Origin of the sequence: Dysgonomonas sp. 25, assembly GCF_010501075.1 — a bacterium.
Classification (GTDB): Bacteria; Bacteroidota; Bacteroidia; order Bacteroidales; family Dysgonomonadaceae; genus Dysgonomonas.
The window spans coordinates 1-57,671 of record NZ_QVMN01000011.1 but is presented as its reverse complement, the minus strand read 5'-3'; the positions used below and the strand labels follow the sequence as shown (position 1 = coordinate 57,671).

The following is a 57,671-nucleotide window of genomic DNA, read 5'->3' as shown; positions in this document are numbered from 1 at the left end:
TGTCGGAATACTTCGATTCCGACAAGCTGGAAGCAGCCCGCAAAGCGATTGCACAGGCCGACGACCACGTTGTCATATTCGGGCATGGAGCACACTTGGTTGCCGACAACGACATACTCATCTATGCCGACATGCCGCGATGGGAAATTCAGCAGCGCATGCGCCGCCGCCAAGTGCAGGGATTAGGCATAGACAACAGTCAGGAGGCTTTTTCTTTCCAGTATAAGAGAGGATTGTTCAACGACTGGCGTTGTATGGACAAGCACAAAAGAAATATCTATCCATATGTCGATTATTGGCTCGACAGTGTCGTTCCGAACGAACCGAAAATGATAGACCGCGCAACATTCTATGCAGGAATGGACAAGGCAGCTAATTCGCCTTTCCGCGTAGTTCCGTTTTTCGATCCGGCGCCGTGGGGCGGACAGTGGATGAAGGAGGTCTGCAATCTCGATCCTTCCAAACCGAATTACGGATGGTGCTTCGATTGCGTGCCGGAAGAAAACAGCCTATTGCTGGAAGTCGGCAACGTCGTATTCGAAATGCCTTCGGTCAACCTCGTCTATACCAAAAGCCGCGAAGTGCTGGGCGAGCCGGTAGAAAGCCGCTTCGGGAAAGAATTCCCTATCCGCTTCGATTTTCTGGATACGGTGAAAGGCGGCAACCTCAGCTTGCAGGTACACCCTACCACACAGTATGTACACGACAACTTCGGACTGAATTACACACAGGACGAAAGTTACTACATCATGGATACCGAAGAAGGTGCGCATGTCTACATCGGTGTGAAAACAGGGACAAACGGCGACGATGTGATTGCCGAACTGGAAAAAGCACAGGAAGGTGAAATCGTTTTCGATGCCGATAAGTATATCAACAAGATACCGACAAAGAAACACGACCATTTCCTTATCCCTGCCGGAACCATACATTGTTCGGGCACCAATGCCGTCGTACTCGAAATAAGTTCTACCCCGAACCTCTTCACCTTCAAACTCTGGGACTGGCAACGCCTTGGGTTGGATGGCAAGCCCCGCCCGATAAACGTGCAGCGTGGCAAGGAAGTTATCGACTGGGGACGCGACACCGAATATGCCGAAAAGAAACTGATAAACTGTTTCGAGGTAGTGGCCACAGGCGACGGCTGGAAGGAAGAGAAAACAGGCCTGCACCGTAACGAATTTATAGAAACACGCCGCCATACCTTTACCAAAGCAGTAACACATTATACCGACGAGAGCGTAAACGTGCTGAATCTGGTGGATGGCGCAGAGATTATAATAGAAAGCCCTACCAATGCTTTCGAACCGATGATTATTCATTATGCCGAAACGTTCATCATTCCCGCCAGTGTAGGCGAATACACCATCCGCCCTCACGGCGCATCCGAAGGGAAGGAATGTATGACTATCAAAGCATCCGTACGAATTTAAAAGGTTATCCTAAATCAAACAACCATACACCATGAATAATACTCAACCCAAAAATTCACCTTTCGTATTCCTGCCTATATTCCTCAGCTTCTTTGTAATGGGCTTTGTGGATATAGTAGGCGTAGCGACGAACTACGTGAAGAAAGACTTCGACCTGTCGGGCTCTATGGCCAACCTCATTCCGATGATGGTATTCGTCTGGTTCGCCGTCTTTTCCATCCCTACGGGGATGCTGATGGGGAAGATAGGAAGAAAGAAAACCGTATTGGTTTCGCTGCTCGTGACAGCCGTCACCATGCTATTCCCGTTATTCTTCTACAACTATCTGGGCGTTCTCCTATCCTTCGCTCTGCTGGGGATAGGCAATACCATCCTGCAAGTATCGCTCAATCCGTTAGCTGCGGCCACCGTCAGCAAGGATAAGCTCACCAGCACCCTCACTATGGGGCAGTTTATCAAGGCTATATCCTCTTTCCTCGGCCCTATTCTCGTGGGGTTTGCAGCCAGCAGATTGGATAACTGGCGGCTGACGTTCCTCATCTATTGCATCACCACAGTCGTTTCTATGGCAGTACTCTATTTCACACAGATAAAAGAATCGGGCGAAACAATCGAAAAGCCTTCCTCCTTCAAAGAGATTCTGCTTCTATTAAAGGACAAATACCTGATATATTGCATCGTTGTCATCCTGCTGATTGTAGGGATAGACGTCGGGCTGAACACCTGCATCCCGCAATTGCTGATGGAAAGGACAGGAATGATATTGGACGAAGCCGCCTTAGGGACAAGCCTCTATTTTGCGGCACGCACCATAGGAACGTTCATCGGGGCGCTGCTGCTTATCAAACTCTCATCCGTCAAATTCCTGCGTGTAAGCCTCATGCTGGCAGTGCTGGCTTTTGTGGCAATGATGATAAGTTCATCCCTCTGGGTATTGCTTGTCTTTATTGCCGTAATAGGATTAGCCTGCGCCAATGTGTTCTCCATTATCTTTTCGCTGGCATTGCAGCACGATATGAAACATTCGAACGAAATATCGGCACTGATGATAATGGGCGTATCAGGTGGTGCATTGCTATCCCCGCTGCAAGGGCTGATTACGGACTTATCCAGCTTTACGGCAGGGATGACCGTTATTCTGGCAAGCCTTGTCATCATAGGACTTATCTCATTCAAATTCAAAACCAACTAATACCATGTATAGCAACGACAACCGTATAGTACTTACACTGGACGCAGGAGGAACTAATTTCGTCTTCTCTGCCATACAGGCCAATAAGGAAATAGTCGAACCCTATTGCCTGCCTGCCCATCCGGATAATTTAGACAATTGCTTCGAGACATTGATACAGGGCTTTACCCATATAAAGAACCAGCTATCGACAGCCCCCGTAGCCATTAGCTTTGCCTTCCCCGGCCCTGCCGACTACGAAAACGGCATCATCGGCGACCTGCCTAATTTCCCTTCCTTCCGAGGAGGCGTGCCTTTAGGGCCATTCCTCCACGAGCATTTTCAGATACCCGTTTTTATCAACAACGACGGCAACCTTTTTGCATACGGCGAGGCATTAGCCGGAGCGCTGCCCGAGCTAAACACCCTGCTGGCCAATCACGGATATAAGAAAACCTACAAAAACCTGATAGGCATCACCTTCGGCACGGGCTTCGGTGCAGGAGTGGTAATAGACAGGCAACTGCTGACCGGCGACAATGGCTGCGGAGGCGACGTATGGGCATTGCGCAACAAACTGTATCCCGGCATGATAGCCGAAGAAAGCGTGAGCATACGCGCCATCATCAGGGTGTACAACGAAATCACCGGCAACAGCGACAGCAGCCTTACCCCTAAAGATATTTTCGATATTGCTGAAGGTACTAAGCCCGGCAATGCACAGGCGGCCAAAAACAGTTTCGCGCAATTCGGCGAAGTAGCGGGCGATGCCATAGCGCACCTGCTGACCTTCACCGATGGCATAGTGGTTATAGGAGGCGGCATTATGGGGGCGTCCAAATACATTATCCCGCCCATGATGAAGGAGATGAAAAGCAACCTCGGCACATTCGCCGGAGCCAGCTTCCCCCGCCTGCAAATGGACGTTTTCGATCTGACAAACGAACGGGAGTTCGAAGAGTTCCTGCTGAATAAGACAGTGGATATAAAAGTCCCGAATACGAACAAAACAGTCAGTTACAATCCGAACAAGAAATCAGTTATCATGAAAACCTTTCTTGGAACCAGCAAAGCCGTATCACTCGGCGCATATGCCTACGCACTGTATAGGTTAGACAACTAATCACTCTCAGGAAAGATTCACAGCAAGCCAAAGCGGTTTCGTATCTTTGACCTGCGAGTGGCATATTCTCCTTGGTGACTATACTGATGAAAACAATAGAAACGCTAAATATTATAACGATTATGACCAAAAAGAAGGTTCCATTCATTTTGCTGGCGGCTTGCTTTTGCTTGCTACTATCATGTGCAGAGGACAAACAAAGAATGAGTAAAGAACTCAGCCAGAAAATACAGCAGGACGAGCGGATACATACTGTGGAAAGAATGGCTGAAGAACTGGTTAAGAGTGGCTTCACGGCAGGTGACAGCTATGCCGAAGTTTGGATTAGGGACTTAAACACATTTATCGAACTGGCATGCCGGGTAAATGACCCTGAGAAGTCGAAAGAAGCTTTGCTCACTTTTTTCAAACTGCAAGGCGAAGACGGCAACATTCCCGACGGATATACGCCGATAGAGGGTGCCACTTACGGATATGTATATGCCCTCTCTGAGTATGCACCCCATGTGGCAGCCCATAAAAATACGGTCGAAACAGATCAGGAATCGTCCCTCATACAAGCCGTATTCAAATATATACAAGCCACCGGCGACACGTCAATACTGGATGAAAAGATAGGCGAACGTACTGTCGAACAACGCATGAGCGATGCCATGCACTTCCTGCTGAACGAAAGATATAATGAAAAGTATGGCCTGCTGTGGGGAGCAACCACCGCCGACTGGGGCGACGTGCAACCCGAGCATGAGTGGGGCGTCAGCTTAGACAGTTCTTCTCATCTGACAATAGATATATACGACAATGCCATGTTTATCATTGCCATAAACAACTATACATCTATTGCCCGCAAGCAAGAAGAAATCGACTTCTGGAAGTCTAAATCGGAAGAACTCCATAACAATACACGAAAGCACCTCTGGGATGCCGGCAAACAGAAGTTCATACCGCACATTTACTTAGACGATTCGCCATTCCCAGCCGATTTTGACGAAAATGCCATTTACTATCATGGCGGAACAACCATCGCAATGGAAGCAGGATTACTATCGCGAGAGGAAATCAAAGGCGCTTACGAGCAGATGAAAAGAAATGTGCAGGCAGCCAATGCGCAAACCATCGGACTGACGATGTATCCTGTATATCCTAACGGATATTTCAAGAACGAAGGGATGGGCGAATATGGCTATCAGAATGGAGGAGACTGGACATGGTTCGGCGGACGAACCGTGCAGCAACTTATCGAAAACGGCATGTACGAAGAAGCCTACGAAGCTATCTCGCCTATGCTCGACAGAGTTATCAAACACAACGGATTTTATGAATGGTGGACACCGGCAGGCGAACCTCGGGGTGCAGGATTATTTAAAGGTTCAGCAGGTGTTCTGTGGAAGTCTATCCAGCTATTCGAAGAAAATATGGCAGAAAACAATTAAATATTAAACAATCGATAATGAGACAGTTAAAGTTATTAGTAATTCTTTCGGCATGTTTGCTCTTTGTCACTTCATGCAATGAAGAAGAAAAGAAAGGCGAAAGATTATCGGATTATGTCAACCCCAATATCGGGACGATACACAGCCGTTGGTTCTTTTACACGCCGGCAGCCGTGCCTTTCGGCATGGCCAAACTGGGAGCCTCGACAAACGGCACATACGGAAACGAACAAGGATGGGAAGCCGTAGGATACGAAGACGGACATACATCCATCGAAGGGTTTGCAACATTCCACGAGTTTCAGGTAGGCGGGGTATTATCGATGCCTGTCGTGGGAGAACTCAAAACAGTTCCCGGAACACTGGAGAACCCCGAAAACGGCTATCGCTCCCCTTTCCAAAAGGAGAATGAGTATGCCACATCGGGCTACTATTCGGTACTGTTAGACAAATACAACACCAAAGCCGAGCTGACTGCCACCAAACGGGTTGGCTTCCAGCGCTACACCTTCCCGCAGTCGGACGAATCGTATATCCTGTTCGACGTTGGTAATCGTCTGGGCGAGAGCGGAGCAGTGGAAGACGCCTATATCAAGATGATAGACGATACCACCATCGAAGGCTATGTTATCACCAAGCCCGAATATGTGAAGAAGTATCAACCCGCGGCAACCGTGAATATGTACTTCTACGCCAAGTTGAGCAAACCGGCAGCGGATGTCAAAGTATTCAAAAGAGGCGAAATTCCCGCATCGGGCAAATCGATCAAAGGCACGGGCGCTTGCATGGCTGTAGCCTACAAAACCTCAGCCGATGAGCAAATCACCGTGAAGATGGGACAGTCGTTCACCTCTATCGAGAATGCCAGACTCAACTTCGAAACCGAAGCTCCCGATATGGACTTCGATACAGCTAAAGAACAGGCACTCGACATCTGGAACGAGTATCTGGGACGTATCACCGTCGAAGGCGGACGAAAAGAAGATAAGGTCAAGTTCTACACAGGCTTGTATCATGCCCTGTTGGGGCGCGGATTGGCAAACGACGTCAATGGCGCTTATCCCAAGAATGACGGAACTGTGGGACAGATTGCCTTGGGCAAGGACAATCAACCCGTACACAATTTCTATAATACCGATGCTATCTGGGGGGCTTTCTGGAATCTCACCCAGCTATGGGCTATCGCCTATCCCGAGTATTATGCCGACTGGATTCAAGGGCAACTACTGGTCTACCAAGAAACTGGCTGGCTGGGCGACGGTATTGCCAACAGTAAATACGTTTCGGGCGTAGGGACAAACTTTACCAGTCTGGCTATTGCATCTGCCTACAACTGCGGCATCCGCAATTTCGACTACAATCTGGGTTACGAAGCTGCCTTGAAAAACGAGATAGACGGTACGAACCGCCCTGCCGGAGCAGGGAAACTCGATGTCGGCGCATTTGTCAAAAAAGGCTATTCCCCTTACGTTTCCAATGCCGATTACTATGCACGCGAACTGACAACCGAAGGCTCTGCTTTCGGGGCTTCACATACGATGGAATACGCTTTCAGCAGTTACGCCGTAGCGCAGTTTGCTAAACAGTTGGGTAAGGAAGATGACTACCAAAGATTGTCGAAACTGGCTTCGAACTGGGAAAACCTCTTCGACCCCAAGACCGAGCTTATCCGTCCGCGTACGATGGATGGCAAGTTCCTCAAAGACTTCAACCCGTTGGCCGCTTGGGAAGGCTTTCAGGAAGGGAATGCTATACAATACACCTTCTATGTGCCTCACGAACCCGAAAAGTTGGTGGAGAAGGTCGGAAACGATGTATTCAACAACCGTCTCGACAGCATTTTCGTCCTTTCGCAGGAAGACACCTTCGGCGGGGGTAAGACGGTCAATGCCTTTGCGGGTGTACATGCCCTCTACAATCATGGCAACCAACCCAACCTGCATATCTCCTGGATGTTCAACTTCTCGGGCAAGCCTTATCTGACACAGAAATGGGTGCGTACCATCTGCAACGAGTTCTACGGAACCGACGGGCTTCATGGATACGGATACGGACAGGACGAGGATCAGGGGCAATTAGGCGCTTGGTACGTTATGGCCGGCATCGGACTATTCGACGTGAAAGGATTGACCGAAATCAATCCGCAATTCCAAATCGGAAGCCCGGTATTCGACCGCATCGAAATCAAGCTGAATAAGGACTACTACAAAGGGGAGAAGTTCGTGATAGAAGTGGAAAATAACTCACCCGAAAACATGTATATTCAATCGATTAGCAACAATAGCAAAGAGCAAAATTCGGTATTCATACCATTTGCCGACGTTGTCAACGGTGGAACACTCAAATTGAAAATGGGTAACGAACCGAACCTTAACATCAAACATTAATAGCATTAATATTACACACGGAAAGGCTGCCTCTTTTACAGAGTGCAGCCTTTCTCTCTCTACATATATATTACTCGAATGCAGGCACTTCCGCCGACAGCGACGGGCTTCCGTTGGCTACCACAGGCCATCCGTCTACCCATTCTACCTTATCGAGCAGCAATACACGTCCGCGAGGATTTTGTTTGTCCACTCCATGATAAAGCAGCCAATCGTTGCCTTTATCGTCCTGCACAATTTCCGAGCAGTGTCCGTTACCTACAAAACGGTCGTTAGGGCCGATAACGACATCGAAGCCGTTGTCCAGCACATTCACGCCGGCCTTGTTGACATACGGGCCGAACAGGCTCTCTGAGCGGGCTACAACCAGTTGATAGGTACTGTTTACGCCTTCGCAGCATGAGCCGATAGAGGCAAAGAAGTAGTAATAGTTTCCATGCTTATGGATATACGTTCCTTCGAAGGCTGTTCCGGCAACGTGTACCTTTTCGGCTCCGGGCTTGATTGATAGCCCATCGTCGGAAAGCTCGATAGCGTAAATACCTCTGAAACTTCCCCAGAACATATATTTCTTGCCATCCTCTTCTATATAGAACTGGTCTATCGAGTTGGTCACGCCTATCTCGTTGCTTCTGAACAGTTTTCCCTTATCCGTAAAAGGGCCTTCGGGCTTATCGGCTACGGCAACGCCTATGCCGCAAGTCTGCTCCCCACCCCACACCGACATGGAATAGTAAAGGACATACTTCCCGTTTATATAGTTGATATCGGGCGCCCAAAGTCCTCCTTTTGGCTCGAAAGACGGGCGGGTTTCGTTGGTGAACGCCGTCCCTACCGATTGCCAGTCAATCAGGTTTTTAGACTTATATATCGGCGTATTGCGGATATCCTCCGTCGCATAAAGATAGAAATAGTCGTCCTGCCCCTTGATAATAGTCGGGTCGGGCATACTGAAATTCAATACAGGATTGGAATAGGTTTTAGCTTCCTTTTTCCCTTTATCGTCCGAATCGCCGGAGCTACCCGAGCATGAAGCAAAAGTAAAAAGGGCTGTAAATAACAGGAGTAGATTTTTCATGTTTTATTGAGGTTTTTAAGTTATTAATATCACAATCTGGTTATTTCTCTATTACCTAACCACGAAGAACACTAAGGTTTTACGCAAAGGCCATAAAGCGGTATACACGCTTGTCTTGCCGAAGTCTATCTGAGGCATCCCGTTACGCTTTCAGCAAGAACTCCCTCGCACCGACTCGGGATAGCAAAAAAGTAACAAACGTATACGTATTCTCGACGTTTTTGCAAAGTTACCTTTTTCTCGTAAACTTATTTACTCGTAACTTGTATACTCGTATCTTGTCAACTTGTCAACTATTCCAACATAGATAAACTTGTAACAATAAATCAGCAAGCATTCACAAAAATAGTCATCTTATCGCAAAAGCAAGCATATCAGATAATATAAAGGGAACTGCGCAATGCAATTCCCTTTAACAAACTAACCTTTAATTAACCTTAGTCTTAATACGATTCCGCTGAATCTTTTATCTTAATTATTTCAATTTCTCTTCGAGCATCTTGATGTAATAGCCACCCACAACCGAACGTGCCTGGAAACCTACGTGTTTCTTGCTGTCGGTGTAGTACCAGTCAGACATCGGGATGCGGTCTTCGGTTTCGTTCATAAATTTATGAACCGGGTTGATGAATGTTTCGAAAGTAGCCTGATCGCTTGCCAGTGTGGCTGTCCACATAATCCAGTCGGATTTGGTGTAAGTGGAACGGTTGTCCAATGGCAGGCCGTACTCATTCTGTTTGGTCAGGTAGTAAGCTATTTCTTTTTCTCTCACTTCTGCCGGGAAGATATTCCAATTCAGGAGTTTATCCCAAATGAGGTTGTATTTCTGGCTCCATGTGCCGGCTTTGTCGAACGTCAGACGGTAGTGGTCGCCATCGTCAGCCATTTTCATCCATTCAGCAGCCATCTCTTTGGCCTTGTTTTTGTATTTGTCGGCAATGTCTTGTTTACCCATTTTTTCTGCCATGTAACCATACGATGCCACACCCATAATAGCTTTCACCGAAAGGTTGACATTGTGAGCAAAGTGCCCGGCAAAGTCGTCGGTACAAAGTTGATTATCGGGGTCTAAGCCGTTTTCCGACAGATAGTCCGCCCAGATAGTCATCACATCCCAATGCTTTTCGGCATAGGTTGCGTTTCCTTCGATAGCCGTCACAGCAGCAGCGAGCGTAAGCATGTTTCCAGCCTCTTCCACCGGCATATCGTCGCCATAAGTTTGTCCGTTAGCTAATGGATAAGTACCTACATCGTGCGATGGGAAAGGTTTCTTCCATTTTCCACTTTCGCTGTAATAGAAGATATGATTGAGCAAGCCTTTTGCCAGTTCGGGGTTATAGTACAGGAACAATGGTGCCGACGGATAGGTAACATCCACCGTACCAATAGAACCGTTACTAAAATTCTCTTTCGAGAGGAAGAGCAGGTCACCGTTCGGTGCTTCTACCAATTTATGAGCCGAAATAGACTGACGGTAAGCCAAAGCACACAACTCGGCATATTTCTGTCCGCCTACTTTGCGGGCGCTTTCCATCAATTCTTTGTCGAACACATAACATTTCTCACGCAAAGAGACATAGTCTTTCGCAGCCTGAGCGAATGCATTTTCGATGGTTTTGCTTCCGTCCTTGTTCCAGTATGGGCGCAGGTTGTCGCCGAAATACTGGATAGAGTAAATATCATCGTAACCAAGCATAAATTTGCCATTTGCCGATTTCGTTTTACCCAAATCGTGTACCAAAGCGAGAGAAGCTCTCTCTTTTTCTGCTCCGTCGTTCGTCAATACACTGTTCTGAACGAATGCCTGACGTAATTCGAACGGATTGCCTACGCTGTAAGTGGTATTAGCCGTTTCGCTTGCCAAGTAGAAGTATCCCCAGTCGATGCGGATATCATCGCCGCGTTTGCCTAAAATGTCCTGAGTGGTGCTTCCCGTTTTGAGGTAAACAAGGCCATCTTTCTGATATGCTTCGGCTTTGTTGTCCTGAATAGGGAAGTTCAATGCCCAGTTAGGCGAACCTTCGAGGTAGAGGTCTACATCATGCTCCTGTCCGTCTTTCGACGATACAGCGTAGCTGATATAGTTTACAGGACGGGAAACAAGTTCCAGATCGTCCATCAATAGCGGAGCCATGAATGAAACTTTCAGCTCTACGTTGCCGCAATCGAAGGTGTAATGTGTCTGGGTGGCCTGCACATCCACTGATGTCTGTTGTGCCGTTTGTCCCAGATAACATTTTGTATCGCTTTCGACGTATAGGCCGAAATCAACCAATGCGCCGCCTGTGCGGTTGTTGCAATGGGCTGCTATAACTGTTTTCTCGCCCTGTACTATGGTTTTAGCTATTTCGTCCGGAATAGGCACTAAGACATTCTTGCGCCATTCGTATCCGGTTTTTACCAATTGTATACCATTGATGTACAATTCGAAAGTATCGTCATGAGAATATTCCAGAAATAGTTTTTTCCCTGCCAGATTCTGTGTGATTTGGATATCTCGCCTTACCCAGACATCTTTTGTCTGCCACAATGTTTTCACATTCAATTCGTCCGGCGTACCGAAGGCAGCTTCGCCTTCTTTCCACGCATTGTCGTTGAATGCTGTCTTCTCCCATCCGTTTTGAGGCTTGGTGAAAGTATATTTTCCCAGCCATTTCTTTTCGGTCGAGATAGCGGCAATCGGGTCGAGCGGCATTTTTTCCACTCCCATAAAGCGATAGGTTTCGCCATCGACTTTGAGCACACCAATCAGCGGAAATTCTTTTCCTGTCCAATGTTTTACATTTTCGTCATACAACTTATCCGTCATAGACCAACCGCTCGTATACGGGTCGATCGTGATCAGCGGATAGGCCGGTGCACGCAAATCATTTTTGATAACGTCATATTCCAACAATTGCGCATCGTCGCAACTCATAAAAGGCAACGCGCAACAAGCTAAAAATGTACACAATATCTTTCTCATAACATAATCAATTACTTCCTTAATTATACATCTAATCCTAATATCTTCTATTTCAGGATATCACACACTTCCTTATTCACCTTCGCCACACGACCTTCTTCTACCTTAATTTCTTTTCGGTCGTATGTAATCAAACCATTCACTTCGCCTTCTACGTCGGTTGTCTGGGTGTAAACACCTGCCGAGTAGCCGGATTTAGCCAATCGTTTCAATTCTTCGGCAAACTTCACATATTCGTCTGTAACTTCTTTTTTGTTCTTGAATTGTACATATCCCCAGTTACGGTCTGTCTGCCAAAGGTGGCCTTGCATAGGGAAACCGATACCTCCGTATTCGCCCAGCACTGTAGCGCGTTCGGCTTCGTACATTTTGAGAGCCGGTTGCGGATAGTGGTGGATGTCGAGCATGTCGCCCACTTTGTAGTGGTTACCTCCACTGGCAGGGTTTACTAAGCGGGAAGGATCGTATGCTTTTGTCCATTCTACGATTTCTTCTGTCTTGAATTGTCCCCATGCTTCGTTGAACGGCACCCATACCACGATAGACGGATGAGAGATAAGGCAATCCATTATTTCTTTCCATTCTTTGCGGTAGTTAGCTTCCGATACCGGCGAGCGTTTCACTTCCGTTCCGTCGAAATAATTGAAGTTCTGCCACTGTGGCGAGCGGTCGCCGTTAGGCATATCCTGCCATACGAGGATACCGATGCGGTCGCAATGGGTGTACCAGCGTGCCGGCTCTACTTTCACGTGCTTGCGGATCATGTTATATCCGAAGTCTTTCGTCTTTTGTATGTCGTAGAGCAATGCTTCGTCCGTAGGGGCAGTGTATAATCCATCAGGCCACCATCCTTGGTCGAGCGGGCCGAAGTGGAAACAGTCTTTGTCATTCAATTGTAGTCTCACAATACCATTCGCATCTCTTTTGGTAGAGACTTTGCGCATGGCTGTGTAGCTTTTTACTTTATCCTGCAATTTGCCACCTGAGTATAGGTTCACTTCCATATCGTAGAGGAATGGTGATTCGGGTGACCAGAGTTTCATATCGCTTATATTAAGCGACAATTCCTGACAGGCTGCGCCTTTGGCTTTGGCTACTACCGACGAACCGTCTTTCAGTATTACTTCTACGATATCGCCTGTCGCCGTATTTTCGGCATCCACTTTCACAGAGACTTTTTTCGTGTCTATGCAAGGAATGGCTTTGATGTGGGCAATGTGTTTTTTGCTTACCGGCTCCAACCATACTGTTTGCCAGATACCCGATACAGGGGTGTACCAGATGCCATGAGGATTGTTATGTTGCTTTCCTACCGGTTGGTAGCTTGCATTTGTAGGATCCCACACTTTGACAACCAGCTTTTGATTGCCCGAAGTCAGGTATGGAGTTATATCAAAGCTGAAAGGGGTGTACCCTCCAGTGTGTGTTCCGATTTTTATATCATTCAGATAGATTTCTGTTTTCCAGTCTACTGCACCAAAATGCAAAAGGATGTTTTTACCTTTCCAGTTAGACGGAACAGTAAATGTTTGTTTGTACCATAATTCGTTGTCTTTTCCGAGTGTTTTTTGTACGCCCGAGAGGCTTGATTCTACGGCAAAAGGTACTAAGATTTTACCGTCGAAAGCTGTTGGTTCGGCTGCTCCTGCCGGAAGGATGGCATAATCCCACAATCCGTTCAGGTTTTTCCATGCCGAGCGCTCCATTATCGGACGAGGATATTCGGGTAATACATTGTTTACGTCGATTTCGTTCGCCCACTTTGTTTTTATCTTGTCTCCTGCCGGTTTCCATTGGGCAAAAAGACCGATATTAATCGTTAATAATGAGAGAAATAAGAGTTTCTTTTTCATTTCTATAGAGTTAATTTGGTTGGTATTAAATTGGGTTATAATAGTTTTTTCAATATCAAATCAGGCACATTAATCAGATGTTTTTCTACCCTGTACTGTTTCCAATACAGAGTAGAAATAAACATCATTATAAATGATAGATACAATCTTAGCTTGAACTAAGATGAACTAAGGGCAATTAACCTCTTACTTTAACCGCACCTGTGGAATAAAGTGTGTGGTTGACGCCTGCAATCTTAACGCCTATACGGGCATACATGATCTGCTCGTTCGGTTTCGTAAACGAACTCATATCCGCAGTCAATGTATGGCTACCTGTAGTCAAAGACGGATCTGTTACGTCAATCTTTTTATTGTCCTGATCCACAAATTGAGTTCTGTTTACATACAGGTGTATCGATTCGATATTTTTTCCTGCTGTAATTTGGTCAATATCAAATGTGGCAGTAACAATATTTCCCGACGAGGTAATATTTACGTTCGACAAAATGTAGTAAGGAGTAACAGGGTAATCTACTTCCATGTTTCCTTTTACATTTACAAATACTGTATCGCGGTTGTTGACCCAAGGGCCATGATTATCGCGCGATACTAATTTGTATTCGCCTTTGAATACTTTGGCCGTAAACGATCCTTCTTGATCGATATAGACTTCGATTGGCTCGTACAAGTCATATCCATCTTGCCATAGCTGCATCTGTACCTGACGGTCGGTTCCGCGAACACCGATAGGCTCTCCGTTATACGTCACCTTTCCGGTGAGCGTAATTTTAGGAGGATTATAGTTATCCTTATCGCAACTTGTCAAGAATAATGCTATGAAGCCAAAGATTATTATTGGTATTATAGATCTTTTCATTTTCATATATTTTTATTGTTCGTAAATTATTGATAAGGGTTTTTAACCAATTTCGGGTTCTTATTCAACCAATCCTGGTCGAAGAAATTGTAATAGTTCTGCAATCTGAACTTGCGAGGATATTCAGTTGTGAAAGTCTTAACCTTATCGAAAACCCATTTACCATTCTGAGGATGTGACGCATCGTTAATCTTGTAAGGATAAAGCGAATAGTGTACAGCTTTTTCGTTCGAAACGTTGCCATCCCATATTGTATGCGCTAATCTGAAGCGTTTCAAATCCCAATAACGATGGTTTTCGTATACGAACTCAACACGTCTTTCTTGTACAATATCATCTATCGTAAGAGTCGTGAGCGGGTTGATACCGGCACGCGTTCTCACTTGGTTGATATAACCCAATGCCTGAGGTTGTCCCAATTCTAATGCAGCTTCGGCAGCAATCAATAGCACTTCGGCATAACGGAAACGAACGAACCATACGTCACTTCCACGTCCGATAGTTGCAGCATCTTTGTCTTCGGAAACGAATTTGCGGATATTGAATCCTGTTTTGTTCACATTCTGAGCATCATTCGTAACCGGTCCGTTGATACTGGTTATCAAGCCATAAGTACCATCTATTTCGCCACGGTTTCCTGTTCTTTCTTTCCAAACACCACCGTCCATGTATTTCTGTCCTGCCTGATATTCGATTTTGATATTGCGGAAGTCAGCTCCCGGATATATAATCGTTCCGTACAAGCGAGGATCTTTATTTGCAAAGAGGTCTTCGGCATTTGTATAGTAGATGTAGTTGTTCATAGCATCGCGTATTTTCAACTTCCCGTCACGGTTATTGATATACTCGAAATCTTCAACAACATTCAAGATAGGAGTTACCGCATTTGCCGTACCATCGGCCATTGCAACCGAAGACATATTATCGCGTGTAAATCCGTTGGTTTTACCCGGATAATAATAATCTAATGACCAGATAACTTCCGGATTACCTTTCTTGTTGTTGAAAAGCTCGTAGAAGTTACGTCCTTTATTGGTATTTTCATCATACAAACGGTATGGACCTGTAGTAATTATTTCTTCGGCAGCAGCTAAAGCTTTTGTATAATATCCATTCGCAGCCGAAGCAGCTATACCTACTTCTCCGCCCGGCAATGTGATGCTTGGTGTATGAATAGCATTGTATTTGGCAATAGATCCGGCATAGATTGCAGCACGGGCTTTGAGAGCCAAAGCAGCCCATTTGGTAGCACGCGAAGCGTTATCATCGTCCGGTTTGTTGAAACCGGCCAGATAATAATTTGCGATAGAATCACATTCTGCTATGATATAGTCGTATGTAGCAGCCTCTGTACTACGTGGTATCTGCATAGTAGTAACATCAGTGTTACTTGTCCACTCAAACACGTGATTCTCTACAATAGGCACGCCTCCAAGACCTTTACACATATTGAAATAAGTCCACGCACGGATAAAGCGGGCCTCACCTTCCAGCATCTTACGGTCGTCATCGTCCAGGTCGGTATTATTCAGTGCAGCCTGAGAGCGGCATCCTTGTATGAATACATTAATATCGCGGATCAATCCATAATCCCATACACGCCACCATCCGCCATCGTAGCCGTCCATCCTATTGATACCACCGCTCGAGTAGGCAGCTTCGTCGATAAGAGCGTGTCCGCCATTATCATCGAGGCTCGGTCCCCAGTTAACTCTACCATACAGATTGGCTTTAGCCGAGTTTATCATGCTCACATCGGCGAATACCTGATCGTCTGTATATATCTTATTGGGGCTTTGATCCAAATAGTCGGAGCAACCAGTAGATAAGATAGCTACAGCTAATATTCCTAATATATATTTACTAAATGTTCTCATATCTGTTTTGTTTTGTATTAGAATGTTAAATTGAATCCAATGCTTATCACACGAGTCGTAGGATATTCAATTGCACTATCTTTTGACAACTCAGGATCAATATCTATATCATGCATATTGTCAATACTAAAGAGGTTCTGCATAGAAGTATACACTCTAAAACGTTCTATTCCGATAGGATTCAAAATTTTCTTCGGTAAGCTATAACCTATTTCGAGGTTTCTAAGTTTCAAATAGTTTACATTCTTCAACCAGAAGTCATTTGTTCTATAATTCATGTGATCTGAGTTTCCTGAGAGAGCCATAGGATATTTACCCGGCAAATATTCGCTGTTCGCGTCATGGATATCAGCAAGATGCCATTGGTTGCCTAACATGAACTGCGGGCTGTTACCACCATCATGTAACGGACGTTGTATCTCCCATTGCATCAGGTAAGAAGCATATGTAGAACCACCCCAAGTCATGCTCAGGTCGATGCCTTTGTATTCGAAATCGAAATTAAAGTTGAAGTTCATATACGGAAGTGCTCCCTGACGATAACCGATAGGGCGTTCGTCCATACCGTTGATAGTACCGTCACCATTCGTATCTTTGTAGATAAAGTCTCCCGGACGCATAGTCGAGTTACCTTTACCGTCAATGTCGACAGGATAGTTGGCAATTTGTTCCCAGTTTTTGAACTGACCGATTACCTGATATCCCCAAGCGATATCAGCATATCGTTCGTTCCGTGAATCGCGATATTCTTTCCACGAGTTACCATGGCGAGGTTTGTATTGATGCCAGTTATACTTACGAGAGAACGTAAAGTTACCACCGATACGGTAATTCAAATCTTTCCATGTATCTTTCCAGGTAAGGGAACCTTCGAACCCTTTCAACATTTCCGAGTTCAAGTTTTCTCTTGGAGGCGAGAATCCTGCTTCAGTCGGTACAAGAACGTCCCATTTGTCAGCCGGAAGTCCATCCAGTTTACGGGTAAAGTAGTTGAACTCAGCAGTCAATCGGTGATCCAGGAATGTAGCATCAAATCCGACGTTCATCATTTTAGCTTCGAGCCAAGACAATGTTTTTACCGGAATGCCACGTGCTTTAGAACCGATAACCCATTTTCCGTCAAGGACAGCTCCTCCGTCGTTATAAGTATATCCTCCGAGGAAGTCATATGCACTGTAACCGTCAAATGTATCGTTTCCGACAATACCATACGAGAATTTAGGTTTGAAGTCATTAACTGTTTCTTTCAATGGTTTCCAGAAGTCTTCTTCCGACACACGCCATCCCAATGAAACTGAAGGGAAGAATCCCCAACGGTCATCCTTAGGGAATTTCCACGAACCGTCGTAACGGAAAATAAACTCTGCCAAATACTTGTTTGCGAAATCATAGTTTACACGACCGATAAATCCGGCTCTTGTTTCTTTCGATGCAAGGTTGTCATTAATTTCAGCAACAGTAGTCAAATAAATATTATCGATTGAGTTAGCAGTAGGCCTGTCGCGTATCCAGAAATTCGGACGTTGATGCGATTTGAATTCCCCTCCGGCTACAGCTGCAATCTTGTGGTCTCCAAACTGACGGTTGAAGTCAATCAATAACTGACCGTTCATTTCTTCTACCTTCTCATACTTGCGCTCCATGTATGGATTACTCATCTCATAATTCACCGAATAAGTATCTGTTGCTTTATCATAGTCATAAAGCTTATAAGTATACTCATGGTTAGCCAATTCGAAGTCTGCAAAATAATATCCTCCCAACGCCTTGATGCTGAGACCGTCGATAATTTTATATTCTGCATCGAGGTTCATTTGAACAACACGCCATTTTTCTTTGTATGTACCCGATTTGTCAAAGTTCAACATACCGAAGTTCACGTCTGTTCTATCCGCTGTTCTTGCAGGATAATCAGGGTTGTCATTAGCAAAAGGTCTTTTGGTAGGTAAGTTACGATAGATAGCAAACATAGCTGTCCAGTAGTCATCACCACCCGGAACCCCCGGACGTCTTCTCTTCTCGATACGACCGTTGATCTGACCACCTACTCTGAATTTTTCTGTAATATCTACATTCAAGTTCATTTGCATATTCGTACGGTCGAAATCACCATAATTACGAATAGTTGCTTCTTGATTCGTATTACTCAACGCCAAATAATAAGTCGCTTTATCCGTACCTCCACTCATATTGGCACCGATATACGACTGTGGCGACGTTTTGATAATGTAGTCATACCAATCGAATCCCCTGTAATCCGGATCAGTCCCTTGTTGCCATTTATCCAAATCGGCAGGCGTATAAGTCATTGTATAACCAGGATCATTCGATTTACGAATAACATCAGACTGATACTTTGCTTTCACATAAGTCTCCGTATCTGCCGGTTTAGGGAAACGCGACCATGTCTGCCATCCGTAATTTGCATTTACGTTGATGGTATTCTTAGTATTCTTGCGGCCCGATTTTGTTTTTACTACGACTACACCATTGGCTGCCCTCAATCCATAAATTGCCGCAGATGCGTCTTTTAGTATACTTATCGACTCGATGTCATTGGCGTCGATATTGTTAAACTGGCCTTCGTCTGTCTGAATCCCATCAATTACGAACAAAGGCGTACCCATGTTACGGATATTGATGGAAGTCGTACTTCCCGGACGACCATTCGTCATACGGTTATTCAAACCGACAATCTTACCTGCCAAGGCAGTAGATGTTGTAGAGGCATTGGTAGTCATCAAATCATCGCCACCGATGGCCGAGATAGCACCGGTAATTGATTCTTTTTTCTGAGTACCATAACCGACAACAATCACTTCCTCCAATTCGGACGAAGATTTCATAAACTTAACATTGATTACCGAACGCCCGTTCACAGGCTCTTCTACTGTTTGGTAACCAACATAGGAAAAACGCAAAGACGAACCCGATGGCACTTTCAGGGTATACTTACCATCAATATCGGTCTGTGTCGCCGCTGAGGTCGTTCCTCTCACCGACACAGTAACCCCGATTAGCGGTTCGCCAAACTCGTCCAGTACGGTACCGGACACCTCGATGTCTTCATTAACGATTTCGACTCCGTCTATCCCCGGATTAGAAGGATAGGCAAAAGCCAAAGATGGAGTTAATAGAAAACACATCGCCATAATTAGTTTAAAGTTTCGATTTATTTTCATACTTCAATCTTTAAGGTTATAAAAATTTATAATGGGATTTAGGGATTTGTTATTTTATTATTAGTATTGTTAATATTTCTCAAATCGCAACAGGCAGCGACATAAGAAATCAGACTGGTTTGAAGAAATAAAGCATAGTAATTCCAAGGTTAATACTTTAGTTTTGATTATATTTAAAAATTAAATGCAAGTACTGGTGTGTATCTTTCACAACCCTCGCTTTCAATACCGGATGTAAAAATAAGGGGGCATTATATTCAGAAGTGACATTTTTCATTCTATAAATAGCAGTTTGTAACATTCCGGGCGAAATGAACGAAAATTACAACTTATTGACCACGGTTTACCATTTGCGAAAATAAAGGGGGCTTACCTTTGCTATAACTATAAGGGGAACGGCATTTCTGAATCATCTTCAATTCAACGTACATGAGATATATTGCTATTTTGAAAATAGTTTTCGTACTATTAGCAGCCTTTGCATCTGATGCTTTTGCGAGGGACTATCCGAATTTCAATTTCAAATCATATCAGGTAGATGACGGGCTATCGGAAAATACAGTGCATAGTATACTCCAGGACCGGAAAGGGTTTATGTGGTTCGGCACAAAAGACGGGCTTAATAAATTCGATGGATTCAATTTCAGGGTTTTCAGGAATTCGCCACAAAACCCCCAATCCATCGGGAATAATTACATCCGGGTTATAATAGAAGGGGAAGAAAACGCCCTTTTCTTAGGTACGGACTTAGGCGTCTACAAAATGGATACTAACGAGGAAATATTCGAAGACATCACCCTCGTAATCGACGATGAAGAAGTCAGCCCACAGGTATATTCCCTCCTCAAAGACGACGACTTATTATGGATAGGAACATACAGCGGCAGCATAATCACATACGACACAAAAACCGGAGAATCCCGCAAAATAGAAGTAAACCAGTATGATCTCGAAAAGAATACAATATGGTGCTTCTATAAGGACAAAGCAGGCGCTATCTGGGCAGGGACACGCCTCGGGTTACTCCGCTACAACCGCCAGACCGAACGCTTCGAAGCCGAAAGCAGCCTCTTCAGCCTCGACAACGCCCCATCGAACGAAACCCTTTCCATCGCCGAAGACAAAAGGGGCAATCTGTGGTTAGGTACCTGGGCAAGGGGAATCAGGCTATACAGTAAATACTCGGGCGATTACAAAAACTTCTTCGGGCCCAATTCTCCCGGCTACTACATCAGCCATATCCGCACCCTCTTTTTCTACAATGAGAACACGCTCCTCATCGGATCAGACGACGGATTGTATTCATTCAACATCGAAACGGAAGTATTAACCCGTCTGGACAAGTCCAATTCGGCGCATACCCTCACCGATAAGAACGTCTACTCCATGAAGCAGGATAAGGAAGGGAACATGTGGATAGGCACCTATTTCGGCGGGGTAAATTACCTGAACATGTCTACCATCCCTATCGAATCGTATTATGCCGAAACCACCCAGAATACCCTCTCGGGAAGGGCGATAAGCCAGATGATAGAAGATGACAGGAACAATATATGGATAGCAACCGAAGATGGAGGGCTCAACTATTTCGACACCCGCAAAAGGACATTCACCCAGCCCATACAGACCAGTTACAGCAACATACACGCCTTGCTGTTAGACGACGACGAACTATGGATAGGGACATTCTCACGGGGAATAGATATCTACAACCTCAAGACAAAAAGGCTACGCAACTACCGGAATACCTCGCACATAGCAACCAGCCTCAACGACGACTGCATATTCTCCATATATAAATCGTTCAGCGGCGACATATACGCCGGTACTCCTTTCGGGCTGAACAAATACAACAAAGAGACCGACAATTTCACCCGCATACCGCAAGTATCCGCATTCATATACGACATGAAAGAGGATATTTACGGCAACTTCTGGTTTGCCACCTACGGAGACGGAGTAATCCGCTACAATCGCGAAAGAAAGGAATGGATCTACTACGACGAAATTTTCTCGCCCACCAACCCTATCGTAAACAGCAAACTGACAAGCATATACATCGACAGCCAGAAACAATTGTGGTTCACCAGCGAAGGGCGTGGAATATTCCTCTACGACTACCAAAACGACATCTTCCGCAATTTTTCGGAAATCGACGGCAAATTGCCTAACAATGTGGTATATGGAATTTTAGACGACCTGTCGGGCAACATCTGGCTGAGTTGCAATAAAGGAATTTTGTATTACAACAGGTACAAACCAGAGGATAACAAACTGTACACCAAGCAAGACGGTTTGCAAAGCAACGAATTTAACTATAAATCGAGCCTGCGCACCAAAGACGGAAAATTCTATTTCGGAGGGATAAACGGGATAACCTGTTTCTATCCGCAGGATTTAAGCGAAAAAAGAAACGAAGCAATACCCGACGTCAGGATAACCGATTTCACCCTGCTGGATGACGAAGATAAAAAGCTCAGCAAAAAGATTATGTTCTCCATCAACAAAGAAGAGAACATCACCCTGCCATACAACAAATCGTCGTTTATCATATCCTTTGCCAGCCTGAGTTATGTCAGTCCGGCGAAAAACTTGTATGCATACAAGCTCGAAGGGGTAGACAATGACTGGAATTATATAAATAATAACAATTCGGTAACATATATTAACCTTCCGCCGGGAGTCTACAAATTTCGCATCAAAGCATCCAACAACGACGAACTATGGAACAATGACGGCGTAGAAATCAACATAGAAGTACAGCCGCCTTTCTGGCTTTCTATACCGGCCAAACTGCTCTATTTTGTCGTAATATGTGTTATTATTTATCTGGCCGTACACTTCTACCAGAAAAGAAACAAGATCAAACAAAAATACCAGCTGGAGGCATTCAAGTCGGAACAGGAGAAGATATCATTCCAATCCAAGATTACCTTCTTCACCAACATTGCGCATGAAGTGCGCACCCCGCTGAGCCTGATAAAAGCTCCGTTGGAAGAAATTATATTGTCCGAAGGGCGCGAGCTGCAACCCAACCTCTCGATAATAGAGAAGAATTGCAACCGACTGTCCGACCTTATCAACCAGCTGTTGGACTTCCGGAAAATGGAATCGACAGCCTATATAGTCAGCCCTGCCCGGATAGATATGAACGCCCTGATTACAGAGATACACGAGCGCTTCTCGAAAACAGCCTCGAAAAAGAAAATAGAGTTGCGTCTGGTGCTTCCTCCTGCCGACAAGGTAGAAGCCATAACCGACCCCGAAGCAGTCACCAAGGTTATCAGTAACCTGCTGACCAATGCCCTGAAGTTTACGAATAACAAGATAATACTGCGATTGAAAAACGACAACGACAAATACACCGTAGAAATAGAGGATAACGGTATAGGTGTCGCCGATAATATGAAGAAGCTGATATTCGATCCGTTCTTTCAGGTGCAGCAAGCAAAGAGCCATTCCGGCACAGGCATCGGATTAGCGCTTGTGAAGCATCTGACCGAACTGCTGCATGGAAGTATCAACGTTTTCGATTCGCCTAAAGGGGGCGCGAAATTTGTCTTTTCGTTCGAGAACTTAGTCTTATCCACTACTCAAAAAGAGGTAATCATAGAAGAAGAATCGCTAAAAGCAGAAGAAGAGGTAAGCGCAGACAAAGGGAAGCAAATATCCATCCTGATTGTAGACGACAACGAAGAAATGCTCGAATTCCTCACCAGTTCGCTCGAGGGCGAATACAGAATAAAAGCAGCCACCAATGCGATGGAAGGTTTGCTGCAACTGAATGAGGTAGGATACGATCTCGTCATCACCGACATTATGATGCCCGAGGTTGACGGCATTTCGTTTGTGAAGCGGATAAGAGAAGATCAGAACTACAGCCACATCCCGGTCGTGCTATTGTCTGCCAAGACGGAGACAAGCGTCAAAATAGAAGGACTGAAATCGGGTGCGGATGTATTTGTCGAGAAACCATTCTCCATATCCTATCTGAAAGCGCAGATAAAGACTTTGCTGCAAAACAGGCAGGCGGTAATGGAAAAATTCAAGGAATCGCCGTTCGCGCCTTACTCCGGGCTATCGAACAATAAAAAGGACATCGAATTCCTGAACAAACTGAACGAAGAGATAGAAAAGAATATTGCCGACGTCAACTTCAGCATCGAATCGCTCACCTCCACGCTGTTCATCAGCCGATCGAACCTGCAACGGAAGCTGAAAGCGATTTGCAATGTCACGCCGGGCGACTATCTGCGTACATACCGCTTGAAGAAATCGTGTAAGCTACTGATAGAAACGGATATGCGCATCAATGAGGTAGCCTATGCCGTCGGATTCAACTCGTCCTCATACTTTACCAAAAGCTTCTTCCGCCAGTTCAACGTACTGCCGAAAGACTTTGTGGCGAAATACAAAGACCAAGATATAAGCGAAGAAGAAGACGGGAACATATAAACAACAGGGTATCAGACAAAAGAATGTAGAGAACTGATTCATAGAATCAATTCTCTACATAGATAAAACCAAACCTCTAATTGCTCTATTTCCCTGAATTAGCCTTACCTTTTTCTACATAACTCAAATCGCCGAAAGACTCGAGTGTAAACTTCCCATCTTTATATATAACCTTGCACACAGCAGCATTGCCCATGTGTCCGGCATCGGGTTTCTTACCGTAACTATCTAAATCCGAAAGGAATATACCGATAGACATACCATGACCTACCATCAGGATGTTGCCGCCGCCGTTAGCCGCCTCTTTTTCGGCTATTTCGCGTATAGCTTTCTGCCCGCGGGCTTTCACCTCGTCATAGCTCTCCCCTATTCCCAACGTTTCCAATGCTTTAAAAGAGTCTACCATATCTTTCAGTGTAGTCGGATCTTTCTCCAGTTCCACCATCATTTCCTTGTAAGATTTGTAGTGAAGATAGAGCGCCGCATCGTTCCACATGCGCGTGTTATATTCGCCTTCGTAGCTTCCGAAATTTGTTTCGCGTATCTGGGGAACTTCGTTCAGTTTCAGATTCGTTTGTCCCTTAGCATCCAACACAATGCGTGCGGTCTGGCGGGCACGTCCCAAGTCGCTCGAATAAGCCGCTTTGAAGTCTATTCCTTCGGCTTTGAGCCCTGCACCTAAATATTCGGCAACCTCCACACCGGCAGGCGTAAGAGGCGTATCAGCCCATCCCTGCACACGATCCATCGTATTCAGAATCGTTTTTCCGTGACGGGTAATATACAACACCACCGTATTGTCTTTCGATTTAGACTTAGCACTTTTCTTCTGCGCAAACGAAGATGGCACAACAGCCAATAGAGCCACAAGGACTAATAATATATTCTTTTTCATACTACTTTATTTTTTAGTTATAAATTACATACTTCATATTATTTATGCGAATCAATAGTTGCTTCTATACTCCCCCAAAAAAGCCTCTAATGTGTCGCTTTCTTGCACCACTTTTTGTACCGGTTTTTTCAATCAAAACACACGTAAGGCCATATATACCAACGAATTATTTTTTATTTCCGGTACAAAAAACAGCGTTTTATTAGTGTGGTTACTTTTCTTGTAACTTGTAACTGTGCAAAGCACGTAGTAACCCGTAACTAAACATAGATAAATCTACAAGTAGAATGCAACGATTAATTCACACTATTTTTTAAATATCAGCATCACCGGATAATGGTCGGAATAGACATCCGTAAAATCATCCTTGATAATTTCGCATTTCACTACATCCTTCTGCATATTTTTGCTCACATACAGATAGTCGTAGCGCAGCGGGTGCTTCGACTGGTCGTAGAACAACTTAGTCGGCGCAGACGGCACAAATTGCGGATAGAACATCTTGAAAGCATCCACAAAGCCAAAATCGAGAATCCTTTGCTGAATGGTATAATCCAGCTCGTCGTCCTTGCCTAAATTCTTGTTATGCGGGCGTTTTTTCCTGTCTTCGCGGATAAAGTCGCGCAGCAGGTTGTTGTCGTACTCGCTTCTGTCGAGCGGCGACACGGAGTTCAAGTCTCCCATCAACAGCCATTTCCAGCCGGCAGGCTTCGATTTCACCGTTGCCAGTATCTGGTCTATCTCATACCCTCTTTTCTCGGACGAGAAAGGATGGAAATGCGTCACTACAAAGTGGAATCCCTCGATTTCGGCTGTGATGAAGCCATGCGAAGCATTCTCGACCGTGCGCGTCACATTCACAATCGGATATTTGGACGTAATGGCTACAGGAAAACTGATAGAGCCGTCGGGCGCAGGTTCGCGAACGATGTACACATAAGGATGCCCGTAACTTTCCGCCAGCTTTTGCAGATTATTCGGGTTCGAACCTTTCGGTGCAAATTCGGGATTCTGCGCTGTAAAGCCATTCATCTCCTGCAAGGCGATAATATCCGGATCTTGCTGCCGTATCCATTCGGCAAATTTCGACTTGTTTTCGGTCGAATCCTGACGCATCCCCCAGTAAACGTTATAACTGATCAGCTTGAATGTCTTCTTCTCTTGTGCTGCCACATCCGGCGCAAACAGCGAACAAAGCAGCAGGAAGGATAATATTTTAAATGTCTTTTTCATGGTATTTCCAGTTTTTTTAAGTGACTAAGCCATCTTTTTTTAGAAAGCGGGGCAGGACGCGCTCGTCGCTGCCCTCGCTTGCAAAAGACTCGTTATTTATCACAAAGCGTATTCGCTGATTAGAATTTAATTTTTGTCTTGAACTCCAATGTAAACGGACGGATATACGTTCCCACCAACGGCTTGTCATACAACAGTTGAGCTCCGGCCGCATCGGTTGTGTTAGTACCCGAGATAGAACCTTGTGCACCACTCTGATTCAAGAGGTTAACAGCACTGATTGAAAAGTCTACGTTTTTGTCATATTTATAATTCAAACCTGCAAATGTCTCCCAGCGGTCTTTGAATATCAATGTATTAGGATAGTTAGCATATTCCTTGCTGAAATAGCGTGCACTTGCCCATACTTTGAACTTACCGAATGAATAGCTCGGGTCGATTTCGATAATTGTTTTAGATACACTACGAGCCACATTACCGTTATTGTTCACCGATTCGGAATAGGTAGACGTATATCCGGGAACCGTTTTATCATCAGCGTAATTAATTGTCATTGCATAATTTTTGTACTTAGGATTCTGCAATGTAAGCAACAGGTGCAACTGGAATCCTTTGAACGGCGTGATAAGCATGTCTGTTGTCCATCCGATTGTGCTCACATCGTAACTACTTGTCTGCTTGGTTGTAGCAGAGAATGTTCTGCCCGGATAAGCCGCATCCTGCCACATAGCATTGAATGTAGAGTTATTCTTGAAGTTGGTACGCTCGATTTTTGTAAACTTCGATACCAAGCTAATCATAGGATGATTGAAGTACACTCCGGCAGAGAATCCCGGTATTTCGCACTTTTCGATACCCGGATCGTCAGCACCTGCATAAGCGCTCAACTTGCCGGCTTGTTGCAAATAGTATCCGTCGAACAAGAACCCGAAATTGTCAAAAGCTTTATAAGTCAGGTTGGCTGTTCCGCTCAGATTCCACCAGTCTTTCTTCACATCCGTCGTATTGCCCGATAACCATGTCGAATTAGGAGCTGCCGCTCTGTCAGCCGCCGAATACCAGTCTCCGTCTACGCGTTGCCATTCGATACGTGCACCCGCATTCAGAGAGAGCTTTTTGTTGATTTCCCATTTTTCGCTACCTACCAATGCCATTTTGTTGTCCATACCATTGTAATATTGCAAAGCGGCATTGTGGTTTCTTGTACCGTACTGATCCGTTTTCGAGATCCAGTTTGTACCGTCAAATTCCTGATAAGTCAACATTTTAGGATTAGGAGCAACTTCGAACTGATAGTTGTATGTCGCCGAAGTAACCTTATTCGCATCGTAGAACCAATTGTGGAAACCAACCATCCAATGATGTTTTTCCGATTTCTTACTTAGTTCGAAACGAGCCATTATGGTATTTTTCTCAGTTCTCGGCGAGAATATCATCATACCCCCTTGCACATATCCGGTATACGGAGCATCGGGATTGTCGGCATAGAAGTAGCGTTTGTCGCCCACATTCGGTGTTGACGAAGGGCTTGCAGCCGTGCTTATACTTGTCAGATAAGGATTATAGAAACCTGACTTGGCATAGTGGTAACGTACGGTGTAGTCGAGTACCATGTCATTATCAAACTTATGATCCCCCATCAGGTCGAACACATGCGATGTACTTCCGCCACTGCTCATAGCATCCCAGTCGACAGCATTGCCGGTCAATGGGTCTATAGTATGTATTCTTCCCGATTGCTCCAAGTAAGAATCGCGTCCGATACGGAATCCCGGAAGAGCATCTACGCTACCGTCCTTGCGATAGATATACGGGCTCTGCTTTGTAGAGATACTTTCGCTGTATGCATATTTATATTGCAAACCAATCTGCCCTTTCGCATATTTCTTGTTTATCACACCTTTGTAAACCTGTGTTTTGTCGAGGAATTGCGAAATATTGGAATTAAATGTTCCCGGATCGAAGTTGAGGAATGCAGTAGCCGAATAGTACCAGCCCTTTTTCAGTGGTCCGCTGATGCTGACATCGCCACGAAGCAATCCGAATGAATTGGTCGTAAAAGTTGCCGCACCTTTCGTTTTCTCTGTACCCCTGTTGCTCCAGGTACTGACCGAGACACCCACATCGCTCGCCAACAAAGCCGTTTCGGATACGTTCAACACCTTAAATTTGGAGATACCATTATCCTGCCGCCAGACAGCAGTCGGCATCTGTCCCATATAATCATACGTCACAGGCAAACCGTTCTCTAATATAACTGTTCCACCCACACTCTTAGGCAGTCCGATATTTACATCACGGGGGCCGTTGTCTGCCGAAGCATTCAACATCACATTCGTCGTTTCGCCGGCTTTAGGAGCAGAAACCTTTACGGTATCCTGTTTCACTGTTTCCTGAGCCAGAACTGTCGTTACTCCCATCGTGGAAATTAACGCAAGAGATAAAACGCTAAATAATTTCTTCTTCATAGCTAATTCAAGTGTTTTTAAATAAGGTTATTGGTTATCTGATTTTATATCTCTCGGTACGGGCATCTTTGATAACTCCTTGCCAATTGAGCCCGAATCCAAAGTTATATACATTTCCTTCTGTATCTCTATGACATTCCATGTCATACGGCACATCTTCGTATTGTTTTTCGACAGTACTCATGTCAGCCGGCATCTGCACAGGCAATAGCCCCGATGGTTCGTACTTGCCCGATACAATATCCAGCACCGATTGCTCCGAACTTCCAAAGCGGACAATGATACCGTCCATTTCTTTTTCGAATTCGTTGAATATCATCGGATTGGTAACATCCACCACTGCTATCACCGGTTTTGTCCCCATCATATCACGTGCACGAAGCAGCACTTCCAGGTCGTTGGCATTGGACGTACGCGAAGTTTTACCTTTGTACGAACGGTCGGTTATCGTAGGATCTACCACCGGATCGCCTGCGGCAATGCTATGTGTACGTGCATCGGTTGCGGTATATGGACTATATTGCAACGAGATAGGAATGTAGCCGTTGCCTCCTGCATGCCGATCGGCTGCCGAATAGCCATTATGCTCGCTTTTCGGGTTGAGGACGAATACCAGTGCAAAGTCGGCCTTGTGCGGATCGGTTGTCACATCATAATATTGCTTCACCACGTCCAAATCTACCGGATAATCCAGCGACGATTCGCTCCACACTCCCCACCAGTTGGTGGTAGCCGGCGTATATGTTTTAGGGATATATACCGTTTTGCGCTCTTTCACCGGCAACACCTGCTGTTTGTTTTTCAACAGTACAGTCGATTTCAACTGCGCTTCGTATCCGGCTTTCATGTATTCTTCGTTTCCGACAACACGCATACTTTCGGCAGGATCGAGGTATGGATTTTCGAACAAGCCTAAGCGGAATATATTTCTCAACAGACGCACAGCAGACTGCTCGAAACGTTTGCGCATATATTCTTCGCCAAATTCCTGCACACCCATCTGGTAAGCTTCGAGAACCGGCTGTTTATCGTTATTTCCTCCGAATTGATCGACTCCGGCCTTGATGACAAAATAATGTCTTTCGGCAACGGTTTTAGCCTCAACACCCCAAGGTTTTCCGGCAAAATCGCCCGGAGTTTTACCTTCGTCAGCAGTTATCAGCCAGTCGGTACACACCACCTCGTCGTATCCGTATTTCTCTCTCAACAAGTCGGTTACGATATATTTACTGAATCCATTAGCATAATTTGTTCCATCCGGCGATTGGCCATAAGAAATGGTGTAGTATGGCATAACAGCCGAAGCTATCTTTGTCTTGCCATTCAGTTTGAAAGCGCCTTCGGTAAAAGGTTTCAGGTGCTCGTCGAAGTTCTTGCCCGGATATACGGCAAACTTACCCGAAGCCCAGTGTGCATCGCGTCCGCTTTCTTCGGGACCTCCGCTCGGCCAGTGTTTCACCATGGCGTTCACGCTTTTGTAGCCCCATCCGTCGGCTATTTCGTCTTCGCCTTCCGATGTCTGGAATCCGTCGACATAGGCACGCCCCATATCGGTCACAAGTTCAGTCCCTTCACCGAAAGTCATCCCAAAACGGAACCACCGCGGTTCGGTAGCCAAATCTATCTGCGGCGAAAGGGCTGTTGTAATCCCTAATGCACGGTATTCGGCCGATGCTACTTCGCCAAACTGTTTCACGACTTCGGGCTCGAAAGTAGCCGCTAATCCCAATTCGCGAGGCCACTCGGAAATCTTGCTTCCTCCGGCATTAAATTCAGCTCTCGTCGTCACCGAATGGCGAGGATCGGAACTTGTGTTGCCCGGTATCCCCCAATCCAGTCCTTCCAGATATACCTGCACATTATTATTCCATCTGGCAGCAACCTCTGCGCTTTGGATGTTCATTATCAATATATGCCGGAGATTGTCTTCTTTCAGGAATTTTTTCTGATCGTCGGTCAAATCCCACGGAGCTGCCCCACTCTCGTTGAATGGTTTACCATTATAGGTACTCGCACCAAAACCCTCTGCCGGGGCAGGCAATATCTGATGCACACTATAAAGCATGAGTCCGGCTATTTGATCGACAGACATTTTAGATGCCAAATCCTTGGCTCTTTCGTCGGCTGACAGTCGCCAGTCTTCGTACTTGTCGAGCTCGCCATTCTTATTCAGGTCTTTGAAGCTGAATCCGTCAACTTCGAGAATACTCACCCCCGACGAAGGCGAATAGCCTAAAGTAGCCCCTCCTTCATTGTGGACTGTCACAAATTCGGCTGAAGTTTTAGCAGGTTCAGTACATTGTAGACTAAACGCTCCTAACAGTAATATTGGAATATATTTTTTCATGATATAGGGTATAATTATGCGTTACTATGACGCAAATATATTCATTGAATTTGAAAAACAAACAAAAATATGCGTAAAAAAGACGCATTTATGTTTTACAACATATTTTATGCGTGAAATAGACGCATCAATTAAAAAGAGGATTCTATTATATTTAGTATCTTTGCAGTATAAAGCACACAACGTTTGATATAGAAAATGAAAAAAGATAATTTTGATTATTACTACAAAGAAGAAGATATACACCCGGGATTTTCGGTAGACTGTGTGATATTCAGCTTCCATAAGCGGAAATTACAGGTATTGCTGAGAAAATTCGCATTAGAAGATTACTGGTCTTTGCTCGGAGGATTTATGTACAACCACGAGGATTCCGAACAAGCAGCTTACCGCATTCTGGAACATCATACGGGCACAAGGAATATGTTCCTCCGCCAGTTTCATTTGTTCAGCGACCCGACGCGAACGGATATGGAGCAAAACAAGAATTACATAAACAGGAATGCCTCTTCGGAAGAGGAAGGAAAATGGCTTTTAAGAAGGTTCATTACGATGGGATATTACGCATTAGTCAAATACGACAACGTCAAACTATCTGCCGCTCCCGACGAATCATTGAAATGGTACGACATCCAGAAGCTGCCTCATTTGCAGTCCGACCACGAAAACATCATAAAGACAGCGTTGAAAACCATCCGTGCCATGCTGCCTGTCATCCCCATCGGATACGAGTTGCTGCCCGAGAAATTCACCATGACCGAACTGCGCAAGATATACGAAATCATCATGGAAAAGGAATTCGATAGGCGAAACTTCCAGCGGAAGATATTATCCGAAGGCTCGGTGGTACAGTTGGACGAGACGGTGAGCGGCAAGACGTATAACCCTCCCATCCTTTATTCTTTCCGTGCGCCCGACATGGATAAGGAACTGCTCTAAAACTACCTCATTTAACAATATTTATAGAAATATATCGACAGAAATAATACATATATTTTTCAGATTTATATACAAAATACTACTTTTATCATCAAGTGATTCAGGTAGGTCTGTAAAAAAGTGCGAGGGAGCCTACAATAGAATAAATGATTATACTCCTGATAAGGTAGTCGAGTAGAAAATATGTTAAATGTTGATTCCACAGCATAAGGCATATATTTAAGTACCCTTTTAATTACCGGATTTTCTACAAAGCAGAGGCAATATTACAATATACAGACTGCTCGGAGTCGCAACTATAAAAGATTGGAACGCTGTGCATTTTGCATCCGATACGGGATGCCGTAACCGGCGATCGCATAAGGACAGAAAAAAAATAGAAACAACTTAAACGAAATACCATTTTCAACAATCAGTAATAAACAACATCATCAGACAAGTTATGTTAAAAAAAGTCAGAACCTTTACGGCTGCTATATTCTTCCTACTGATAACGCTCCTATTCCTCGATTTCACAGGAATATTGCATCATTGGTTTGGATGGATGGCCAAAGTACAACTCATCCCCGCCATACTCGCTGTCAATGTTGCAGTTATCGTAGGCCTTGTCGTTCTCACGCTCATCTTCGGGCGGATATACTGCTCGGTCATCTGTCCGTTGGGCGTATTTCAGGATGGAATATCCAACCTGTCGGCAAGGAGAAAAAAGAAAAAGAACCGTTTCCGCTACTCATCCGCCAAATCGTGGCTGCGCTATGGCGTAGCAGCACTCTTTGTTGTGGCTCTCCTATTCAACGTGAGCGCTGTTGTTTCCATCCTCGACCCATATGCGGCATACGGGCGCATAGCCTCTAACCTGTTGGCACCTATCTATCGCACAGGCAACAACCTGCTGGCTGCCGCCGCGGAGCATGCCGACAGCTACGCATTCTATTCGACCGACGTATGGATAAAAAGCTGGATAATATTCGGCGTGGCAGTAGCTACACTGATAGCCGTGGGAATACTCGCATGGCGGCACGGACGCACCTATTGCAATACGATCTGTCCCGTGGGTACAATTCTCGGCTTCCTGTCGAGATTCTCCTTCTTCCGGCTGACATTCGTAGAAGATAAATGTACCAAATGCCGGGCGTGCGAACGGAATTGCAAAGCATCGTGCATCGACTCGAAGAATATGACTATCGACCATAGCCGCTGCGTGACCTGCTTCAACTGCATCGATAAATGTAAGTCGGGCGCCATAAAATATGCTCCTGTCAAACTGGGCAGCAAAAAAGCGGCAACAGAGCAAACCACCGCCTCAAACACGTCGAATATAGAGCACAACGACGATGGCCTTTCGCGCCGTAGCCTGTTGGCACTATTGGGGACGCTCGCCGTAAGCAGCACAATCAAAGCGCAGCAATTGCATGTCGACGGCGGATTGGCCGAAATAGAGGAAAAGAAAATCCCCGACCGAAAAACGCCTATCGTCCCGCCGGGTGCATTGAGTGCCAAAAATATGAAAGACCATTGCACAGCCTGCCAGCTATGCGTGTCGGCGTGCCCTAACAATATATTAGTCCCTTCGAGCAAGTTGGAGACATTCATGCAGCCCGAAATAACCTACGAGGAAGGCTATTGCCGCCCCGAGTGTGTCGAATGTTCGCAGGTATGCCCCACAAGCGCCATCAAGCCTATCACCGCCGCCGACAAGTCAGCCCTGTCTATCGGCATTGCCGTATGGATAAAAGACAATTGTGTGGTCAACAGGGACGAAATACAATGTACCAATTGCGAACGTCATTGCCCGACAGGCGCTATTACGCTGATTAAGCGCGATCCCGACAATGAAAAGTCGCTGAAAATACCGGTTATCAACAACGAACTCTGCATCGGGTGCGGGGCTTGCGAAAACCTGTGCCCTGCACGGCCGTTCAGCGCGATATATGTAGAAGGTAATGTTAGACATCACGCAGTTTAAATGAGGATATGAAAAACGAAAAGAACAAGAATAAAAAAGATATAAGCCGCCGGAGCTTCCTGAAAACAGTGGGCGTCGGTTCTGCCATCACGGCAACAACACTTGTTGGATGTAAGCCTGACAATACTGTATCGGCCGAAGGCGGCGCCATAGGAGAAGTGCCTACCGACCAGATGACATACCGCATAAACCCGCATACAGGAGATAAGGTTTCGCTGCTCGGGTATGGTTGCATGCGCTGGCCGCTGCGCACCAACAGCAAAGGCGAGGAAGAAGTGGATCAAGACACGGTGAACGAACTGGTAGACTATGCCATCGCGCACGGGGTAAACTATTTCGACACTGCACCCGTATATGTGCGGGGATGGTCGGAAGCGGCAACAGGCAAAGCGTTGAGCCGCCACCCGCGGGATAAGTATTTCATTGCCACCAAAGCATCTAATATGCGAGGCGACAACACATTCGCCACCGGGGTAGCCATGTACAAAAAATCGATGGAAGACTTACAGGTCGATTATCTCGACTACTATCTGCTGCACAACATAGGGCGGAGCAAAGAAGATTTCCATAGCCGCTTCATCGACAACGGGCTGCTGGAATACCTCCTAAAAGAACGCGAAGCAGGACGCATCCGCAATCTGGGATGGTCTTTCCACGGCGTCGTCGAAGTGTTCGATTACATCCTCGCACAGAATATCAAGTGGGATTTCTGCCAGATACAACTCAATTATCAGGATTGGAAATATGCCACCGGCATGAATGTAAACGCCGAATACCTCAATGCCGAGTTAGTAAAGCGCAATATCCCGGCTATTATCATGGAGCCTCTCCTTGGCGGACGCCTTGCAAGAGTGCCGGTGCAGGCTTTTAATATGATGAAAGAAATCCATCCCGATCATACGCCGGCACAATGGGCATTCAGGTATGCAGGCACGCCCGACAATGTGCTCTCTGTCCTTAGCGGCATGGTCTATATGGAGCATTTGCAGGAGAACATACGCACCTATGCCCCTCTGGTACCGTTGAATGAGAAGGAATACGAAACGCTCGAACAGGTGACCGACATACTGGTCAACTCCAACTATATCCAATGCACCGAGTGCCAATATTGTATGCCTTGCCCTTACGGGCTCGACATCCCCGGCGTATTCGGGCATTACAACCGCATCGTAAGTGCCGGATACAGGCTGAAAAGTTCTAAGGATGAGAAGTATAAGGAGGCGCGACGGGCATTCCTCGTCGGATACGACCGCAGCGTACCGAAACTGCGACAGGCAAGCCATTGCATCGGATGCGACATCTGCAAGCCTCTTTGCCCGCAAAGGATAAATATCCCGTCCGAAATGAGGCGTATAGATGCCTACACCGAACAGTTGAAGCAAAGTCTCGACTTTTAAAAGCGAAGATGAAGAAAATTGTATCTATCATTTTTATCCTCTGTCTATCACAGGCAATATTCAGCCAGAACAAAAACGACAGCACTTCCACGCAGAAGAATTACAGGCTGGATGAAGTTGTCGTTACAGGCTCGCGCATACCCGTTCAGCGCGAGATGATTCCTGTGCCGATAAGCATCGTAAACCGCGAAACCATCGAGCAAAGCGAAGAAACAAATCTGCTTCCTGTATTGATGAAGCATGTACCGAATCTCTTTGTTACTTCACGCGGTATTGCCGGATATGGCGTATCGGGCGGCGCGGCAGGAGGGATTAATCTTCGCGGCTTCTCGGGAGGTGCAGGGCGCGTCCTTATCCTCATCGACGGGCATCCGCAATATGCGACTATCTACGGACACCCTGTGGCTGATGCCTATATCGCTTCCGAAGCCCAACAGGTAGAGGTATCGCGCGGCGCGGCATCCATCCTCTACGGGTCGAATGCGATGGGCGGCGCTATCAACATCATCACCCGCAAAGCACTCGAAGACGGCAACAGGCTATCGGCGCGGTTGATGGGTGGCTCTTACGGTACGCAGCGCTATTCGCTTACGGACAGTTACCGCAACGGACAATTTTCCGGCGTGGCCAGCGCCAACTACGAACGCACCGACGGGCATCGTACAAATTCAGGATTCGAATCGCTGAGCGGATTCACAAAACTGGGCTACGAATTTGCCGAAGAATGGAAAGTAACGGGTAATGTCAATATTGCCAAATCCCATTCGAACAATCCCGGTACGGCAAGCAGACCTATGCTCGACGGCAAAGCCAATGTCCTGCGCGGCATGTCGGGCTTATCTGTCGAAAATAAATACGACAAAACCAGCGGGGCTGCCAATTTCTTCTACAACTGGGGCGACCACAAGATAAATGACGGATATTTTGCAGGCGGAACGCCACGCCCCTACCTCTTCAAATCGACCGATTATATGGGTGGGGTGAATATTTACCAATCGGTAAACCTCTTCCAAGGTAATACCATAACAGGTGGATTCGACGCGAAAATATACGGCGGAAATGCCTATCGCGATCCGCAGACAGAAATTTATGCCGACCATATCAAGCTACACGAAGTAGCCGGATACCTTTTTGCCCAGCAGGCGTTAGGCCCTTTGATGCTCAATGCCGGCATCCGCTTGGAAAACCATAAATTATACGGCCGCAAATGGATTCCTCAGGGAGGTTTCTCGCTGAAAGCGACGGAACAGACGCATCTGAAGTTCTCGGTATCGAAAGGCTTTCGCACCCCCAACCTCCGCGAGTTGTACATGTATGCTTCTGCCAACGAGGATTTGCTGCCCGAAAGCAGTTTGAGCTATGATTTCACTGTCTCGCAAGGATTATTCGACAATCGCCTGATGGCTGAATTGACGCTATTCTACATCAAAGGCGATAACATAGTGGAGGTTGTTCAGGTCGGAGGGCACCCACAAAACCGGAATGCCGGAAAGTTTGCGAACAAAGGGGTAGAAGTCAGCCTGAACTATCAGATACTGAACAATCTTGCCCTGCACAGCAACTACAGTTACCTGCACATGGATAAGCTTATTACCGGCTCGCCACGAAATAAGTTCTATGCAGGGCTGACCTATCATCCGGGTAAGTTCTCTTTCAATGCAGGGGCACAGGTCATCGGCAAGCTGTATCTTGCTACCGAAAATACGCCTCAAGCGAGCAGTTATACCTTAGTTGATGCCCGCGTGTCATATCAAGCCTACAAATGGCTCGGCCTCTTTGTCAAAGGGGATAACCTGCTGGCAAGGAGATACGAAACGATGCTTGGTTATCCGATGCCGCGCGCCACATTCATGGCGGGAGCATTGCTTAATTTATAAAAAGTGAAGAATATCATTATGGACAATAAAACGATTATCGAACGATTGCATACGGGAGGATATTCCTGCGTAATATCCAACGGCGACGACGTCCGCACATTCACCAAGCGGGGCGTTGCCGATATATACGAATTGCTGCAAAACGACCGTCCTTTCTTAGAAGGAGCTTCGGTAGCCGACAAGGTAGTCGGCAAAGGCGCAGCAGCCCTGATGATAACCGGGGGAGTGAAATATATTTATACCGACGTAATCAGCGAGGCAGCAATGGCTTTGCTAAGAAAGCATCAAATAGAAGTAGCATATGGCAAACTCGTCCCTTTCATCGAGAACAGGGATAAATCGGGCAGCTGTCCGCTGGAAAGCATCTGTCTGGCAACGGATTCGCTACCGGAGCTTTATAAGCTGATCGAGGGTTTTGTAGAAAAAATGAAAAGTAATAAACAACAATAACACTATATAAAAATGGGAACAACAACTTTAAAACTCTATTCGTTAAGTTATACACAGGCAAAGACTTACCTCATAGCAGCCGCTTTTGTCGCAGGTAACATTGTCTTGCCGCAATTGGTGCACCTGATACCCAACGGAGGGCTTATCTTGCTGCCTATCTACTTTTTCACGTTGATAGGGGCATTCAAATACGGATGGAAGTTAGGATTGCTGACGGCAATACTATCGCCGGTAATAAACCATCTGCTATTCGGCATGCCGATGATAAACGTACTACCCGAAATCGTCATGAAATCATCTTTGCTCGCACTGGCAGCAGGTTTCGCAGCACATTACTTCAAGCGGATTTCCATTCCTATCCTGATTGCCGTCGTATTGTCATACCAAGTTGTGGGTGTATTGGGCGAATGGATACTCAAAGGCGACTTCTATGTTGCTGTTCAGGATTTCCGCTTAGGCATCCCGGGAATGGTACTGCAAATAATAGGCGGCTATCTGTTTATCAAGTATTTAATCAGAAAATAAGGTTTTCAGGCCTTACAACAAAAAATACCCGGTAAAGACGCTTCTCTACCGGGTACCCTGATCACTAAAAAAAAATATTAACCTCTAACCAACCTCTATATTTAGTATTATAGATTTTCGTATCGATTCGGGCTTGATTTTGATGATATACATTTTCTTTTGGGCATCGTAAGTCGGTTTCACGGTCTTTTTGTTCACTTTCACCGATTTCACCTTATCCCATCCTGCCAATTCCACTGTATATGCTCTTTTAGCCAATTGCCCTGTGTATTCTCCCGCTGTCGGGTTCACAGTCAGCGTGACTTTGTTGCCCGATTGCTTATAGTTCAAAGCCGTTTTAGCATATTTCCCTTTTTCATATTCGGTAGACACACCATCGTCTTCGTAGAGCGAGAAGGTATTGTCTGCTCCGTCTGCACCGGGATAAACCCTCAACACGAGTTCGCTCAACGGCGCAGAAGCCGGACGCGACCTGTATGGCTGCATAGGCAGTATATAACCACCTTTTACGAATAAAGGAAACTCGTATATATCTTTGCTGATTTCGGTTTTGGTACCACCTTTGTATCCGGTAGCATCGAAAAAGTCGAACCATGTATCACCTTCAGGAAACCAGACTGTTTGCGAAGCAATTTTATTCTCTCCTTTTCCAGCCTGTGTGATAGGCGCAGCAAGCAGCAAGTCTCCGAACATGAATTCTTGCGGATTCTTGTACGCTTCTTTCTCTTCGCTATAATCGATATACATCGCCCTGTTGAGAGGCACCATCGTTTCGTGCGTTTCTCTGACGCTGGAGTAGATATACGGCAACATTTCGGAACGGAAATGGTATGTCTTGCGGGTAGCTTCAGTAGCCTGTTCGCCCCATATCCACGGACGGCGGTCTAAGTCGGCTTTCTTCTGTGAGTGTACACGCAAAGCGGCACTCAACGCTCCGAATTGCGTCCAGCGGGTATATAGTTCGGGATCTTTCCCTCCGTAGAATCCGCCAATATCGTGCGCCCAGTAGTAGCAACCGGCATTTCCGCTGGTGCTTGTCAATTCTATTTCGAATGCCAGCATCTCCCAATTGGCATGAGCGTCGCCCGAGAACTGGATAGGATGGCGGTGGTCGCCAAATCCTGCCCAACGGCTATACCCTGCCCCACGCAATCCGTTGCGAGCCGAATCGTCGTAATAAAGCTTATTCAGCCATGTCAGATTGGTTGTCTGCGATCCTCTTACATTGTGATAGAGGTAATTCTGTTGCCAGTCGAGCCACCAGAAAGCAACTCCCATATCCCAGCTTTCGCCGTGAGCATATTTGAGGAAGTTGGTCATATATTTTCTGTCTCCGGCATCGAACAGGATAGATGATCCGTCAGCTTTCTTACCCATAGCCTGCATAAATTCAGGATACATCGATTCGTGCGGGCGGATTCCGTCATGCGGATGCTCGTTCAGCGAAACGTATATCGAATCTTTCAGCAAAGTCTGAATCAGGTTTTTAGGATCGGGAATCAATTCTTTGTTCCATGTATAGCCTGTCCAGCTTCTTGTGCCGGCATGTCCTGTACCTACGGTTGCGCCGTAAGTGTGCCAGTCCATATCGAATACCATAATGTCCAGCGGGAAATTATTTTCCTTATATTCATTAACCAATTGCAGGTATTCGTCGGTGGTGTAAGGCCAGTAACGGCAATACCACACGCCGTGTATATATTTACGCGTCATAGGCACATGCCCGCTGATACGTCCCAAGTCTTTCAATGCTGCTTTGTAATCCTTGCCGTACACGAAACAGTATAAGTCCTGCACATGGCTACGGTCGCGAGGTGCAAGCCAGTCATTTTTCAGGATGTCTTTGCCTGCATCGTCGATGATATACCAACCGTCGGTGCTCAATAAGCCATCGTCCAACGGAATAGGCTCGCTCACACGGTCGAGGGTAGAGATAGCTCCGCCCAGATTGTTTTTGTGGATGTTGCGGATGGTAAATTTCTGCTCTTTCCCATTCATATTATAGAATACGTGGAAGTTGTGCAGCCCGAACGGAAATCCGTCATTGTCGAAAACCATACGCAGAGCCGAAGTCGTGATTTCGTACTTGCGGTCATCTATTTTCTTCACCTCGAAGTCCTGCAAGAGCGAATCGCGGTTGTAGGCAAACATGGTTTTGTCGTCTACGAATTTACCACCTTCGGCATATTCGAGACGGAAGAGTGTCGGCGAAACCAGCGTTAAGCGGTTGTTGCCAAACACAATAGGGTTTTTATATTCTTGTGCTGACATTGTTGTCAGTAAACACACAAAGGCTAAGAAGAGTAATGTTACTTTTGCTCTCATCTACTTATAAATTATTAAAGGATGTTGTTTTTATCGTTCGGAAAATAGAAAGGGAGAGGCCGGAGATAGCCAGCCTCTCTCTTACATTTATTTTATCTGTTTATCGATTGAATATATGTATTTCCATAAGGATCTGTCGCTTCTACTTTCACCGTACTCCACGATGCCGACGGCTTATAATAGAACATATGATCGTTATTTCTCTCCGGCTCTGCGCTCGGACGGTAAGCCGGTTTGCTCGGGCCATCCATGAAATCGTAAGCACGGCGATCCAGTTCTTTTACATTGTTGGTCAGAGTAGTAGTATATACGCCATCTTCATAGACTTTCACTGTCCAGTTTGTGTGCCAGTTGAAAAGATTAAATATCAAGCCGTCTTGTCTGCTTACCGTAACAGCTTCGCCGATGTTATAGAGATACATCTGGTAATCGCGGTCGTGGCTCGTTCCTTTATAATAACGGTTTTTGATCTCATTCCCTTCAATCTCGTAAATAGTATAACCACGTGGGCTACCATCGTTACACAAATCTCCCGACCAGAATGCACCCATAACCGATCCCATAGTATTTTCCTCTATATCGGGTGATATAGTTGTCGTATAGTTATTGTGCGAGTGCCCTGATAATATACGTACTTTATATCCGTCAAGAATGGTATACAAATCCTGATTGTTGGATACTGCTCCGGAAGAATTTCTACGTTTAGTAGGGATATGTACTCCCAAAATAATCAACTTATCTTTAGAAACATGTTCCAAGTCCTTCTTCAACCAATCCAACTGATTTTGTGTAATATTACCTGTGTAATTCTTATCCCCGGTGTACAAAACATCGTCGAGCACAACAAAATGGCAATCTCCGATATTATAAGAGTAATAAGTAGGTCCGAAGTTAGCTTCAAAATCCACAGCTGATCCGGCATCGTCAGATAAAACAGCCTTATTATGGTCGTGATTTCCAATCACCTGAAATGTCGGAACACCAATCAAACCTGTCTCCTCTGCATATTGTTGCAGATAAGGCATGTTATCCCACACTAAGTCTCCTAAAGAAATTCCATAAACAGGTGTAGTAATTTTGCTGTCTATATAGCTCTTTATTTTAGGGACTTCTACTTTCAGAAGATTCAAATCAGTACTATTTCCGATCTGTACGTCAGCCAATGCCAACAAGGTGAAGTTCTCAATTTTTTGAGTTCTTTTCAACGAGAAGTCGCGGCGCAATACATCTCCCTGCTTAATAACACCGATAGTCTTATAGATTTTCGGGATATTATTTGCACCCACCGGTATTTCGCAATCGGCAGGAACCGAAAGGAATACAAACTTAGCGTCTCTGTTGGCGCTCATCTGATATATACCGTCTTCATCAGTTTTTGTGACAGTATATCCGTCACTTACGACAACACCTTCTATCGGGGTGTTTCCGTCCAAGACCATCCCTACGAGGTTCATTCCTTCTTTGACCTTTATCGAGCCGGCCGAATTATTGTTGCCGCCCTCTCTCGTAGGCCTGTCCTCATCCGAGCAGTTCAGGAAAATACCGGAGAGGAATACTATCAGTAATAATTTCATTATTTTATTCATGATTTATCCAATTTTAATTATATCAGTTGAATTAATATCCCGGATTTTGTTCTATCAAGCCGTTTGCTGCAATAGCCGTATTCGGGATAGGGAAAATATTTCTCGTAGGATCATTGCTCGGTGTATGATCCCACCAAGAATCCGTTACAAATTTGCCCCAACGGATCAAATCTGTACGCCTGCGAGCTTGTCCTTCTCCTACAAATTCCACCATCCATTCATCCAACATTCTGTATTCGTCCAGATTAGCGCTTGTAACAGGATTCGGATCACTTCCTCCGACAAAGTTACGGGCTCTCACCTTATTAATCAAAGTGGCAGCACCAGCTTTATCTCCTGCACGCATTTTACACTCTGCAAGCATGTAATATATTTCAGCTAAGCGGATTACAGGACAATCGGGATTGTAGCGCAAATGTATATCGGTCATATTCGGTTGAGGCGATTTAACCAAACGGATTCCCGAGTTTTCTTCACCATCTTCCATGGTAGACGGTAAAGCGGAAACAGACGGATATTTTGACCCTACTTCGGAGAAACGGGCAACCATATCGACGAGGTTAATTACCTGTCCTTTATACTCTTTCTGTCCTTCGCAAACCATAGTCGGGTTATTCGGGTTAACTTGTGACCCAACTAAGAACATCCCTTCGTAAGATTTGTTTCCGAAGTAGCGGTATGGCTTCTTCCTTACATCCTGGTTGTGGAATTTCTCGTAGGTATTTCCTAATTTATATTCTGTGTAAACAGCTCCTGTCGGTTTGCGGGATGGCGTCAGGATAAACCCGTTGTAACCAGCCGTTTCCGAATCGAAGTATTTGAAAGAGTTATAATGATAGAAATACTTGAAATACCAGTCCCATTGTAATTTTCCGTATTCGGAAGGCACAGCCCAGATGATTTCAGGAGATAATCCGTTATCGAATCCTTGTGGCTCCCACCATGTGTCAGCCAAGTCGTATGCACCATAATCGCCGTCGATTATATCCTGACAGATCGTAGCACATTCGCTGAACATATCTCTTCCGATATAAGCATTGGCATTGAAGTATAGCTGAGCGAGCAGTGACGCTGCCGCTGCCTGGCTGATATATCCATCGTGCGTAGTAGCCGGAACGAGTTGTGTTTTCTGTTTCAGCTTAGGAATCGCATTTGTCAGAAGTGTTTCGATATGGTTGAACGTTTCCTCGGCTGTCGAACGACCTTTCAACGGTTCTTCGGTAGATTCGTAGATAGGCATCCCCCCGAAGTAGTCCAAGCCTTTCATATAGAAGTAGGCAATAATGGATTCTAACTGCTGGATATGGTCGTCTTTGTCCACATCTGTCAACCCTATCGAATTATAATTTACTCCCGACAGGTCTTCCTTGGCTTCCAATGCCCGGGAGATTCCTCCCGTTGTACCATCGTAAGTATTTACAATGAAACGGTCTTCGGCACTCCATGTATGATAGTGCAGACGATAGTATTCGCCACTGTTGTACCAGTCCGAACCGCGTCTTGGCGCTACCATTTCGTCGGTTGTTAACTCCTGAAGATACCAGCGATCGTTACCTACATACCAGCGCCAGTGCGTAAACGGACGGCTCAATACGGCATAAGCATTGTCGGGCGAGGTAAAGAAATTATCAGGCGTCGATTCTGAATAATATTTCTCATCCAAGCTACACGAACCGAGCAGCACAGATGCGATTAGTCCAATTCCTAATCCTTTCAGATATTTTATATTTATATTCTTCATAATAATATTGGTTTAGAATGTTAATTGTACACCTAATGTGAAACGAATTGTTTGAGGATACATCGTATCTTTATCTTTGATATACTCAAAGCCCGGAGTCAGACCGTTGAGGTTTACCTCAGGGTTCACACCTTTGTATTTGGTAAACATGGCAACATCTCTCATCGTCAGATAGAAACGGGCTTTATCCATATATTTGGTATATTTCTTCGCATTGAGTGTATATCCTAAATTGATAGCATCGATTTTGAGGAAAGTACCGTCAGACAACCAAAGGTCACAAAGAACTTTTTCGTCATCGATAGCGCTATAATAGCCGAATGCTTTCTTCAGGACGTTTGTCTGCGATCCGTTTTCGATTCCGTAATACATGTTTACCTGGCTGAAAACATCATAATCGATCCAGCTACGCAACGAAACAGACATATCGAAATTACGATAACTGAAATTGTGATCCCACGAAGCAATCAACTTCGGCATCGCATTGCCCATATGGCGTTTGTTGGCTGCAATAAGGGTTTTGTCATTTGCCGGTACCACATTGTTATCTTTGTCGTATATCAGGAATTTACCATTCTCGTCTAAACCTGCATATTTGAAGATAAAGAACTTACCTATTTCTGTTCCGTTTGTCAGTCGAACTGCTTTCCCTGGGTTTCCTGGAGAAGGAAAAGCTACTTCATCCAAATAATAACCAGCATCGCCCATATCCTTTATTTTCGAGGTATTTTGAGAGAAACGCATAGTTGTGGAATAGGAGAAATCCTTGGTTTTGATAATGTCTCCACCGATTTCAAATTCCCAACCTCTATTCTGGAGGCTACCCACATTTTTCATGATGGTGGTATGCGTCATCGGAGGCATAGGTGCATTTACTTCGTATAGCATGTCGTCTACCTTACGGTTGTATATATCGAACTTACCATAGAGGCGGTTGTTGAAGAATGCATAGTCGAAACCGAAGTTCAACTCGGATTTTTCTTCCCATTTCAGGTCAGGGTTTACGTTTCGTTTCGATCCGTATCCCGGATTCCAGATACCGTTTGTCGGCCACATCTGGTTAGAAGTATACATACGTGTCGTATAGCCTGTTCCGAAACCGTTGTTACCAGTCACACCATATCCCAGACGAACTTTAAATTCCGAAACGAAATCGAAGTTCTCTTTAATGAATTTCTCGTCAGATACGCGCCATCCTCCCGAGATTGCCCAGAAGTCTCCCCAACGGTTGTTTTTACCGAACTTAGACGATCCTTCGTGGCGGATACTGGCTGTCAACATATACTTTTCGTTGAAGGTATAGTTTACACGTCCGAAGAAAGCCATCAGTCTTTCTCTTGGTGCTTTGTACGAATTCATCGCAGCTTTACCGTTTCCGTTAGTCAGGTCCATACCCGAAGACATATCCCATGCACCAACTCCATCGATAGGGAAGTCGCCGTTTGTCATATTGAAATAGCTGCGGTTATATTCCCAGAAACTATAACCTCCGACAGCATTCAGGCGATGTACTTCTGCAAACGTTTTGTCGTATGTCAAGTATGCATCGACAGATGTACGTCTGTTTTTGTCATAACCATGATAAGCAGACCCTCTCTGTCCCGATTCCGATTCTTTATGTTGAGCCGAGCGGTAAGTAGTCAATTGCCAGTCTGCTTCCTGATAACCGATTGTTCCGGTAGCAGAAAGCTCATCTGTAAGCTTTATCTTCATAGTAGCGTCGGTCAGCAACCATCTGTCTTTTCCATCATAGCTTTTCAGCATAATATCAGCTACAGGGTTATAGTCAGTACCAAATCCGTTCTTGATGTTATATCCGCTCGGAGTGGAAGCATCATACACCGGAATAGTTGGATTCAACGCGAGTGCCATATTGAATGTAGAAGATGAATTTCGTTGATCTCTCTTCGTCTGACGGTATTCCGTGTTTGTTTTGATTTCAACTTTTCCTTCCAACAATTTGAATGTCGTATTGATACGTCCTGAGAAGTCGCGGCGGGCATCGCCGATCACAATACCTTTCTGGTCTTGTGTAGTAAAGGTCGTATAAATCAAGGCATTTTCCGATCCTCCCGAAATATTTATGACATGACGGTTCGAGATAGGATTGTCACGCGTCAACTCGTTATACCAATCCGTATCACCACCATAATCTGCACCCACACCTCTTTCAATATATTGGCTCGCTGAGAGAACTTCCGGTCTTTTGCGGATTGTTTCCATCGATACTTCACCGGTATATCTCAATTTCACACCTCCGGTTTTTGCCTGTTTAGTTGTAATCAGGATTACACCGCCGGCAGCACGTGTACCATAGATAGCACCTGCTGAAGCATCTTTCAATACATCGATAGACTCAATATCTTCCTGGTTAAGCGAACGCATATCACCACCGGGTATCCCGTCGATAACAACGAGCGGACCCGAGCTTGCATTAACAGAGGCTACCCCACGAAGCTGGAATCCATTAGAAGAGTTCGGACTGGATGTGCCGGAAATAGTCAATCCCGGAATCTTACCTTGCAAGGCGGTAGCAATTGTTGCACCTCCGAGACCGGTCGTCAGGTTATCCCCTTTGATAGACGATACGGATGTTGTGATGGCACGTTTCTCCATCGTTCCGTAACCGACCACTACGACTTCTTCCAATTGATTGGTATTTTCTTCCATTCGTATATTTATAGTCGTGCGGTTCTGAACCTTTTCTTCCATCGTTTGATAGCCGACATACGAAAATTTCAGAACAGCAGTAGGAGCGGCATTGATGATATAACTTCCGTCGATATCAGTCATAACGCCATTCGCTTCATCCCCTTTCACCACAACACTCACACCAATCAGTGCTTCCCCGTCTTTGTCGGTTACAGTACCCGAAACCGAAATCTTGTCCTGGGCTATAGCAAAAGATGGGAATAACCCGATGAGGCATATCATCAGGCATGATGTGATGAAGCCTCTTGCTTTCTTTATATTCATAATGCTTTTCATGTATTATGTTTTATATTCTTTTTGTTTTTCTTTACTTAGTTAGTATCAGATTTATGGTGCTAACACGCTATGTTTTTCAAACTTCACGTTATCGAGGAACCATCTATACTGTCCACTTTCACCTTGCTTGGTTGTTCTTATCACCACTTTTGTTTCAGCCGTGGCTCCATATAGCACGAAGCTCATGTTATCCCACTGGTTGAACGAAGCAACAGTGATTCGTGTCGGAGCACTAACTTTCGTTGTACCATCATTTACATCAACCGACCCCGGACCTGATAATATTTCAACAGTTATATCAACAACATCTTGAACTCCGGAAGTATTGATATTCGGTGCTGAATCAAAAGAAAGCTTCATATTGGTGGCTTTTCGGTCTGCAATATTCGGAATCGACGGAATCACAAATCCAGTTTGATTATTTCCTTTATTCATCTTGAGATAATGGGCAGCCAAATACATAGCTTTTACTGAAGGGTTAAAGTCTTCATATCCTTGCGCATCGAATTCTGCCTTAGCAGCGGCATTACTATAGATAGCTATCGTTGAGTAAGTTGCAGGATTTGCTACCTGGTCTTGCCCACCGAATTGAGTACACCACGAGAAGTCTTCGTTCAGGTAAACATAGCCGATAGCCTGACCATCGTCATCATATACCGATAATGTTGCCGTTTGTATAACGTCTACCTCTGCTATCAAGCCATCTTCGCTGGTGAATGTTATTTTTCCTGTCCGTTCTGCACTTCCTGTATTCGGGTCGATGCTGAATGTAACAGTACTCTTTCCTACGCCTCCTGTTGCAGGAGTAACTGTAATCCACGAATCGCTGGTAGCTGTCCAATTGGCATAAGAGCTCACAGTGAATGAATTTACATTTCCTTCGGTATTGCCATTCTTATTTGCCAAAATTCTGGACATAGAAGCTTTTAAACCATCAGTAGTCTGTTTCACCATCACCGAGTCTTTCAATTCTCCGCTATACACCATCACTTTAGCCGTACGGTTCTGTGTAGTGTTATTATGCTCGAGGTTGAATGTTATTTCGTAGTCACCTTCCGTACCTGTCAGTATATTAGGGACTAACCATGTCTGATCCGATTCTATTCGCCAATCGGAGTTTGTATTCAGGTCGGCAGTAGGTTTATCTCCGCTAACCAACAATCCTGATTTACCCACTGTTATCTCAGCTGGTGTTATAGTCAGGGCCTCGATTTTCTTATTCTGGACGATAGAGACTACTTCGGTCGATTTACCGCTTTGTATCACAATCGTACCTTCGCGTCCTCCGTGTATATCCACCATAGGGGCAGAAATAAACAAGGTTATTCTACCTCTTTCGCCCGATGTATGGTTCAATGTAATCCATTCATCCTTGCTGATTACTTCCCACGGCTGGCTGGCACCTACTTCGAAGTTTGCCTGATTGCCATCTTCCGTTAAGCCTCTATAAGTCAGTTCTATTTCAGACTTTGATACGTCCAGAAAGGCATCCATTCCATTTTCATCCGAGCACGAACCAAATAATACCGTCGCCAGTAATATGGTGCTCCATCCTAAAACTTTGTATATCAAATTTCGATTACTCATTTCTGTATGATATTTATTTTATTAATTCATCTATTTCGTGATATAGCCATTAGTCTCTTGGCGCTTTCACCATTTTCACATTATCCAGATACCAGCGCTTATAACCACTTTCGCCCTGTTGTGTCGAACGGATTACAATTTTTGTCTTAGACGTAACTCCGTAAAGCGTTACTTCGCCTGTTACCCATTGTCCCCAAGAAGTGACAGAACCCAAAGATATAGGATCACTCACTTTAGCTGATGAGTTGTTGATTGTTCCCGGTCCTTCCAACTTTTCTACAGAAATGGATGTTCCGTCGATACCTGTAAGTACCACGCTTTCACCTGTTCCTGTAATCGATACTACCGGAGCCGCATCAAATGTCAGTTTGATATTGGTCGATTTGCCTTTTGCAATCGTTTGCAGTTTAATAACCAATCCATTTTGAGTATTATTTTTACCCATCTTCAGATAGTGTTTAGCCATATAGAAGGCATTACCCGAATAATTAAATTCTTCGTAACCCCGCTCTGTAAAGACTTGAACAGCATTCGCCTGGTTGCGCATAGGGACAGTTGAACCTTGATCGGGATGCATCACCTGATCTTGTCCGCCATATTGTTCGAACCAAGAAAAATCTTCGTTGAGATAGACATATCCCACCGCTTCGCCATCATCAGTATCCTCATCCATTGTTTGAGTTACCAGAATAGTTTCAGTACGGTCTTTGCTGGTTACGGTCAATCGGCCTGTGCGAACAGCATTCGTATTGTTCTCCTCTACCTCGAGGACAACATCCGTAAGACCTTCGCCCTTAGGCTTGTCTACTGTTATCCAATCTACATCGCTGCTCAATTCGTAACCTCTGTTTGCCAATATCGACAACGAAGCTTTATTTCCGGTACTGAGCCTTCCCGTACGTATAACAGTCAGTTCCAATTTATCCACAGAGAGTCTTGTTTCAGGATCCTTGGAGTTGTCATGCTCCGAACAGGCAAAAAATACCTGCCCCACAATAATTATACACAAAGCATATAAAATGCTTCTCGCATGAATTGTTTTCATAGTGATTTTCTTAAATGAATTAGTTTAGTATATAATGTTCTTCTTTAAATTTATTCTACAAGTCGAAAGAGATTCGGATAGTCTGTTATAATGCCGTCTACCCCCATATTTTTTTGCCGTTGTATTTCGTCTTTGTCATTGATAGTCCATGGCAGAATCTTGACATTCATCTGGTGGCAATCGCTGATCATCGTATCGGTTACAATCACATATTCGGGACTTAATACCTGAGGCACAAAGCCCAATGCGTCAAATAGTTCCTTCACCGGTTTGTCATCTTTCTTGCCTATCAGGTAAGAGAGGGTAACATCCGGATAGCGTTCGTGCAGGTATTTCAATGCCCTCACATCGAACGACTGGATAGTAGTGCGGTCTTTTATACCTCCGTCAGTTATCACCTTCATTGCCAGATCCACAAATTCGGGAACAGGCGGATGTATCTTATCATCGCCATTCGCTTTCGATTTTATTTCGATATTGTAATACATCTTTTTCCCCTGTTCGGCAGCATGCTCTTCCGAAGCTTTTATCAGGTCGAAAAGGAGAGGCTTTACCGCTTCCATACGCTTTTGATCAGGGAATTTCGGGTTACCTTTTATGCCCACATCATACTTCTTTATGCTGTCGTAATCCATGGTATAAAGCACCCGGTTTTTTGCCTCGTCTTTGGTCAGATAACCTCCATCGGGCAAAGTAGTAATATCCATATTGAAATAAGGATCGTGCGAAACGATGACTTTCTTGTCTTTCGATATCTGCAAATCCAGCTCGAGAGTAGTCACACCCCTGTCGATAGCGTCGAGCATGGCAGGGATGGTATTTTCGGGCATCAGCCCGCGTCCCCCCCGGTGCGCCTGTTCATCAAACAGCACCTTGCCAGTTTCGGTTGCTTGCTGGTCTGTCTTCGAACCGCCACAACCGACAAGAAAGGTGAGTAGTAATAGATAAGTTAAGTTTTTCAATGCTTTCACGGTTTTAGTTTTATATTATGAATTATCAACTCCATGTATTTTCTTTTCCTTGTTCCATGTGGTTGCAGTGAATAGAATAGAAATTAGACAGGCAACAATCAGGATGATGAATGCAGCATCCCATCCGAAATGTTTAATAATAAAGCCGAAAGCTACGTTCGAGAAAAGAGCTCCTACAACATAGCCGAAGAAGCCGGTAAGCCCTGCGGCTGTTCCTGCTGCTTTCTTAGGAACTAAATCCAATGCTTGTACACCGATCATCATCACCGGCCCATAGATAAGGAAACCTATCGCAAACAAGGCTATGTTATCGACAAGTGGATTCCCTGCCGGATTTTGCCAGTAAACAAATACAGCGACCATAACCAGGAGCATGTACAAGATGATGGCCGGAGCGCGGCGACCTTTGAAAAGTTTGTCGGACATCCATCCGCAAAGCAATGTGCCGACGATACCTGCTATTTCGTAGGAAAATACACCGATACTTCCCCCAACAGTCGAACTATGCTTTATATTGGTCAGATACAAAGGTGCCCAGTCGAGAACACCATAACGTACGAGGTATATAAAGGCATTGGCAAATGCTACAAGCCAAAGCAGCCTGTTAGTCAATACATAATCCAGAAATATCTGCTTCATCGAGAATTCCTTTTCCTGGCTCTTGTCGTATGTGGTAGGATAGTCGTTCCGGTATTCTTCTATATTAGGTAAGCCTTCCGATTGCGGGGTATCCCGAATCAGTATATAAGCCACAAAGGCTATAAATACAGCAGCAATCCCCGGAAAGAACAGTTTAGCATGCCAGTCGCCGAATATGGCAACTCCTAATATGGCAAGCAAAGGCATTAATGCTCCGCCGACATTGTGCGCCACATTCCAGATAGCCATTTTGGTTCCGCGCTCATTGGCCGAAAACCAATGCGTCATAATCCGTCCGCACGGAGGCCAACCCATTCCCTGAAACCATCCATTGATGAAAAGTACAACACACATAACGACGACCGAAGATGTAAGCGCCGGAATAAGTCCCATCGCAATCATGGTGATAGCTGATAATATCAGCCCGACACTCAGGAATATACGCGAATTACTCCTGTCGGAAACGCTTCCCATTACAAACTTGCTGAGGCCGTATGCAATAGAAATAGCTCCACTTGCAATACCCAAATCGGCAGCATCGAATCCTGTTTCTATCAAATCCGGCATTGCCAAAGAAAAGTTTTTGCGAATGAAGTAGTACCCTGCATACCCGATAAATGCACCTAAAAAGACATTTCGTCTCATCTTTTTATAATGAGGGTCAATCTCGTCTTTGCCCTTCATCGGTTTGTGTGCAGGCGGTTTAAAAAAATTCCACATGGTTCTCAATTTAGGTTAAACGTTTATTTTAAATAGTGATCAATTATTTCGTTTTGAATTTTCTCTTCGCAAAGGAAAAGCACGGAAGTTAAGCTCCTCACACCTTATATTTAAATTCAGGTTAAGACTCACTGCCCCTATGCCCTACTCTCCCTGTGGCTTTTTCTTGATTAATTTAGCTGGGAAGTCTATCAGATTGAATATTTCCCTTATGATGCCCAAAATGCCGATGTACATACAATCCTGTGCCTCATTCGAAAGTTTTACTTTCAAATAGTCGATTTGCGCTGCTGATTTGTCGATGTGTGCTTCTATCTGTTCCATCTTTTTCATACATTTAGTTTTCTTGATTAGAATTTGTATTTCGCAAAGGCACTCAGTCTAAAGCCTGAGCCAGTACAGAGATTGGATGAATACACTGGCGTGATGTAGACATCTCTATTTGCCACTTACATGTTTCGCAATCGGACACGACAAAATCGATATCGAGCGATTCTATCTGCTCGAACAGCGATTGTCCGATAGCTTGCGAAGCTTCGTAATTCTCCCGCTTAAAGCCATACGTACCGGCAATACCGCAGCATTGCGATTGCAGTTCGTAGACTTCGATATTCGGGATCAACTTAAGCAATTCTATCGAATAATAAGCCCATCCCATTTTTTCCATATGGCATGCCGTATGATATGCCACTTTTATCTTTTTCGCATTCGGTTTCAAGTTTGCTTTACCCTGCGTCAGCAGCCGATAGATATACCGGGTAGCCAATTCCGTTTTGTCGCGGATGTCCGCGTTATCGATATCCAGCAGATGCGGATATTCGTCGCGCAAGGTCATGATACAGGTAGAGGAAGTCCCCACGACAGGGATATTTTTATCCACAATAGATTCGCGCAGAGATGCCACGTTCACCTCAGCTTGGCGTTTCGCCTGATCGATGAAGCCATTTGAGATGAGCGCCACTCCGCAGCATTTTTCCTTCTTAAGCAATTGAACACCTATGCCCAATGCATTGAAAACTTTCACCAAATCTTTCCCCAACTGAGGAAAGTTGTAGTTCACATAACACCCATGAAAGAAAGAAACCTGCTCTTTGAATTGTTTTTGTGTATTTGCTTGTTTTTTGTACCAGCTTTCGAATGTCTGCGATGTATATTTCGGGAAGATACGGCGATGATCGATCTTCAGCACGGCATCCATCACCTTTCGCACCGGCTTTGTCTTGATGGTCGCATTCACAAGCGGCGCCATCGTAGTAGACAGCGTTCCGACCAAATCGGTATTGGCCAACAGGAAGTTCCGCAGACTGAAACCCGTTTTACCATATTCTATCCGTGCAGCCTGTATAATATCGCCGATGCGCACATCGGACGGACAGGCTACTTCGCAGCGTTTACAGTTCAGGCAATATTTTAAAGCTTCGTCGTACAATTTCGGGTCCATCAGGCGCAGGCGCTCCCCATCGGGACCTGCATGCTTAGGGCCGGGAAATAGCTCGACTATATTCAATAAAGGACAAACCGTAGTACAGATTGTACATTTAGTACATTCTTCAAAATTATTAGGGCTTGTATGTAACAACTTCAAATCCATATTTATAGCTTCAATATATGGTTGGCAACGCACAATGCTGTCAACAGGGCTACACCTGCTCCACTACCTTCCTCGACGGGATTATAGTCCGACAACACAGCGCCTATGGCGTATAAATTCTCTACGGGCTTACCTCCCGAGAGGGTTTTAAAATCCGTTGTCGTTTCGACCCCGAATCCTAAATATTCCTGCCGTTCGAACAGGTTGTTGGTATACCAGTCTTCCCGGTTGGGCAGATATGCAACATCGCATCCGAATACAGGTTCGTAGACGGAGTTATGGGTAGCAACCAATCCTTTATTAAAGAAACTGCCTGTAGCCAACACATAGTTGTCGGCAAGCATAGCAATATCTCCGTGATTGGCTGTATTTATATGGTGTACCTTATCCGATTGGATTTCTCCTTTCAGGACTGAATCGCCGCCGAAAAATGCTCCTCCAAGCCTTTTGAACTCGGCAATAAGCGCCGATTCTATTTCCAGCCCGATGACGGACGGAGGCATGGTGGGCAGCATAAACAGTTCGGTGTCGAGTACCATATTTCTCAACTTCTCAAAAGCTTTACCTTCGGCACTATACAATACGGCAGGCAGCAAAAGAGCGTCGTGCCCTTTTGCAATCCGGTTCAGTGCATTGGCCAGTTCCTCCAGGTTTTCTTGTTTTTCGAGCAGACGGGCAATACTTACCGATCGCATTTCGGTCGAATTTTGCCCTATTGCATCCAGAAAACGAAGATCCAGAGAATGGATTGTCGCATCTACACCGGAAGAAAGCAGCTGCTTGGCTAATAGCTGATGCGGAAAGTCCATAAATCCCTGTAGGTTGCAAACAGCTACTTTTTTCCACGGCAATTGATCTGCCAATGGGCTGGCAGCCACACAGTCTGCAGACAACCATGCCGGCCGGAGTGTACCCATTGGCGTCAATCTGAAATGATTTTCGCGGGCATTGCCTTTTGTGGGTATGCCCAATCTATTGAGTATGGTATGAAATTCGCCGATTAAAGTTTCGAATCGGGATAATCCTATTTTCGAATAAGGATGTTTTTTATTTTCGTTTACCAATTGTAAAAGCGAATCCGATAAGCTATACAGCGATTCTTCGTTAGAAACATTTCCTAACAAATCGAAAGAACCCGAAAAGGAGTACATAGAGCTCCGTCCCGATGAGACAATAGCACATCGCTGATTATGTCCGGCAAGCCTGATTCCGCAAATCAAGCCGGCAAGCCCTCCTCCTATTATTATAGTATCGAATCTCATATTTTTACTGCACTTACGGTTTCTTTCGGCAACGGTTTTTGTTGGGCAAATATACCAAACAATCCGCGATAGAGCCAAGTCATATATTCACTTTCGCGCAACGTTTCGCCCCATGCAATAGGAAGCATCCCTTTCCATCTTTCATTCAGGAAATCAAGCAAATCCTGCTTGGCATCGTAGTCGCATCTTACCTTTTCTTCGCTCATAATACCGGCTGCCCGGCAAGCACAAAGCGTACCCTGACAGGTTCCCATGCCCAAGCGTGTCCTGCGGCGGAGATCCGACAAACTGCTTATATGAAATTTATGGATGGAAGCGCGTATTTCGTCCGCTAATATCTCTTCACATTCACACACCAGTGATTTTTTCTTTATTTCGGAAGACATGCCATTCGACAAGTCTCCGTAACGCGATGCCAGCGCATGTTTCTGCATGGCAGAAATCGAACGGTTCGAATGTATAGCCATATCCTCTTCCGCCGAAGCGCCCGGCAATTTATCGGTTGCGGTCGTACAGCTTACCGAAAGATTCATCTTCTCACAAATCAAATCGGTAGCCATTTCGGCCATCAGGCGGTATGTCACTAATTTCCCCCCTACTATGCTTATAAAGCCTTTCAGCCCGTCGCGTTTTTCATGATCAAGCAACACGATTCCGCGGCTGATATTGCGCCCTCCCGCATCGGTATCGGCAGCAACTAACGGACGTATTCCGGCATAAGCGCGGAGGATTCTGGTCTTTGCCAAAACAGGAGCGAGCTGGCTGCCCCCTTCTATCAGGTCGTCGACTTCCTTAGTCGTTATCGTCAGATTGTCAATCTCTTCGTATGGGATACGCATCGAGGTAGTACCAATAACCGAAACCGTTTCGCCCGGCACCAATATATCGGCATCGGCAGGCTTGCGGCAGCGATTTAATACAATATTATTCAGGCGATGCCCCATAATGAGCAGCGAACCTTTGGCCGGAAGCATTTTCACCGGATTGATATCGGCATAGAGCGTCATTCTCTGCCCCCAGATTCCGGCAGCATTCACAACGATAGGTGCGTAAATCTTTTTCTCTGTCTTTGTTATCTTATCCCAAACGGAAACGCCTTGTACGCTGTCTCCATTTCTCAATACCTTCAGCACTTCGTGATAGGTGTAGACAGTTGCCCCATGTTTTTTAGCATCCAGAATATTCGACAAGGTCAAGCGGAAAGGGTCGACCGATCCGTCGGGCACTTTTACTGCACCTGTTATCTGTGGATTAGCCGATGGCTCGATTCGCAACGCCTCTTTCGGGTCGATTACTTCGGCTTTGATGCCGGCTCTATAACAAGCTTCTACAAAAACCTGCTGATAATCCAAATCATCTTCGGGAAGTGTAAGGAATAAACCTCCCGATGGAGTAAGACAATGAGGAGCTATTTTTTTCAGGATATTATTTTCGTCGATACATTCTTTTGCCGATTCGTAATCATGGACGGCATAACGCGCACCGCTATGCAACAATCCATGATTGCGTCCGGTAGCTCCCGTAGCAATATCTGATTGTTCAAGAAGCAGAACAGCAATCCCCCGTTTAGCGCAATCGCGCGCTATTCCGGCTCCTGTTGCCCCTCCTCCTATTATTATCGCATCGAATTCTTTCATTATTTTATTAAATAAATCCTAAAAAACAACTGGACTTTATCCAAATCGAAACAATTTGATACAAATAAAATCAATAAACGGAAGAAATCAAAACTTTTTGGGCAAAAAAATGATATAGCTATAAATGTTTTTTAGCATATAAAACAAAAAAGCCCATAAATTATGGACTTTTTCGCAACAAAAATATTTCGTTTTATATCGGAACTAAACCAATGTCACTTTTATTCCGGTCTCCTCTATCATCGAAATCATATGGCTCGGGGCATTGGTGTCAGTTATTATATGGTGTACCTTATCGAGTTCGCAAATCTTACAAAAGCCTGTTTCTCCGAATTTGGAAGAATCGGTCAGCACAATTATCTCCTGCGATGCGTTTATCATCTTTTTATTTATATATGCCTCGCTCAAATCGCTGGTCGTAAGCCCATTCGAGAAATCCAGCCCATCGACACCCAGAAACAATTTATTAAAGGACAGGGAATTCAGCATATCTTCGGCAAAGTGCCCGATAACAGATACAGAGTTCTTCCGCATCGTACCGCCCAGTTGCACAATGTCGATATTGGGGTCGTAGCACAAGGTCAACGAAACTTTGACCGAAGAAGTGATAACGGTCAGCGGAAAATCGATATCCAGCTCATTGGCAAAGGCAAGCAAGGTTGTACCCGAAGCAATAATAATTTTATCATTTGGTCTCAACAGGGCACTCGCAGCCTTGGCAATTCTTATTTTTTCTTCTATATTGACCTTTTCTTTTTCATCAATATGCTTATCCACCGTTATCGAGCTCAATGTACTCGCGCTTCCGTGCGTCCGGTGCAATAATTTTCGGGATTCGAGATATTTCAAATCTTTTCGGATAGTTACTTCCGAAACATCAAAATCCCGACTCAGCTCCTGCACCTTAACGAAACCATCTTTCTTGATCCGATCTAAAATCATCTTATGTCTTTGAGCTATATTTCCCATATTCAAACAAGTTTAAGTTATCCTTTTTATACCGGATTAAATTCGAATAACGAACGTAATACTTTCGGTTTTGAAGATACGAAATTATTACAAATTACAAAAAATAACAAACTATTTAGTGTTCAGAAAAAGATAAATACATAAAAACATCCCGCCAAACATCGGAAAATACAGGCTAAACAATAGATTATCAAACAAATTACCATCCGTCAAAAAAAACAGGGATACCACATTTTTTTAGGACAGAATATATTTCTCCGCTACCCTCAGATTGATTTCGACACCCTTTTAAGACACTTCGAATTGTTTCGAAAAGTTTCCGTGAAATTACTTCCGTAATTTTCTTTACAGGAAAAGGCATAACAAAAGCAGCAAATCTTCTGATTTACTTCCTCATGTTTTTCTTGGAGGTCAATTCTGTTTTGAGTTTAAAATATTTTTAAAGAAAACATATACTTGTTAAAATATTTTCATTAATTTTGTGATATTAGAAACTAAGGGAAGACTCTATATAGTTATGATTAAGATGTTCATAATTATTTATGTAGGCCCGATTTCGAAAAGAGTGTAGGCCCGATTTCGAAAAGAGTGTGAGGGGTAAAAATATTTAGACACGGAAAAGAGGGCTAACTTCAACTGTGAAAATATTTGATATTTTTTAACCTTAGAGATTACATCCAAACTTAAACAGAACTTT

35 protein-coding genes (1 of these 35 running past the window's edge) are annotated in these 57,671 nt (G+C 44.9%); 12 read left to right on the top strand and 23 right to left on the bottom strand.

All coding sequences use genetic code 11. The features are described from left to right. The 5 genes from D0T66_RS14610 to D0T66_RS14590 form a co-directional block, all read left to right on the top strand. On the top strand, positions 1 to 1,433 hold the 3' portion of the coding sequence (locus D0T66_RS14610) for a class I mannose-6-phosphate isomerase (protein ID WP_163358061.1). The gene continues 295 nt to the left of window position 1, outside the view; 1,433 of the gene's 1,728 nt are visible here — the last part of the coding sequence; its start codon lies beyond the left edge, outside the window; its stop codon occupies positions 1,431 to 1,433. 31 nt (positions 1,434 to 1,464) lie between these two features. After that, positions 1,465 to 2,625, top strand: coding sequence for a sugar MFS transporter (locus D0T66_RS14605; RefSeq protein ID WP_163358047.1), 1,161 nt, complete (start codon positions 1,465 to 1,467; stop codon positions 2,623 to 2,625). Positions 2,626 to 2,629: 4 nt separating this feature from the next. Continuing rightward, on the top strand, positions 2,630 to 3,727 hold the full coding sequence (locus tag D0T66_RS14600) for an ROK family protein (protein WP_163358046.1): 1,098 nt from the start codon (positions 2,630 to 2,632) through the stop codon (positions 3,725 to 3,727). Positions 3,728 to 3,813: 86 nt separating this feature from the next. Next, complete coding sequence (locus D0T66_RS14595) at positions 3,814 to 5,160, top strand: GH36-type glycosyl hydrolase domain-containing protein (RefSeq protein ID WP_221412237.1); 1,347 nt, start codon at positions 3,814 to 3,816, stop codon at positions 5,158 to 5,160. Positions 5,161 to 5,177: 17 nt separating this feature from the next. Then, entirely contained in the window at positions 5,178 to 7,547 is a 2,370-nt protein-coding gene (locus tag D0T66_RS14590; protein WP_163358045.1) for a GH92 family glycosyl hydrolase, read from the top strand. Between the two features lie 70 nt (positions 7,548 to 7,617). Here D0T66_RS14590 and D0T66_RS14585 read toward each other — a convergent pair whose 3' ends face one another. From D0T66_RS14585 to D0T66_RS14560, 6 genes are all read right to left on the bottom strand, one after another. Further along, the gene (locus D0T66_RS14585; RefSeq protein ID WP_163358044.1) at positions 7,618 to 8,625 is read right to left on the bottom strand and encodes a family 43 glycosylhydrolase; all 1,008 of its coding nucleotides are present in this window, start codon (positions 8,623 to 8,625) and stop codon (positions 7,618 to 7,620) included. Between the two features lie 475 nt (positions 8,626 to 9,100). Beyond that, positions 9,101 to 11,590, bottom strand: a complete 2,490-nt coding sequence (locus D0T66_RS14580; RefSeq protein WP_163358043.1) for a glutaminase domain-containing protein — start codon at positions 11,588 to 11,590, stop codon at positions 9,101 to 9,103. A gap of 47 nt (positions 11,591 to 11,637) precedes the next feature. Beyond that, on the bottom strand, positions 11,638 to 13,443 hold the full coding sequence (locus D0T66_RS14575) for a glycoside hydrolase family 2 protein (protein WP_163358042.1): 1,806 nt from the start codon (positions 13,441 to 13,443) through the stop codon (positions 11,638 to 11,640). 178 nt (positions 13,444 to 13,621) lie between these two features. Next, on the bottom strand, positions 13,622 to 14,302 hold the full coding sequence (locus D0T66_RS14570) for a DUF3823 domain-containing protein (protein ID WP_163358041.1): 681 nt from the start codon (positions 14,300 to 14,302) through the stop codon (positions 13,622 to 13,624). Between the two features lie 26 nt (positions 14,303 to 14,328). Further along, on the bottom strand, positions 14,329 to 16,179 hold the full coding sequence (locus D0T66_RS14565; protein WP_163358040.1) for a RagB/SusD family nutrient uptake outer membrane protein: 1,851 nt from the start codon (positions 16,177 to 16,179) through the stop codon (positions 14,329 to 14,331). Positions 16,180 to 16,196: 17 nt separating this feature from the next. Then, complete coding sequence (locus D0T66_RS14560) at positions 16,197 to 19,325, bottom strand: TonB-dependent receptor (RefSeq protein ID WP_255489837.1); 3,129 nt, start codon at positions 19,323 to 19,325, stop codon at positions 16,197 to 16,199. 465 nt (positions 19,326 to 19,790) lie between these two features. Here D0T66_RS14560 and D0T66_RS14555 point away from each other — a divergent pair, with 465 nt between their 5' ends. Beyond that, positions 19,791 to 23,816 (top strand): hybrid sensor histidine kinase/response regulator transcription factor, encoded by a 4,026-nt coding sequence (locus D0T66_RS14555; RefSeq protein ID WP_221412236.1) that lies wholly within the window; start codon positions 19,791 to 19,793, stop codon positions 23,814 to 23,816. Positions 23,817 to 23,901: 85 nt separating this feature from the next. Here the strand turns inward: D0T66_RS14555 and D0T66_RS14550 are convergent, their stop codons facing one another. From D0T66_RS14550 to D0T66_RS14535, 4 genes are all read right to left on the bottom strand, one after another. After that, on the bottom strand, positions 23,902 to 24,711 hold the full coding sequence (locus D0T66_RS14550; protein WP_163358039.1) for a histidine phosphatase family protein: 810 nt from the start codon (positions 24,709 to 24,711) through the stop codon (positions 23,902 to 23,904). A gap of 306 nt (positions 24,712 to 25,017) precedes the next feature. Beyond that, positions 25,018 to 25,944, bottom strand: a complete 927-nt coding sequence (locus tag D0T66_RS14545; RefSeq protein ID WP_163358038.1) for an endonuclease/exonuclease/phosphatase family protein — start codon at positions 25,942 to 25,944, stop codon at positions 25,018 to 25,020. A gap of 119 nt (positions 25,945 to 26,063) precedes the next feature. Continuing rightward, positions 26,064 to 28,412 carry a TonB-dependent receptor gene (locus tag D0T66_RS14540; RefSeq protein WP_163358037.1) on the bottom strand — a complete coding sequence of 783 codons (2,349 nt, stop codon included), beginning with the start codon at positions 28,410 to 28,412 and terminating at the stop codon, positions 26,064 to 26,066. Between the two features lie 34 nt (positions 28,413 to 28,446). Further along, entirely contained in the window at positions 28,447 to 30,759 is a 2,313-nt protein-coding gene (locus D0T66_RS14535) for a glycoside hydrolase family 3 N-terminal domain-containing protein (RefSeq protein ID WP_163358036.1), read from the bottom strand. Positions 30,760 to 30,957: 198 nt separating this feature from the next. On the opposite strand from D0T66_RS14535, the gene D0T66_RS14530 reads away from it, so the two are divergent. From D0T66_RS14530 to D0T66_RS14505, 6 genes are all read left to right on the top strand, one after another. Next, complete coding sequence (locus D0T66_RS14530; protein WP_163358035.1) at positions 30,958 to 31,698, top strand: NUDIX domain-containing protein; 741 nt, start codon at positions 30,958 to 30,960, stop codon at positions 31,696 to 31,698. Between the two features lie 442 nt (positions 31,699 to 32,140). After that, positions 32,141 to 33,664, top strand: coding sequence for a 4Fe-4S binding protein (locus D0T66_RS14525; RefSeq protein WP_163358034.1), 1,524 nt, complete (start codon positions 32,141 to 32,143; stop codon positions 33,662 to 33,664). An 8-nt stretch (positions 33,665 to 33,672) separates the two neighbouring features. Continuing rightward, on the top strand, positions 33,673 to 35,061 hold the full coding sequence (locus D0T66_RS14520) for an aldo/keto reductase (protein WP_163358033.1): 1,389 nt from the start codon (positions 33,673 to 33,675) through the stop codon (positions 35,059 to 35,061). An 8-nt stretch (positions 35,062 to 35,069) separates the two neighbouring features. Then, a complete protein-coding gene (locus D0T66_RS14515; RefSeq protein ID WP_163358032.1) occupies positions 35,070 to 36,938 on the top strand; it encodes a TonB-dependent receptor in 1,869 nt (622 codons plus the stop codon). A gap of 18 nt (positions 36,939 to 36,956) precedes the next feature. Continuing rightward, positions 36,957 to 37,388 (top strand): DUF1893 domain-containing protein, encoded by a 432-nt coding sequence (locus tag D0T66_RS14510; RefSeq protein WP_163358057.1) that lies wholly within the window; start codon positions 36,957 to 36,959, stop codon positions 37,386 to 37,388. 12 nt (positions 37,389 to 37,400) lie between these two features. Beyond that, positions 37,401 to 37,913 (top strand): ECF transporter S component, encoded by a 513-nt coding sequence (locus D0T66_RS14505; RefSeq protein ID WP_163358031.1) that lies wholly within the window; start codon positions 37,401 to 37,403, stop codon positions 37,911 to 37,913. Positions 37,914 to 37,997: 84 nt separating this feature from the next. Here D0T66_RS14505 and D0T66_RS14500 read toward each other — a convergent pair whose 3' ends face one another. The 13 genes from D0T66_RS14500 to D0T66_RS14440 all read right to left on the bottom strand — a co-directional run bounded on the left by D0T66_RS14500 (position 37,998) and on the right by D0T66_RS14440 (position 56,974). Further along, on the bottom strand, positions 37,998 to 40,238 hold the full coding sequence (locus D0T66_RS14500) for a glycoside hydrolase family 31 protein (protein ID WP_163358030.1): 2,241 nt from the start codon (positions 40,236 to 40,238) through the stop codon (positions 37,998 to 38,000). 92 nt (positions 40,239 to 40,330) lie between these two features. Next, positions 40,331 to 41,824, bottom strand: coding sequence for a calcineurin-like phosphoesterase family protein (locus D0T66_RS14495; protein WP_185154850.1), 1,494 nt, complete (start codon positions 41,822 to 41,824; stop codon positions 40,331 to 40,333). A 31-nt stretch (positions 41,825 to 41,855) separates the two neighbouring features. Then, the gene (locus D0T66_RS14490) at positions 41,856 to 43,565 is read right to left on the bottom strand and encodes a RagB/SusD family nutrient uptake outer membrane protein (protein WP_163358029.1); all 1,710 of its coding nucleotides are present in this window, start codon (positions 43,563 to 43,565) and stop codon (positions 41,856 to 41,858) included. 12 nt (positions 43,566 to 43,577) lie between these two features. Further along, a complete protein-coding gene (locus D0T66_RS14485) occupies positions 43,578 to 46,553 on the bottom strand; it encodes a SusC/RagA family TonB-linked outer membrane protein (RefSeq protein ID WP_163358028.1) in 2,976 nt (991 codons plus the stop codon). A gap of 51 nt (positions 46,554 to 46,604) precedes the next feature. Continuing rightward, a complete protein-coding gene (locus tag D0T66_RS14480; RefSeq protein WP_163358027.1) occupies positions 46,605 to 48,140 on the bottom strand; it encodes a BACON domain-containing protein in 1,536 nt (511 codons plus the stop codon). A gap of 49 nt (positions 48,141 to 48,189) precedes the next feature. Further along, a complete protein-coding gene (locus D0T66_RS14475; RefSeq protein ID WP_163358026.1) occupies positions 48,190 to 49,185 on the bottom strand; it encodes a BACON domain-containing protein in 996 nt (331 codons plus the stop codon). A 50-nt stretch (positions 49,186 to 49,235) separates the two neighbouring features. Next, positions 49,236 to 50,156, bottom strand: a complete 921-nt coding sequence (locus D0T66_RS14470) for a glycerophosphodiester phosphodiesterase family protein (RefSeq protein WP_221412235.1) — start codon at positions 50,154 to 50,156, stop codon at positions 49,236 to 49,238. 15 nt (positions 50,157 to 50,171) lie between these two features. Beyond that, a complete protein-coding gene (glpT, locus tag D0T66_RS14465; RefSeq protein WP_163358025.1) occupies positions 50,172 to 51,515 on the bottom strand; it encodes a glycerol-3-phosphate transporter in 1,344 nt (447 codons plus the stop codon). Between the two features lie 144 nt (positions 51,516 to 51,659). Beyond that, entirely contained in the window at positions 51,660 to 51,848 is a 189-nt protein-coding gene (locus D0T66_RS14460) for a hypothetical protein (RefSeq protein ID WP_163358024.1), read from the bottom strand. A 43-nt stretch (positions 51,849 to 51,891) separates the two neighbouring features. Continuing rightward, positions 51,892 to 53,106 carry an anaerobic glycerol-3-phosphate dehydrogenase subunit GlpC gene (gene glpC, locus D0T66_RS14455; protein ID WP_163358023.1) on the bottom strand — a complete coding sequence of 405 codons (1,215 nt, stop codon included), beginning with the start codon at positions 53,104 to 53,106 and terminating at the stop codon, positions 51,892 to 51,894. Between the two features lie 2 nt (positions 53,107 to 53,108). Next, a complete protein-coding gene (gene glpB, locus D0T66_RS14450; RefSeq protein ID WP_163358022.1) occupies positions 53,109 to 54,368 on the bottom strand; it encodes a glycerol-3-phosphate dehydrogenase subunit GlpB in 1,260 nt (419 codons plus the stop codon). Continuing rightward, a complete protein-coding gene (gene glpA / locus D0T66_RS14445; RefSeq protein ID WP_163358021.1) occupies positions 54,365 to 56,005 on the bottom strand; it encodes an anaerobic glycerol-3-phosphate dehydrogenase subunit A in 1,641 nt (546 codons plus the stop codon). The genes glpB and glpA overlap by 4 nt, the downstream gene beginning before the upstream one ends. Positions 56,006 to 56,209: 204 nt before the next feature. Next, positions 56,210 to 56,974, bottom strand: coding sequence for a DeoR/GlpR family DNA-binding transcription regulator (locus tag D0T66_RS14440; RefSeq protein WP_163358020.1), 765 nt, complete (start codon positions 56,972 to 56,974; stop codon positions 56,210 to 56,212). Positions 56,975 to 57,671: the final 697 nt, after the last annotated feature.

Coding starts and splice junctions, on each gene's coding strand:
- D0T66_RS14605 (WP_163358047.1), top strand. CDS start 1,465: ATGAATAATACTCAACCCAAAAATTCACCTTTCGTATTCCTGCCTATA.
- D0T66_RS14600 (WP_163358046.1), top strand. CDS start 2,630: ATGTATAGCAACGACAACCGTATAGTACTTACACTGGACGCAGGAGGA.
- D0T66_RS14595 (WP_221412237.1), top strand. CDS start 3,814: ATGAAAACAATAGAAACGCTAAATATTATAACGATTATGACCAAAAAG.
- D0T66_RS14590 (WP_163358045.1), top strand. CDS start 5,178: ATGAGACAGTTAAAGTTATTAGTAATTCTTTCGGCATGTTTGCTCTTT.
- D0T66_RS14585 (WP_163358044.1), bottom strand. CDS start 8,625: ATGAAAAATCTACTCCTGTTATTTACAGCCCTTTTTACTTTTGCTTCA.
- D0T66_RS14580 (WP_163358043.1), bottom strand. CDS start 11,590: ATGAGAAAGATATTGTGTACATTTTTAGCTTGTTGCGCGTTGCCTTTT.
- D0T66_RS14575 (WP_163358042.1), bottom strand. CDS start 13,443: ATGAAAAAGAAACTCTTATTTCTCTCATTATTAACGATTAATATCGGT.
- D0T66_RS14570 (WP_163358041.1), bottom strand. CDS start 14,302: ATGAAAAGATCTATAATACCAATAATAATCTTTGGCTTCATAGCATTA.
- D0T66_RS14565 (WP_163358040.1), bottom strand. CDS start 16,179: ATGAGAACATTTAGTAAATATATATTAGGAATATTAGCTGTAGCTATC.
- D0T66_RS14560 (WP_255489837.1), bottom strand. CDS start 19,325: ATGTGTTTTCTATTAACTCCATCTTTGGCTTTTGCCTATCCTTCTAAT.
- D0T66_RS14555 (WP_221412236.1), top strand. CDS start 19,791: ATGAGATATATTGCTATTTTGAAAATAGTTTTCGTACTATTAGCAGCC.
- D0T66_RS14550 (WP_163358039.1), bottom strand. CDS start 24,711: ATGAAAAAGAATATATTATTAGTCCTTGTGGCTCTATTGGCTGTTGTG.
- D0T66_RS14545 (WP_163358038.1), bottom strand. CDS start 25,944: ATGAAAAAGACATTTAAAATATTATCCTTCCTGCTGCTTTGTTCGCTG.
- D0T66_RS14540 (WP_163358037.1), bottom strand. CDS start 28,412: ATGAAGAAGAAATTATTTAGCGTTTTATCTCTTGCGTTAATTTCCACG.
- D0T66_RS14535 (WP_163358036.1), bottom strand. CDS start 30,759: ATGAAAAAATATATTCCAATATTACTGTTAGGAGCGTTTAGTCTACAA.
- D0T66_RS14530 (WP_163358035.1), top strand. CDS start 30,958: ATGAAAAAAGATAATTTTGATTATTACTACAAAGAAGAAGATATACAC.
- D0T66_RS14525 (WP_163358034.1), top strand. CDS start 32,141: ATGTTAAAAAAAGTCAGAACCTTTACGGCTGCTATATTCTTCCTACTG.
- D0T66_RS14520 (WP_163358033.1), top strand. CDS start 33,673: ATGAAAAACGAAAAGAACAAGAATAAAAAAGATATAAGCCGCCGGAGC.
- D0T66_RS14515 (WP_163358032.1), top strand. CDS start 35,070: ATGAAGAAAATTGTATCTATCATTTTTATCCTCTGTCTATCACAGGCA.
- D0T66_RS14510 (WP_163358057.1), top strand. CDS start 36,957: ATGGACAATAAAACGATTATCGAACGATTGCATACGGGAGGATATTCC.
- D0T66_RS14505 (WP_163358031.1), top strand. CDS start 37,401: ATGGGAACAACAACTTTAAAACTCTATTCGTTAAGTTATACACAGGCA.
- D0T66_RS14500 (WP_163358030.1), bottom strand. CDS start 40,238: ATGAGAGCAAAAGTAACATTACTCTTCTTAGCCTTTGTGTGTTTACTG.
- D0T66_RS14495 (WP_185154850.1), bottom strand. CDS start 41,824: ATGAATAAAATAATGAAATTATTACTGATAGTATTCCTCTCCGGTATT.
- D0T66_RS14490 (WP_163358029.1), bottom strand. CDS start 43,565: ATGAAGAATATAAATATAAAATATCTGAAAGGATTAGGAATTGGACTA.
- D0T66_RS14485 (WP_163358028.1), bottom strand. CDS start 46,553: ATGAAAAGCATTATGAATATAAAGAAAGCAAGAGGCTTCATCACATCA.
- D0T66_RS14480 (WP_163358027.1), bottom strand. CDS start 48,140: ATGAGTAATCGAAATTTGATATACAAAGTTTTAGGATGGAGCACCATA.
- D0T66_RS14475 (WP_163358026.1), bottom strand. CDS start 49,185: ATGAAAACAATTCATGCGAGAAGCATTTTATATGCTTTGTGTATAATT.
- glpT (WP_163358025.1), bottom strand. CDS start 51,515: ATGTGGAATTTTTTTAAACCGCCTGCACACAAACCGATGAAGGGCAAA.
- D0T66_RS14460 (WP_163358024.1), bottom strand. CDS start 51,848: ATGAAAAAGATGGAACAGATAGAAGCACACATCGACAAATCAGCAGCG.
- glpC (WP_163358023.1), bottom strand. CDS start 53,106: ATGGATTTGAAGTTGTTACATACAAGCCCTAATAATTTTGAAGAATGT.
- glpB (WP_163358022.1), bottom strand. CDS start 54,368: ATGAGATTCGATACTATAATAATAGGAGGAGGGCTTGCCGGCTTGATT.
- glpA (WP_163358021.1), bottom strand. CDS start 56,005: ATGAAAGAATTCGATGCGATAATAATAGGAGGAGGGGCAACAGGAGCC.
- D0T66_RS14440 (WP_163358020.1), bottom strand. CDS start 56,974: ATGGGAAATATAGCTCAAAGACATAAGATGATTTTAGATCGGATCAAG.